This window comes from Metabacillus sp. RB-C-LZQ-3-1, from assembly GCF_058315175.1.
This window is the reverse complement of the sequence record NZ_JBZFLI010000007.1, coordinates 115,343-173,013: the sequence shown is the minus strand read 5'-3', so window position 1 is coordinate 173,013 and position 57,671 is coordinate 115,343. Positions and strand designations below refer to the sequence as shown.

Sequence of the window (57,671 nt, the reverse complement as noted above, 5' to 3'; positions counted from 1 at the left end):
GTAGGCTGGAAACACAATAACAACTTCATCAAAGCTGTTCGGAACGGATTCCTGCTTATCCATTTCCCCTTTGGAATTCAGGTAAATGCTCATTTCATTAATTGTTTGAAATGTGATTAAATCCTCAAACTCAACAGGCATGCCTGCCTTTCTCATTTGAGAAACAAGTGAAATTGCTTGAATCGAAGATCCGCCAATTTCAAAGAAATTATCATGTTTACCAATTGCTTCGGATGGCAGTTTTAGTACCTTAGACCACAGCTCCCTTAACTCTATTTCAGCAGGATTTAATTCGATCTCATTATGTGAAAATTCCTTTTGAACCACTGACTCTTCATATAGGCGAATTAATTTTCTTTCGTCGATTTTCCCTCTTACCGTTAATGGAATTTCACCTACTTTGATGTAATCTGACGGGCATTTATAGGATGATAAAATTTTCTTCACATTATTTTGCAAAGTCACTTTGTCGAATTCATCCTCAATAAATGCTAGTAATTGATTTTTATGATAAATAATCGTCATCTTATTGAGCATAAACTCTTTCTTAATGGCATTTTCTATTTCATGCAGCTCAATTCGAACTCCATTTATTTTTACTTGTTTATCTCTTCTACCCAAAAATTCAATCTGTCCATGGGAGGTAATTCGGACAAAATCACCTGTTCTGTAAAAGGTCCTTCCATCCAACTTGACAAAGCGTTTCGCTGTTTCTTCCTCAAGATTTAAATAGCCCTTTGAAACACCTCTTCCTCCTATATAAAACTCTCCAATTTCTCCTACTTCACAAATTGTATTGGCATCATTGATTACCTTTACAACTGTATTTTCAACTGGTTTCCCTATAGGAATCGGCCCTTTGTCCAATTTCTCAACATGATGAATCGTACTATATACTGATGTTTCAGTTGGACCGTACATGTTGTAAATATTAATGTGTTCAATTTCTAAGAAATCTTTTAATTTATGTTTTGACATCACTTCACCACCTGCAATAAAGGTGACTCCATTTAGCTGTTTCAGCCTCTCCTTTTCAAACAAATGGAAAATTGCAGTTGGCAGGAAAACATATGTGACATTTTTCTCCTTCATATACGTTGTTAGCTTATCAATTTCATAGATATAACTTTTTTCACATAACAGGAGTTTGGCGCCTCTAATGATAGAATTGAAAAATGTAACGGATGATATATCAAATGTATAATTTGCAATTTGTATGAGTGTGTCTTGACGAGTAATCTTATTTCCAGGTTCAGCATTTGATAAATTAATCATATTATCATGGCTTATTAAAATCCCTTTTGGTTTTCCAGTTGTACCTGATGTGTACAGCAGCGCTAACGTTGCAGTACTATCATATGATTCATTTATATCTATCTCTAAACATTGATCCAAGGAAACAACAATATGTTGTTCAGCTGTTAGCCGTTCCTTAAACTTGTTTTCAGTTAATAGCAGTTTGATACCAGCATCGTTTATTAACCCTTGCAGGTACATATCCTCAGCTTCAATTTCAAGTGGAACGTAACACGCACCGACCTTTAAAATCGAAATAAGTGAAACATACATTTCAATACTTCGGTCAAATAAAAATCCGACACGGTCAAATTGATTAACTCCTCTATTTTGCATTTCAGACACTAAATAATTTGCCATTTGATCGATTTCTAAAAATGTATAGCTAACCTCTTCTTTTTCTATACATATTTTTTCAGGACATTCTCGTACATGCGTATTCCAGTAGCTTAAAATTGTTTCATTAGCTGGATTTTCGTCAAAATAGTCTGGAAACGAATTTAAAATTTCCTTTTCTCGTTCGGTTTGATAATGAATGTCCTGGATAAGAATTTCTTGATTCTTATGAATTTCCGATAAGATTTTCATCATTTTGTCAATTAAGATATTCATGGTTTGTAAACGATATTTGTTTGCATCAAATGTCACAAGGATTTTGGAATGATCTCCACAATCTAAGAAATTCATTGTCAGATCAAATTTTTCCGAGACATTTAATAGCTCCCCATCTGTTAAACCTAGTTCCTCGATTTCATTATGACTAGATAGATATTCTGGTTGATAAATGAACATCACATTAAATAAAGGGTTGCTATTTTTATCTCGTTCTACTTTGGATATCGTCACCATTTCAGGAAAGCCAATATGGATATGTTTAATCCCATCTAAATATCGTTGATTCAGTTGTTTAACAAATGAACTTACGGCTGTATTCTGATTAATCTCTGCATAAATCGGTAAAGTGTTAACAAATGGACCGATGGTTTGTTTAAATTCATTATCCATTCTTAATCCAATCGATGTCCCAATCGCAAAGGAGCTTTCACTGCTTACTTTACCAATCGCTAAATGGAAGGCTGACATTAACACTGATATTTTAGGCACATTTATCCGGTGTGCGATCGTATTGATTTGATGATGCATTTCTTTTGAAACCAATTCAGAAACAGATGCCACTTCTTCCTTCTCTCTACTTACCTCTTCTTCAAAGTCATATGGCCATGTAACATTTTTGATCCCTTCAAGATGCTTCCAATAGTTTGCATCCTCTGTATATTGATCAGATTGTCGATAACGGTCAATATATGTTGCATAATCAAAGAAATGATAATCAGATTCTCTGACAGGCTCTAAATGGTTTCGTTTCAATAGATTTTCAACAAAGATCTTGGCCGATTCACCATCAAATATTATGTGGTGAATATTGACTAACAAGAAGGTTTCAGTTGGTAAATGAACAATCTTTACATTGATCAACATGTCATTGTGGAGATCAAATGGACGAATGGATGATTTGATTTGGTCTTTATTCCGGATAAATTCCTCTTCTATAGAAAATGATAGACGCTCATCTAACATTTGTAACAGTTTTCCATTTTCATGGACAAACGTTGTTTTAAAGATACTTTGTTGCTCAACCTCTTGTTCAATTCTTCTTTTTAAATCATTGATATTGGTTGTATTCTGAATTTTACTTAACAGAACAATATTGTTCCTTGTACTTTTTGGATCTTGAAGATAGAGCGTATACAACGATTCCTGAAATGGTGTAAGTGGAAATCTTTTGCCATGTGTAATCTCATTTTTTAAGATTTCAAATTCAGCATGATGCTGATGGATCTCAGCCGCTTGTTCTTTTAACACCATTTTTTCAAAGAGAATATTGATTGGAACCCTCACATGAAATGTTTTTTCTATTTCATATTGGAGCTCCATCACTTTTAACGAATGACCTCCAACCGAGAAAAAGTTACTTTCTCTAGTTATCGAAGCATAATTCCCCAAAACCTTTTTCCAAATATGGTATAAGTCCTTTTCGGTGCTATCTTGAAAAGAAATGGGATCGTTATCAGATTTATTTGATTCATTTGCAGCGAGCTCTAGTAATCTCTTCTTATCAACTTTTCCATTATGGTTTAGCGGAATAGCTTTTACCTGTTGGATAACTGAAGGAATCATGTAGGAAGGTAATCGTTCTCTTAATCTAGCAAGTAACCCATTTACCTCCACATCCATATCACTTTCAATAAAGCACATTAACATATTATTTTCTGAAAAAATGGCCATCTTATTCGTTGTTACTTGCTTTTCAATTTCATTAATGACATCCTTTGTGTTCACTCTATAGCCACGAATTTTAATCTCCGTATCAATTCGATCAATATAGATATATTGGTCATCTGCTACCCTTGCAGCAATATCTCTTGTCTTAAAACCTCTATGACCGGGAATAATCTCGTAAGTAAACCGCTCTTCTGTTAACTCCTTCTGATTCAAGTAGCCTGCTGTTAACGTGTTTCCGAAAATAACTATTTCTCCTCTGGCGTACTTTGGTAACACTCTATTATATTGATCTACTAAAACTATGATATTTTCCTTTAATTGTTTTCCAATTAAAATCTCATTAAAATCAGATTCAAAGTCTTGCTCGGAAATTAAGTGGTAAGAGCTATATACACATGATTCTGCAGGTCCATAGCCATTGTAGATATGTTTATGTCCTTGCCCGAAAAATGCTTTGGATTGCCCATAACTCATTCTTTCTCCAGCAACTAACAACTTTGTATTTTTTAGGTAAGGGACATCCGCTTCTTTGAAGTTATGATAAATACTTGTTGGACAGCATATGTGTGTAATGCCCTTTTGATTCGTAAATTGAGCTAAGCGACTTGAATCTAACATCGTTTGATCATCTACTAAAACAGTGGTAGCACCGTTATAAAGCATAAAAGAGAGTGATGTCAGGAATACATCGAATGTAAAATTAGTGATGCTTAATACTCTAGATTCCTGTGATACTTCTAAAAAATCGATATTTTTATGGAGATGAGAAAAATTCCTGTAAGACATCTGAACTCCCTTTGGCCGTCCTGTTGTACCCGAGCTAAATACAATTGTCATATTTTTATCAGGATCTGATAAAATATCTGCTGGAGTAAAATCTGTGTTCGTGATTTGGATTATTGGCAGTTTGGTAATATTAATAACCGTTTGTTGTTCTGAAGAAAAATCCATATCCTCATCAGCTAATATGTATAACATCCCTGTTTCTTCCATAATTTCCTGCTTACGTTGTTGGCTGTATTTTTTATCTAGCGCAACAAAACATCCACCGATTTTCAGCACAGATAAAATAGCTACAAACATATGATGATTACGATCAAACGCCAAACCAATTGGGCGGTCTAGTATATCATCAAATTGTGTAAGATAATTGACCACTTTGGATACTTGTTGATCTGTTTCTTTCCAGGTGATCTTCTCACTTAACCCTTCAATACATATTTCATCTGCTCGTGTCGATACGAATTGTTCAAATAAGCTATAGCTTACAATCGGGTCAATTTCTTTTGTGACAACCTTTTCGATATGATCAAAAATCGTTTTTTCTGTTTCTGCAGAAATAAATTTGATCTCTTCTACTGTTTTCACACGATCGTCTGCTAAGTGAATTAATACTCTTTCAAATGTATCGAAAAAGGAATTGATGATCTCGGTATTGTAGAGGCTAGGATCAAAATTCACATCCATTATATATTCCTCTGATTTTCTAATTCTGAAAGTCATCACTTGATCTGCAGATACGACATCAAAATCTTCTCTTGCTTGCAGCGAAAATTCATCAAATTCAATGCTGTCTAAACTGTTTTCTACTAGAAACAAGGTAGAAAATAAACTTGATTGTTCTAAATGCTGGTGCTCCTTTAGATAATGTAAACAGTCTTGATTTGTCACTTCCTGATTACTTAATCCTTCTGCTACTACTTCTGACACTTGCTGTATATAATCATTGATCGTTTGATTCATTGACAGGGTTATACTCAATGGGATTGAGTTCACAAACATGCCAATCATTTTCTCAAACTCAGGCCCCGGACGAACCGCAGTCGGTGTACCTATTAATAGGTTTTCCTCACCAGTAAATGCATAAAGAGTAAGATAAAACGCAGATAATAAGGTAACGAATTCACTCTTTCCATAAGCTCCTGTAAGCTTATCCAAAGCTTCTAAGCTCTCTTGCTTTAACTTTTTATTTAGAAAACTAATGGATTCATTATTTTTCATCTTATACTGTGGCAACACAGTTGGTTCATAGCCAATTAATTTATGACAAGTATTTATTAATTTTTGCTGATAATCAGGTGAATTGCGGTAGTTGTTATACCAATCTACATATGTTTTATATGACTCTGTATCATTCGCGAACAGAAAGTCTTCCCCGAAAACAACTGTGTTTTGGATAAAATGTAATAGAATAGCTACTGATGCTCCATCTAAAATCAGATGGTGAGAATCAAAAATTAGATAGTTTTTATCTTGATTTTTCACAAATACGACTCTCAGGAGCAAATCATTTTCTAAATCAAAAGCCTTGCTATGTTGAATCGAGCGAATATCCTCTTCTGTTATTTCTATGACAAATTCCTTCTCACTCTTATATGAAACTATCTTGCCTTCAGATCGTTTAAATTGACTAGATAAAACATCATGCTCTTTTATTATTGTTCTTATAGCTCGTTCAAATCTTTTAATATCCAAATCCCCATTTACTTGAAATACTTTAGTAATGTTGTATTTAGTCGTATTAGGATCACGAATCAAATCTAAATAAATTAATTCCTGAGCAGCTGAAGGAGGATAAAAAAAGTCTTTATGAGATCTTTTCTCTCTATTTGTATAAGACTGTTGTTCCAATTCAATGACTCTTCCATTCAAGGATGTTTGAATGGCTTCTGTTACTAATATCTCTAAAAGAGGAAAAGTCGGGTTTTGAAAAAACCTTTTAATATCAATTTGACAATTATACCGACTATTTACTTTTGCAATTAAACTCATGATTTCTAATGATGCTCCACCGCTTTGAAAGTAGTTTAATTTCGGATCTATGTAGTTTAGCTTTAAACTTTCTTTCCATAGCTCTTGTAAGTCATCGAGATCTACTTTATGCATTCCTTTCATTCTCCCTTATTGTGTTTTTTCTTTTAATTTCTGTTTATCGATTTTCCCATTCGAATTTAAATGAAATGATTCTACTTGAATAACTTTATTCGGCTGCATGTATTTAGCAAATCTTGTTGTGATAACTTCTTGAACCTGAGTCAAATGGCCGCCTTGTTTTAGTTTGATATAAGCAATGATTTCATTATGAATATATAGAACGGTCGCTTTTTCTACAGATGGTATGGTCTCTATTTTCTTTTCAATTTCAGAGAGATTAACTCTATATCCGCTATGTTTAATCTGATCGTCCTTTCGTCCGATAAAATACAGCTTTTCGGATTCATCCATTAGGACAAAGTCACCGGTTTTATACAGTTTCTCTGACATGTCATGATTCCAAATAAATTGTTCCGCTTCATTAGCATTCAGAAATCCATGACAAATACTAGGACCGCCAACATATAATTCTCCAATAAACCCTTTCGGAACAGGATTTAATTGATCGTCAAGCACATAAATTTTATGATGGGCTAATGGCTTGCCAATCGGTATCACTGGGTTAATTTCCTCTCTTGATAGGCATTCTGTACTCACAAATACTGTGGTTTCTGTTGGTCCATAGCCATTTATGATTTGACCTTTCATCATTGACAATCCTTTTTCCACATGCTTTTTAGAAAGTCTTTCCCCGCCAATATACATTTGTGTCATCGCGTTCCACTCAGACAAATCAAATGCATCAACGAGTAAATTAAAGTAGCTTGCCGGCATAAAAAACGTCATAATCTGATGGCTTTTTATATAATTGAATAAAGAAATCGGGTTTTTTACCTCTTCTGTTGACAAGACATGTAATTCACCTGAATTGCATAAAGCTCGATAAATATCAAAGGTTGAACCATCAAACCCATTATTTGATATTTGTGCAACACGATCACCTGGATTGGCTTTGTAAAAATCCCCATGCATAATAAAGGCAATGACATTCGTATGGGAAATTTTTATCCCTTTTGGTTTACCTGTTGTTCCAGAAGAAAACATGATATAAAGAAGGTCAGTAGGCTTTGCTATATTAAACATGGTTTCGACTGCTGTTATCGACTCCATTAAATATTGATAGGAGACCGTCTTGATAAAACGCTGTTTTTCTCCAATCATGAGTACGACTCCTGCTGAATGTAATATTTCATCAATTTGAAGATCAGTTAATTCACTATTTACAGGTAAATAGGCAGCTCCTAATCGTGAAATAGCTAATTGAAGTAAAATCCCTTCATCACTTCTTTCATAAGAATGAGCAACAATATCCCCTCTTGTAATCCCTAAGTCTTGTAATCTGGATGTAATTCGGTTAATATCTTCAATCATTTGTTCATAGGTACGCTTTGATCGGAAAAGAGCGAGCTGAGTAGGAGTATTTTTAGCTGACTGAAGAACATGATCCCAAATCGTTGTATCAATACCCTTCCTTTCCGGTTCAACAATGGATAAATCATGAGTAAAATTCACATTTGATATCTTTTCATCTAAATTTGTATCAAATAAAACGATTGTTTCTTCAAATGCCTTTATGATTCTAGCGATCTCAACTGTTTGATAACCCTTAAAAGATAAATCAAGAAAGAATTCCCCATTTTTTTCGAATAATTGATAGGTCATCTTAAACTTCTCATCTATTACAGGTGTTTCAATCTCAGAAATCCCATCGATTTTATTTGTATCAACAAATTCCTGTACCAAAGCCACAACATCAAACATAGAAGGTTGCTCAGGTAACTCCTTTAAAATCTCACTTAATGGAATATGTTTACGACCTAATGCCTCTAAAATTTCATTCTGTACCTCGTTAATATACGAAAACACCGTTTCCTCTTGATTTACTGAAATTTTGCAAGGAACAGTATTAATAATCGGCCCTAACACTGACGATAAATTCATTTGATCCCTTAGGCTTACAGGTATACCTAACATAAACTCATCTTCGTCATTCATCTTAGAACCTACAAAGCCAAGAGCTGATAATACAACTGTTTGTATGGAAACATTTAATTCTTTTTGTATGTTCTTTAAACGCTTATACACATCGTTTCTGACTTTATGCTGGAGCTGCCCGGACTGATTTGAATTTGATAATGTTGGAAAAGTCAGCTTCTTTACATTACGAAACTTCTCAACAATCTGATCTTTCTGTTGAGAAAAATCTGCTCTTGTTACTTGTTGCTTTTCATATGCAACATAACTGGCATAATCAAATGGTAATGACTCCGGCTCACCGCCTTCACAAACCTCTTGTACTTCTTTTAACAATTGAAGAATGGTCGTAGCATCTGCACAAAGATGATGGATCTCGATCATGATATAAAATGCTTGCTTAATAGGGTATAAGGACAATCTCACAAGTGAATCTGTAAACAAATCAAAAGGCTTCACAAGCTCTGACCAATTAGGTATCGTAATAAGCGGCTTCATTTGTTTTTGAATTTGAAATGCTTGATTCACCTTCTGGACAAAATGTCCATTTTGCTGTTCAACATTTATTTTAAAAATAGAATGTTGGCTAATAACCTTTTCAATAGCTTGCATAAATTGTTTAGCATGTTTAATTGAATGTGCCTTAAATACTTTGCACATTACATATTTTGTTGAAGTTGGATCTAATAAATAATCAAACACGATCATTTGCTGCATATGGGACAAAGGTGTTCCCAACGGACTTAAAGATTCATTACTGTTTGTTGGAATTGTACGTTTTTCATACATCATGATATGTTCAGCAATTTCATCTACATATTTGTATTTAAGAATATCGATACTTGTTAAAGTTGTTTCATAGGTTTCATTTATTCTGGCAGCTAGTTCCATCGCTTTTAATGAATTTCCACCGTACGAGAAAAAGGATTCCTCGAGATCAAACTCCTTGATGTTCAAGACACGTGACATCTCATCCATTAAGACTTTGGCTTTTTCTTCCTTATTCATCTCAACACTAGTATCGTGATTCATCCTTTTTCTTAATTGCTTGTAGTCCACTTTATGATTTTTCGTTAATGGTATTTCTGGAACTGTCATATATACTTTTGGAATCATATATTCTGGAAGTGCCTCTTTTAATCGATTATTTATTTGCTTCGTATCAATCGACTGTGTTGTATATACATTAATAGAATTTCGAAAAACATCTATCACGAATTCAGTCCCTGGTAAAACATCTCTTAACCCAGACTCAATCGCATCCAGTTCAATTCGATAACCGTTTATTTTAATTTGGTTATCGATTCGGTTAATAAAATAAATCCCTTCTTCAGTTCTCTTGCAAATATCACCTGACCGATAGTATTTTTCTCCTTCTATTAAGACAAATGGATCCTTATCAGAATGATAGTAACCATCCATAACACCTGCTCCGTTAATTAGTAATTCACCTTCAAAATAATCCGGTAAAATTCTACCTAGTGAATCGACAATGACCATATTCATCGAGTTTATTGGGTTACCGATTGGGACGGTTGAAAGATGCTTTAATCGATGATCAAGTTTAAATAGCGTACACAAAATAGTCGCTTCGGTTGGTCCATATGCATTGTAAATAGTTGTTTCCTTTACTTGTAACAATTCTTCGGCAAGTGTCTTATCCAATTTTTCCCCGCCGCATGTTAGAAATTTCATATGATCCCATGTATCAATCGGCAATGCCCTAATTAAGGCAGGTGTAATACAAGTAATTGCATTTGAATACTTGGTTAAAATCGATTTTAAATAGCCTTCTTCAAACAAGTTTTCATGATGAATCAGAATCAGTTTTGCCCCATTCGCTAAGCTTCCATAGATGGAGAATAAAGAAATATCGAATGTTGTATCCGCGATCAATAATAAGTGATCAGAAGCTTCTACTTTTAATTGCGGTTGTTGTCTCACCACATGATCGATTGAAGTATTCTTAATTGGGATTCCTTTTGGTTTACCTGTTGTTCCTGACGTATAAATAATACAAATTTCTTTGTTTGAAACATCCCAAGCTTTCTCAGCTATTTGTGAATATTCACTGAGAATTGAACTAATGGCTTGGTAACCTGCTTTTTCCTCAGAATTCGAATTCAATAAAAGGAGATCATGTTCTTTTTGAATAAACTCAATATGATTTTTTGGTGTTTTAGGACTTAGAGGTATATAGGTGACCCCAGCCTTAATTGCTCCTAAAATACCAATGACGTAATGGATATTTTTCTCACCCCAAATTCCTGCCTTTGTTACCCCTTTTTCAACTAAAAAATTGGCAACCTTATTAGATTGGGTGTTTAATTCTTTGTATGTAATAGACTCACTGCCGCATATGATTGCTTCTTTTTGTAAAGAGACTAAATGTTCATAAATGGCTTCTTGTAAATGGTTATGATTTGTGATTGTTTCATTTGGGTAGATTTTTTGTTTTTCACTATTTATAAGCGGGATATCTTTAAGTTCCAACTCTTCATGCTGACCCGAACTTATACTGGAGATTATATGAGCAAGAACTGACACAAACATTTCAAAAAAGCGCTTGATTAGCTCTTGATCAAACTTTGACGTTTTATAATCGCACTCAATATAAAGGTCATTTCCTCTTTGTTTAAAGGTCACAACCATAGGCACTGATATTTTATCAGGGCCTGTCCAATATTCACTAAGGGGTTGAAGCTTGTGTGTGGTCATAGGAGTTTTATGATAAGAAATTAGGATATTATACTTTGTATCCATATATTTTGCGACAGGAAACTTTGAAGCCCTTAAACTGGACATAACTTCTTTTCCAGCATCTGACAACGCATCAACTATCCTTTTTTCATGGAGGTTATGAAAAACCAGGCTGATATTATTTACATACATATTCATAGTCGAATATTCTGCTCTTTTCCGAGTATCTGTAACAAAACCAATTACCTGATTTGGTTCATTTTGATTAAGTAACACTGGTTCAATATTTGCGATTGTAACTAACAATAAACTTAATATATCTACCTTTTCCTTTTCAGAAAGTGCAAATAATTTTTCCTTTAATAAAGCAGGTAAATGATGTATGTATCGATTTGCCTGTTCGAGTTTTGGAAACGAAGCAGAGTTGTCAATGGACCCTAACTTATTCTGCCAATACTCATAATCGCGATTAAACCTTTTCGAATGTAGGTATAGCTGTTGCTGCTCGATCATTTCCTTTTGATTAATTTTTTTTATATTATCTTGAGCATAATAGCTTTCATTTGTATAGACTTCACTAATTTCATTAATAATGATGTACATTGACCTGCCATCACTAACAGAATGATGTCCTATACAGCAGAGAAACAACCATTCATCTGTTATGATAATTTTCAATGATATGATTCTATGATTATTTTTTTCAAATTCAGCTTTTGTATTGAACCTATCAACAAAATCAATGACATGTCTTTCACTTTTTAAATAAATGACCTCTACTAAATCTTCTTCACTTAATCTATCAGAGTAGATCCTTACATCATGATTTGATAAATCGACATAGCTTTTAAAAACATCGTTATTCAGAACAACTTTTTTTGCTGAATGGATATACCTTTCAACATCTACATCAGCTTTTCGGTATTTTGCAAGTCCTTTAATTATATTTGTTCCCTCAAAAAAATTATCTTCCCTGATATTCAACATTTCACTATATATATTTTTCATTTATGACACCTCATTTTATAATTCACAAATCGAAATCATATAATTTTCGTTGAAAATAAAGTGTTGATAAGAACTTGTTTGTTCACCAATATATGTTTCAGTTAGCTCCTTACTCCATTGAGAAAGCCCACAACCAATTGCTTTTAAATAGCTTTCTTTCATGGTCCATAGTTTATAGAAGTATTCTCTTTGCTGATGTTCTGGTAATTGTTTCAGCCTTTGTATCTCATCCGGATGAAAAAAATGTTCAGTCCACTGTATATCCAGCGGTTCCATCTGTTCAATATCTATTCCTATTGGAAATTGACTAAAAGCACAAACACACCAATCACCAGAATGAGATAAATTAAAATGGATACCTTTGTTTTCCTTATATAAAGGCTTTCCATAATCATTTTTTGAAAATAATATCTTATTCATTTTAATATTTACTTTTTTACTAAGAATATATTTTAATAATAATTCACCATAAAGCTTTCTCCTTTGATCCCCAACTTTTTTATACTTCCTAATCTCATTCTCTTTATGAGGGAAAAGGGCTTTGATGAGATGTTCAAAATTTTTTTGATTTGGTATTGGATCATGAATATTAACAGCATAGATCTCCATCTGTGTTTCAACCTTTACTATTGAGTTAATCAACATCTGATTGTCAAATCTAAATTACCCATACAAAATCCATTTCTCTTCAACAATAGCTCAACATAGTCTAATTCTCTTATTTATTTATGACTAATTAACCAAAAAAAGGATCGTTTCTTTTACTTCACACTACATAAAACCTAGAATCTCTATAGAAACTTCTTTTTTATAGTTCTTCAATAACAAACATAATCCAACACATTTCGCTAATTTGTTCCTACATTTTCTAATTATAGCAACCGTTTTTTAACAATTTATTAACTCTATGTAAATATATGTATAACTATGTAAAATTTAGTTAAATATTCCCGTCCTTTTTCGTAAAAAATGGAGGTACAGGGAACTATAACGATAAAACACTCAGGATATCAGAAGGGACTTAAGTGTCTATTCAACGAAAATTACATTACTTTTGATACAATACCTCCTAGGAATCAAGAAGGAATAAAACAAATAAAAAGCGTGGAAGTTACTCCTCCACACTTTCCTTTTCTCTATTATAAAATCTCAATAAATCTCCGTAGATGATTTTATCTGAAAAGCTTAGCTCATCATGTGCCTTGTCCTCATATACATCACATGTTCCCTCACGATCGAGCTGTTCACCTGTTTGGCGATCATAGCACACATCTGAAACAGAGATAAACTCCTCTGTGATAAAGCTTCCATTTCTTAACACAGCGAATGGCGTGCGTTCAGGTGAAAATAAATCCTCGCCAAAGTGAATCATGTCAGTTGTATCAATACCTAATAGATGTAATAGGGTTGGCATTACATCTATTTGTCCTGAAATGTCTGAAATCAATTTAGGATGGTGATTGGTAATACCAGGTATATGGATTAAAAATGGGACGCGTTGAAGCTGTATCGTATCATATGGTGTAATTTCGTCCTTACCTAAAAACTTCGCCATTGCTTTATTATGATTTTCTGAAATACCATAATGATCGCCCATTAATACGATAATAGAATTTTCATAGAGACCAGATTCTTTTAATTTTTTAATAAATCGTTTTAATGCTTCATCCTGATAACGAACAGTCGGAATATATTGATTTAATGTCCCGCTATATGAATCAAATTCATCAATTAATTTATCCTCTTCCTCCAGCTCAAAAGGAAAATGATTTGTTAACGTAATAAAGTAGCTATAAAATGGCTGAGGCAATTCCTGCATAAGATCAACTGATTGTTCAAAAAACTCTCCATCCTTTAAGCCCCATCCTACTGAATTTTCACGTGTTACCTCATAGCTTTTGATATCATAAAATTGATCTACTTCAAAGGAATCATACATAATATCTCTGTTCCAAAAGCTCGCATTGTTTGCATGGAACGTCGCAGAGTAATAATTATGATCCTTTAAAACTTCGGGTATTGCATTATACTCATTATCGCTATTTGTGAAAAACACAGCACCACGTCCCAGCGAATATAATGAGTTAGCAACAATAAACTCAGAATCTGAGGTTTTTCCTTGTTCTGTTTGATGATAGAAATTGTCAAAGTAATAGCTTTCATTTATGAAATCATTTAAAAATGGTGTTATTTCCTCACCATTTAAGGTTTCATTCACAACAAAGCTTTGCGTAGATTCCAGTGAAACAAAAATCACATTACGACCTTTTGCAATACCAAACATCTCATCACTTGGGTCCTTTTTATTTACATTGATATAGTTTTGGATTTCAGCTAGCTCATCACTATCTGCAAGCACCCTTTGTGCGGAAGTTCTTGACTGAAAAATCCCATCATAAATATGAAAGTTAAATATACCTATGTTTTTCACGAGAATCTCACGGTCAAATGAGCGAGTTAAAAGCTGTGGACGCTGCACTTCAGCAAGTCCTAAATTAAACATAAAAACTGCACAAACTAAAAGAAAATAAGAGACTTTTTCCTTAACAGTCACAGCACGATCTTCTTTGCTTTTATATTTCCCGGCTAACCAAATTAAAAACAGGATATCAACAAACAAAAGAAAATAGCTTGGCTTAACTAACTCTTGAATACTGCCTCCAAGGTCCCCCATATTACTTGACTGAAATAATACCGGAATCGTTAAGAAGTCATTATAGAAATTATAAAAAATGATATTTCCTATTAACAAAATCGTCCCAAGTGTACTAACAACGATTATGTAAATGTTCCTGGCCCTTTGTTTCATAAACAAACCAAAGCCAAAAAGCAGTAAGAAGAAGCTTAACGGATTAATAAATAGAATAAAGGACTGCATCGGATTTTCTATTTTTATATCAAAGCTTGTTTGGTACACAAGATACGTTTTTATCCACATGACTACTGTGGCGATAAATAAGAAAGAATATTTGTTCAATCGTTTTTTCAGCATTGCTTCCCCCTCTTAAACACACCTGCAATCTACTACTCTATTTAAAAATACATGTCTACCCCTTCCATTTCAAGGTAATACGAACCTGAAACATGCTGTTAAATAACAAAAAATCCAATTACCACATAGTGTAGCGCAGTTATGACTATTCCTTGACATTTTTTTGCAAGGAAATTTCCCTACCAAGGATAAAAAAATTGAAAATAACGGATAAGGTATTGTCCACTTTTTAACCATTATTTTTAGCGAATAGCCATATCAGTCCAAAAATACTCGTGTTGTTTATGATAATGTTTATTCATTCAACTCCGTCTAATTTATAATCGAATGAGAAGGGAGGTAATCAACATACATGGAGAAACAAAATATTTTAATTAAGTTAAAAGTCTTTTCAAAAAATTTAAAACAGAATTTATTTGTCCTTTATTTGTCTTCGAAGGATAAAAGGGTCCCTTGGTATGCCAAAGTTGTCGTTATTTCTGTGGTTGCCTATGCTTTTAGTCCAATTGATTTAATTCCTGATTTTATACCTGTTCTAGGATATCTCGATGACCTTATCCTCGTTCCTATCGGTATTTTGTTGGCATTAAAGTTGATACCGCCAGTGGTAATAGAGGAGCACCGAGCCCATGCAGAAGAAATAAAGAAAAATGGAAAGCCGAAAAATTGGTTTGTTGGTTTTCTCTTTATTTTTATTTGGATTCTTATTGCAATTTGGATTGGTCAATTGATATTTAGATTCATTCTCTAAAACTTGATGCTGTCATTCATGTCATAAAAGCAAAGTCATCATTTATGCTATAATAACCTAAAACTTGTAAAGGAAGGAACTTATTTGAATATCGGTGATGCTATATTTCAATTAATCATGTTTCTTTTTATTTTCGGTCTATTTTTTGTGGTCTTTTTTATCGTTCGTTCACTTATTACAAAGCAGCAGCAACCAAATAAGGATAAGGCCATCGAACAAAAACTTGATAGAATAATTGAATTACTTGAACAGGATAAGCAACCGTAGTTTTTTATCAGAGATTAGAACAGAAATTCACAAACGAAGGTAAAAATTGGCTTACACTTTAACAAAATTACGATCTTTGCGAATCTTCAACAAGCAATCAAACACTTTACTTAGCATCCTGTATAAGGGTGTTTTTTTATTTGAATTATGCGATTATTACGGTATTCCTTAATATTATGTACCTTTTAAGAACAGCAGTATATAGCCTTGTCGAAAGCATCTTCCGGGATATATACGCGTCCATTTTCAAGCTTATATGGAATAGCATTTTCTTCCAATCTATTCGTATCAACAGTTTTTTCCGAATCTCCCCATTGTACATATTCTCCATCGTACTTTTTTTGACAAGCACCTATAATCACAAGGACCGAGAAACAAAACATGGGTAATAATATTTTTTTCAAAGAAATAAACTCCTTATAAATGTTGTATTTAAACTAATCCACTAATATCTATAAAAAGCAGTCTACTGCTAGTATAAGTACTCTTCTTCAAACTTCACCATCCAACACCTCTATGAACATCGCGTGAATGCTGAGTCGTTATTTAAGAAAAAGCATTTTTTTAATAGCTTTCAATATGATAAACGTTTAAATTACTCCAAATAGATTGCCATTTCTTCCTTCTCATAATCAAATAACATTACTTCTTCTTTCGAGCAAAATAACATCTCTCCATGCACCATTCATTTTTCCAATTCGCTCTCTAATCCCTACTTCTCTAAATCCACTCTTCTTATGTAATGCCAAGCTAGCTTTGTTTTCAGGAAAAATTCCTGCTTGTAACATCCAATACCCATTTTCCTCGCTTGAGTTAATTAACGCTTGAAGTAATGTATGCCCAATTCCGTTTCCTTTATAATCCGAATGAATATAAATACTTACTTCTGCAACACCTGCGTAAACACATCGGCCTGAAACAGGGCTTAATGCTGACCAGCCTACGACTTGATTGTCAATAGCAGCAATTAATCGGCAATTTGCAGTATGACTCTCGTCCCATTCCTCCCACATCGGTGCTTCCATTTGAAAGGTGGCATTTCCTGTTGCAATCCCATCTAGGTAGATTTTTTTCACTTGATCCCAATGTTCCCTTTTTAAATTTTGAATGATGACGTTCATTTTATCTCCCTTTCCAACTAAAATGACCTAAATCAATTTTTTTTGATTAAATTCATTGACAATAGAAAATTTTGGATATATAGTTAAAATATCAAAAAAAATTGATTTAAAAAAGGTGTTTTTGATGAAACAGGAAATAAATTTACAGGATGTATCTCTAGAAAAAGTCTTTGAAATGTATGAGGGGAAATTTAAAGCTATCGCCGATAAAAAAAGATTGCAAATCATGAATCTCCTTACACAAAAAGGCGAAATAAATGTGAATGATCTAGCTCCAATGGTCAACATGACACAATCCAAATTATCGTATCATTTAAAAATCTTATTGGATGCGAACCTCATTATTAGAGAGACTAGAGGCACATGGAATTACTACAAGCTTAATCTAGATGAAGTGAATCACTTATTATCAGCAGAACTCTGTTGCTTATTTAGACCTACTTGCTGATCAAGTGAAAAACTTCCATCAGTGAGGGTTTCTTCATCTCCCGCTGATGATAGTTGAACCTACAGGACCTTTACTGTCAGGTTATCCCACACCTCCCCTCTTTGAAACATAGAAGTTTGAGATGGGGGTCTTACTGCCCGTTAAGAGTGGGATAAAATTTTTTCACCTAAACATCAATTTTTTTTGATTAATATATCAAAATAATTTGTTTTAAGGAGATGACAAGATGTTTAATGAGTATGAAGTCTATTTGCTTTCAAAGTTAAAGAAGGAAGAATTCGTTGAGGTTTCTGCCATTCACAATTCGATTGCTTTCAAACAAGGTTTCAAATCCAAGGTTAAGGCCCTGGTAAAAACAAAACAAATAGATTCAACACTTTGCTGCGAATCAGCTTGCTGTTAAAAGGATGAGATAAACGATGTGGATCGAGACATTAAAGAATTTTATTTATATTGCCTTAGAGTTAACAGTTTTATTTATTGTCATTTCCTTTCTCATTAGTCTTTTACAAGGGTATATCCCATATGAAAAGATCGAGAAAAAGCTTGCTGGCAAAAATCGAATAATTGCTGCTTTAGCAGCCATAGGATTTGCCTTCATTACGCCATTTTGTTCCTGTTCTACCATACCAATCGTCGTCAATATGCTGAAAAAGAAAATGCCTTTCGGGATTGTCATGATCTTTTTATTTGCCTCACCTGTATTAGATCCAACGATTATCACCATAATGGGCGTTATACTCGGTTGGAAAGTGACGATCATCTACACGGTTATAACAAGTATTTTCTCCGTTATGATTGGGTTTTTACTTGAAACACTTGGTTTTGAAAAGTATGTGAAAAATGTTGTGATATCGGGATATGAGGAAAGTGACAAGAAATTTAACTATAAACTAGCCTTTATAGAAACAATCGCTCTAATGAAAAGTGTTTATCCCTACTTAATTTTGGGTGCAGCAATTGGAGCTGTCATTCATGGCTTAGTTCCTACAGAATGGATTTCATCTGTTTTTGGTGAAGGGCATTGGTGGTTAATACCTATTGCTGCAATTGTAGGAATCCCTTTATATATTCGCCTATCCAGTATGATCCCTATCTCACAGATTCTCATTATGAAAGGAATGGCTTTAGGTCCTGTTATGGCTATGATGATTAGCTCAGCAGGTGCAAGTCTACCGGAAGTCATTTTATTAAAATCAATCTTTAAAAAAGAATTAGTTTTCACCTTTGTCTTGTCCGTGGTGACAATGTCGACATTGTCAGGATTTATCTTTTATCTAATATAAAGAAATGGAGATGAGTTTAATGTTTCGTTTATTCAAAAAAAATGCTAAAAAGGATTCTAGTTGTTGTAATGTCCAGATTGAGGAGATAAAGGAAAAAGAAATACAAACGTCAGAAGCTACTGCCAAAAGCGAAGATTGCTGTTCAAGTGATGATGAGAAGAAAAATTGTTGTTAAACGTAACGAGTGGTCTCCTTAGAGGAGTCCACTCGTTATTGTAAACTCTTAGACTTTGTATATTGTGTCAAATCTACTAAAACCAACCAATAACTCACTCTAAAACCACCTAATTTCCTGGTTATTAAGACCTGTTCAACCTAGATTATTGCATGATTATGGAACTACCCCCTCGGAATATATAGGATAAAAATATCATTTTTGTCCTATCAATCATATTTTACATTCCCTTAACATTCAGTTAACTCTGTAAATATATACTTACATAAGTAAATGATTATAAGATAGTTTGCTAAGGAGTAAATAGAATTACTAGATTAAGTATATTTCTCGCACCTTTCAAACTACTAAATTAACAATAAATATTGGAGGAAGAATAAATGAAATTTAACAAAAAGGTCATTGGAATGACTCTTGCGGGTACTCTTGCACTCGGTTCACTAGGACTCTCTTCAACAAACGAGAAGGTAGAAGCAAAAAAAGATTCTCAACAAGCCAAAAACGTTATTGTCCTTGTCATGGATGGAGTTAGCTCTACTACAACAACTCTTGCTAGATGGTATAAAGGAGAACCACTTGCGATGGACGAAATTTTAACTGGAGGAGTCCGTACTTACTCAGCTGAGTCTGCAATTACTGATTCAGCACCAGCAGGAACAGCACTTGCAACAGGTAATAAATCAAATGATAAATTTGTTGGAGTACTTCCGGAAAAAGTGAACTCTCCTGGAGTCGATCCTTCTCTAGCAGATAATCCTTACAAACCAGTTGCAAACGTACTAGAAGGTGCAAAATTAAGTGGTAAGGCAACCGGAATTATCTCAACTTCTGAAATTCAACACGCAACACCAGCTGCATTTTCTTCTCATGCAGCACACAGAAGTGATTACGACAATATTGCTGAACAACAAGTATATCAAGATATGGATGTTGTCTTAGGCGGCGGTAAAAAATCTTTATTAGCTGAAAATCGTAAAGATGGTGAAAACTTAGTAGAAGTCATTGAAGATAATGGCTATGACCTTGTTGAGACACGTGATGAGCTATTAAATTCGAAATCTAGTAAACTATGGGGTTCATTCGCACCATCTGCACTAGCATATGACCTTGATCGTGCACAAACAAATCCAAATGAGCCAACACTTGCTGAAATGACAAACAAAGCAATTTCAACTCTTTCAAAGGATAAAGAAGGATTCTTCCTATTTGTTGAAGGAAGTAAACCTGACTGGGCTGCTCATGCAAATGATCCGATTGGAATGATCAGTGATACCCTTGCATTTGATGCAGCTGTTAAAGAAGCACTAGATTTTGCTAAAAAAGATAAAAATACAATGGTTATTGCCGTTTCTGACCACGGAAACAGCGGAATCTCAATCGGAAATCAAAATACAAACGGATCATACCCTTCAACACCTGTTTCTGCTTATATTGACCCGCTCAAAAAGGCAGAAATGACACTTGAAGGAGCGTTAAAGCAACTTAAACCAGATAATTCAAACGTATTAGAGGTTGCAGCGTTATATGGAATTGACAATCCTACACAAGAAGAAACGAAAGCTATTCAAGAATCAACAGATTTAGGTAAAACACTTGTCCAATTACTTGCCAATCGTGCAAACCTCGGCTTTACTACAGGCGGTCACACTGGGGAAGATTTATTCCTGTACTCATATGGTCCAGGAAAACCAGTAGGTCTTGTTGAGAATACTGACATTGCGCATACTGTTGCAAAAACATTGGGCTTCGAATTAGACAAATTAGATAACCAAGTATTCGTGGATGCGGAAGTTGCTTTCGAAGAAATTGGAGCAGATGTAAATGTAGATTCTACAGATGCAAATAACCCGGTTTTAGTTGTGAATAAAGGAAAAACAGAAGTTGAAATCCCTGCAAACAAGAATATCTTAATCATGAATGGAAAAGAATTTGATCTAAACACTGTGACAGTTCAAAGCAATGGCAAATTCTATGTATCAAAAGAAGCGATCCAGCTTGTGAAAAAGGGTAAATAATCCTAAAAAACCTCATCACTGTGAACTGCACCCCCATTGTTAGGCACCATCTAACAATGGGAGGTGCGGTTTTTCTGTGGTTAAATTTTCTGCAGAAGTTAAATGACAAGCAGTTCAACGTTTCTTACATGAAGCCGTGAGATATCTCACGGCTTTCATTTATTAGATCATTAACAACAGTTGCTTGCCCCTAACAATACTAATCCATTCTCTTCTCTATCTAAAGTTAACTCATTAATCGCAGGTATTTGTGAATCAATAGCAACTTTGATCCCATTAATGGTTTTTACCGTATCAGATTCCTCAGGTTGATCTAAAGAAATTGTAAACTGAGGTCCGCAGCATCCTGCAACAGATGTAAGCCGTATTCCATCTGCACCTTTTTCATTTAGAAAGTTTTCTAACAGTTCTTTCGCTCCATCAGTTATGTTCATTACGTCCCCCCTAATGTTTCCTTATGCATTTGGATAGATTCTTTTTAACGCTTCTTTCATCTCTGGTTTGACATTAATCTTTGGTCTTGCAGCCTTTGCGATCTCTTCTGCTTCCTCAATTGTTTTAGCTTCACCTAATGCCAAAAGTGTTCCCATTGCGACAGTACCTGTACGGTTACTTCCTCCTTGGCAGTGAAAATACACATTTTTCCCTTCTTTATACGCATTTACTACATGATCAATCGACTTCTTTACCGAAACATCCTGTTGATCAGCGTCATCCTCAATTGGACTATGCACACGATTATATGGTGATTCTTCTTTTGGTGCCTCTGCTCTTAGATCAAATGCTATATCTACCTTTTCATTTTTCATCACATCATGGATATCATCTGCACCACCGATATAAATTCGATCTTTTAATAATTCATGATAATTCTTTGTTGTCATATTAATTCCTCCTATTCCATTGCTCCAAAAATTGTTATACTCCTGCAAACTCTTTCATTTCATCATATCCTATCTTTTCTTCACTAAACCAAGGAATGATGACAGAACGAAATGCCAACTCCTTGTTGACCTTATCAATCCACTTTTTTTCGGAAGCAGCTCTTCCCATTAAGATTGGATCTTTTGTTTTAGTTGCATATAAACTTTGATTAATTACCCACCATACTGGTTGAATTTCAGCACGTTTTAAGTCTTGCTGAAGTCTTCCTGCTTCTAAAACCGGTGTTGTCTCAGCTAACGTAACAATGACAACACTTGTTTCTTCAGGATTCCTTAACCTTGGAAGTAGCCTGCCTACACTTTCAGGTACTTCTCCGGTAGAACGACTAAGTTCTTTATGGTAATTCTGTGCTGAATCTAACAACAATAATGTATGTCCAGTCGGTGCTGTATCAATTACAACAATTTCCTCCTCTGACTTTGCCACAACTTCGGCAAAAGCTCGAAAAACTGCAATTTCCTCTGTACAAGGTGAATTTAAGTCTTCCTGTAAGTAAGCAATACTCTCTTCATCAAGTTCTTTACTAGCTTTTGATAGAACTTCATTCTTATATTTTTCAACTTCCTCAGCAGGATTAATCGAGCTAATCGTCAGGTGTTTATTTAATCTGCTCTTACCAAACATATGATGTAAATGAGAGGCAGGATCAGTTGTAGTCAAATGCACTTTATGTCCCCTTTCAACAAGACCAACTGCAATGGCTGAGGCAACGGTTGTTTTCCCTACTCCGCCTTTTCCCATCGTAAAAATAATTCTTTTGTTTGATTCTGACAAATCATGAACAAGATCATGTAGTTCATTTAATGAGAGATCCGGCTCTAAATTAGCTTCAATATTTGATTTAGGCAAGGTAAATTGTTTAAATATATAACGAAGATTCTCGATCCCCGTTAAAGAATAAGAGACAAATGGCAGTGAATAAACCGGTACCTGTTTCAGTTTAGCAGGGATAGATTTCAATGCATGCTGCTGACGATGATAGAATGCTGATGATACTTGATCATCTGAAACATAGGATTTTAATAACCCATTCATAATGAGTATTTGATTATTTATTCCAATCCCCTTTAACTCAACTGATGCTCTATTAGCCTCATTTATAGAAGATACTTCAGGCCTTGATACTAAACATAGTGTTGTTTTAGTTGAGTCTGACAGAGCTTGGACTGTTTTTGAATACAAACTCTTCTTTTTTTCTAAACCAGACAGTGGACCTAAACAGGAAGCACCATGTGTACTTTCTTCTAAAAATCCGCTCCACGCTGTTGGAAGTTGTAAAAGTCTTAACGTATGTCCTGTTGGTGCAGTATCAAAAATGATATGATCATAATTATTTATAGTGGATTCATTTGCTAATAAACTTGTAAATTCATCAAAAGCTGCAATCTCCACTGTACAAGCACCTGATAATTGCTCTTCCATTGTTGCAATGACAGAATCAGGAAATTTACCGCGATAAGGACCCACTACTTTTTCCCGATAATTTTTCGCTGCTTCTTCCGGATCTAAATTACATGCATAAAGATTGGGTACGGTTGGAATCACTTTTGGTACATTGGTCAATTCAACCTCTAAAACATCCTGTAAATTAGAAGCCGGATCTGTACTCACAAGTAATACCTTTTTGCCTGCATCAGCTAATGCTACAGCTGTCGCACACGCAGCAGAGGTTTTACCTACTCCGCCTTTGCCAGTATAGAATATATATGGTGTATCAATATTCTTCGGATTAAAAGGCTGATACATTCTATCCCCTCTTCCCACGAATTACAGTTGTTTTAGCTCAATCGATAATTTCGTCTTAGGCTTTTCTTTTAATTCATCTTGCTTTACACCAAACCATTCAGAAAGTTCTTCATTTGTTGGATATTCCCCAACTTTCTTCATTTGGTTATCAACGAATGTTACCGGAAGAGCATCTGGTCCTTTTTCGCTAAGGATTTGAGTCATTTCACTATTCTCAGCAAAAACACCTGGCTCATCTGCTAAGTTATATCGCTTTATGTTATATCCCTTTTTTTCTAGTGAGTAAACAGCTGATGCTATACGAGTTAATTCAGGATCAACACTTGGTCCACATACACCTGTTGAACAACACATTGCTGGATCAAATATTTCAACTTTCATATGTTATCGTTCCCTTCATTAAGATATAAGAATTTACTTATACATTCGGTAAAGGGAAAGCCGAGAGGATATCTCACGGCTTTCATCTTTTTATACTATCAGAAAGTATTAAATATTAGGCTTTTGCCATTAGGACTTGGGTAAAAGCCAGGTTTTTCTCATTATTCTCCAGTTTTCGCGAAACGTTCAATTCTTTCGCCGATTTCATCACGAACACGCTGGAAGAATGCCCATTTTTCCTCATCTGTTCCCTCAGCTTTTGCCGGGTCATCAAAGCCCCAGTGCACACGTTTGATATGAGGAGGTGTCACAGGACAATTGTCTGCAGCATGTCCGCATAGTGTGACGATTAAATCAGCATTATTTAGAATTTCCGGATCAATGACATCTGAAGTTTGATTTGAAATATCAATTCCAGCCTCTTTCATCGCTTTTACTGCATTAGGATTTAACCCGTGTGCTTCTAGTCCGGCACTTTTTACTTCCCACTCATCACCTAAATGTTTTTTCGCCCATCCTTCTGCCATTTGGCTTCTGCAAGAGTTTCCAGTACATAAGAAATAAATTGTTTTTTTAGACATGGTCATTGCTCCTTTTAAGTTAGATTAATGGATGATAAGTAACCAAATATATAAACCAACAAGGGTAATAAACAATGTTGGGATGGTTAAAATAATTCCTGTTTTAAAGTAAGTTCCCCAAGAGATTTTCACACCTTTTAAGGATAGAACATGAAGCCACAATAATGTAGCTAATGAGCCAATTGGTGTGATTTTAGGTCCTAAATCAGAACCGATCACATTTGCGTAAATCAATGCTTCTCTTATCACACCGGTTGTCGTTGTATCAGAAATGGCAAGGGCATCAATCATAACAGTTGGCATGTTATTCATAATGGACGATAAAATAGCTGCAATAAAGCCCATTCCAACCGTTGCTGCAAATAAACCTTGGTCTGCTGTTACTTGTATGACGTCAGCTAACACATTTGTTAACCCAACATTTCTTAAACTGTAAACAACAACGTACATCCCAATTGAGAAAAAGACGATGGCCCAAGGTGCACCTTTTATAACGGTTCTTGTGTTAACCGCTGCGCTTCTTTTCGCCATGAATAAAAAGAAAATCGCTACAATTCCTGCGATAATGGAAACTGGAATTCCAATAAATTCGCTGGCGAAATATCCAACAAGTAATATTCCCAAAACAACCCAAGACAATCTGAACATTTTTTCATCACGGATGGCCTCAACAGGCTTTTTTAATTGAGATAAATCATAATTTCCTGGAATGCTCTTACGGAAAAAGAGAAATAAAACCAAAATACTTGCAGCTAGTGAGAAAAAGTTCGGAATGATCATTCTTGTTGCGAATTCAACAAACCCAATCCCAAAAAAGTCGGCAGAAACAATATTCACTAAGTTACTAACCACCAATGGAAGTGAGGTTGTATCTGCAATGAATCCACTGGCAATAATAAAGGGAAAGACCATTTTTTCACTAAAGTTTAAATTTCTTACCATTGCCAATACAATTGGTGTAAGGATTAACGCAGCTCCATCATTTGCGAAAAATGCAGCAACAATGGCACCAAGAATACTGACATAAATGAACATTTTAATTCCGTTTCCTTTAGCCGCTCTAGCCATATGCAGAGCTGACCATTCAAAAAAGCCAATCTCATCTAAAATAAGCGAAATAATGATAATGGCAATAAACGCTAATGTTGCGTTCCAAACTATTGATGTTACATCAATCACATCTTTAAAATCTACTACACCTACAAGTAAAGCTAGTAATGCTCCACCACAAGCAGACCAACCGATTGAAAGTCCTTTCGGCTGCCATATGACTAGTGTAAGTGTAAGGAGAAAGATCACTGACGCTAAAATGACTGAAACCATTTGTAATTAACCCTCCATTATTCACATGAAATGCGAAGTCCTTGTTCTTGTAATTCCTGTATGCGATAATCTTGATTTGGAAGGTGTTGAAGTAAGTTTTGAACAAATGGATAGTCCTCACTATTTTTATTAAGAGAATAGATTATCCACTGCCCTCTTCTTGCTTCCTTAACAATTCCTGCATCTTTTAATTTACGCAGATGTTGACTTATAGCAGGCTGACTAGCCTTAAAGATTTCCACAAACTCACAAACACAACAATCATGACTATCTAACATTTTTACCATCGTTAAACGAGTTTTATCACCTAATAGCTTTAAAAGTGTTGCAGCTTTCTCTATTTCAATTGTAGAATCCATCATGTCATACCCCCAAACTTCATTCGTATATTACTATATAATAATTCACTTATATATTCAACAAAGAAATCTTATTTATTATTAGATATATCTACTTTGTTTATACATGTCCTATGAAATGAAGCAAATATATATAAAAGGCACGTTTTATTTTAAATAAACGCACCTTGACCGGATCAAATAACTTTAACTAGATGATTATCCTCTTTCTCTTTGTGATTCAGCTCTTAACAAATCACGAATATCAGTTAATAACTCTTCTTCTTTAGATAATGTTGGTGCTGTTGCTTCCTCTTTTATTTCTTCTTTTTTCTTGAATCTGTTAATTAATTTAACAAACAAGAAAATAGCAAAGGCAACAATGATAAAATCAATAACTGCCTGAATAAACAATCCATACTTTACGGCAGCTTCTCCAACTTTAATTTGCAGATTAGAAACATTAATACCACCCATTAATAATCCTATTAACGGCGTAATGATATCATTTACTAGCGATGAAACAATCTTGCCAAAAGCTGCACCTATAACGACCCCGACAGCTAAGTCAATGACATTGCCTCTCATCGCAAATTCCTTAAATTCTTTTAACATTTGATGTTCCTCCTAACTATTGTTTATGAAAGATATCATACATGATTGAAAAGGGATGTGAAAGAATTTATTTTATATGACCAACTGTTTATCCAATAATTGTCTTTGATATAAAAAATAAGAGACCTAGACCCCCTATCAAACATATTATTTTCTACCATTCTATGTTTCCATAAATATTTAAAAATACGATAGACCAATTAAGAATAAGGCTTAACCTACGTTAAGCCTTTCTTATGATTCAAATGCTAATTCCTGTTTTTGTTTTCTGCGGTAAACGACTTTTGATAATAACACGCTGCATTCATATAGGAACAGCAGTGGTATGACTACGATCACATCTGAAACAAAATCTGGCGGTGTGATTAAAACAGCTGTAACGATCAGTCCAAAATAAGAATATCTGCGCATTTTTTGCAGGCGGTATGGATCTAATATACCAAGACTAGTTAAAAACATAATAATAACTGGTAATTCAAATAAAAATCCAAATGGCAATGTAATATGAATCATAAATCGGAAGTATTTTTCCGCGGTGAAAAATGACATAAACATATCACCCGTTAATGAAAGCAAAAAGTCAAAAACGATTGGGAAAATAACAAAGTAACCAAAACTAATTCCAACTATGAACAGAATAAATAAAGCAGGAATATAGGCTAATGTTACCTTTCTCTCGGTTGATGATAATGCCGGCTTTACAAAAAGCCAGATCTGGTGAGCAGCTACCGGGATTGTTCCTGCAATCGCTACAACGGCTGCCAGCGTTAAATACACCCAGATGATGTCACTTGGACCTAATATAGCAAGCTTAATGGATGAATCTTGAACAATCCAATCATAAATCTCCTTAACATAAATAAAGGAAATAATTAAAAAAAGGGTGAAGCTGCCCAGAATAATGATTAATCGTTTTCTCATCTCACTTAAATGATCAATAAGATTCATTTCTCTGTTTTCCATTAAGAAACACCTCCAAGAAAAAAAAGATGCAAGTTAGATTTTCTACCTACATCTCATAAAGTGAAACTTTCATCAGTGGGGTTTTCTTTATCCCCCACTGATGGTTAGTTAAACGAATCGGACCTTGCCGGGCAGTTATCCCCCACCTTTCTTCTTTGTAAAGCCTGAGGCGGGGAGCTTACTGTCCGTTAAGATCGGGATAAGTCATATTTTTGTTAAATTGCTTTTGGTTTGCTCGTTTTCTCTTTTGTACTAGATTGATCCTCTACCTGCTTATTCTTTTGTTCTTCCGTTTCCTCATCTGAAACTAATTCACGTGTTGATTTTTTAAATTCCTTTAATGTTGTACCGAAAGCCCGACCAATTTCCGGGAGTTTTTTAGGCCCAAAAATAACTAACGCGATGACAAGAATAAGAATTAAACCAGGGATCCCAATATTTTGTAACAACTTATTTCCTCCTTTTAAATCGCTTCTTGAGCAACTTGCTTTCGATTAGATTGAAAATTATATAATTTAAAATCTGCATTCTGAGCACAGACTTGACATTTAAAGTGCCCCGATAGCGTATTTTCCTTAGAGATTGGCTGTACGTGCGGAAGAAATATCATTTTCAATCCTTTGTTCACATGTTTTTTACACACAACGATCATGAAAATTCCCCCTGTGTTTATAAACAATGACTGTTTCAAAAAAAGGATTCCCTCACTAAAATAGGTTGAGAGTCCTTTTTTTGAAGAGAGCATCCTAATGAACATTCATTTTTTCTGCAAAATGATCATTATTACTTAAATGGTCCGCCTTGAACCGCTACTAAACAAGAACGCCCAAAGCTTTTACCAGGGTATGGATTCCAAGTTTCAGGATGTTGAACATCTAAGAATAATGTACGTTCATCTGGTGTTAACCAAGGACCTGTCACTTCACAACCTTTAGGACCTGAAGCAAATTGGAATGGTTCTCCGTAATTTTTACCATCTGTCGGGATCATGAACACACCACAGTTTTTATATTCTGCATATACGTTATCTTCCGTAGCGCCAAAGTCTTCTACTACCCATAGATTTCCTTTGCTATCAAAGTGAAGGTTATCAGGGCAAGTGATACCGCTTTGCTGACCACCGGCTACAAACACTTCAAATGTGAACTTTTCGCTAGCATGGTCACCGTCAGCAGGCATAAAACGAATGATTTGGCCATGGAAATTTCCGTGATTAGAGTTATTTGTTAATGCTAAGAATACACTTCCGTCATGCGGGTGAATTTCAACATCCTCAGGACGGTCTAATGGGGTTGCACCTACAACACGGCTTGCCTGGCGAGCATTTGTTAATACTTCTGCCTGGCTTCCAAATTCTTGTTGAAGTTTTTCATTAGTTGCATAATCCAGTGCAATCCATGTTTGTTTAGAAAGGTCCGCAACATATAATGTTCCTTTTTCTAAAATATCAAAATTTGCTTCACGGTTATTTGGATTAAATTTCTTATCACTTACGAATTTATAAAAACTTTCACCACGTGAATCATCACCCATATACACAACAACTCGTCCATCTTTTGTTTGTCCCATTGCAGCATTTTCATGGGCAAAACGGCCAAGAGCAGTATGCTTGCGTACAGGTGCATCCGGATTAAACGGGTCTACTTCCATTACCCAGCCATAGTGCTCATCTGTAAAGTTTGGCCAGCCGTAATCATCACCATATTCCGTATTTTCCTCACATGAAAGGGCAGTATTCCAAAGCGTACGTCCGCCGCTGCAGTTTCCAAGTGATCCTTCAACTGTTTTTGCTCCCTTAACCGCACTGCTTCCAGCTGCAGGACCAGTTAATTGAATAGGTGTTGTCCCATCGACACGGCGATTATATTGATCAGATTTGACTAATTTCCATCCGTCCTTTTCTTTCTTTACATGAATCACAGATCCGCCAACTGCTTCTTTTTGTAATTTTAGCAGCTCTGGATATTGTGTAAGATTTTCTTTTTTATAAGTAGATTTGTTTATTCCTAACATATCCATATAGTTTTCCGGCTCAGGGAATTCATGGTTTACCCAAATTAAGCCTTCTTCTGAATTATTTCCACCTTCTAAACTATCAATTGGAAAATAAACTGTTAAATCAGCAGCATCCCCAAATATTTCTCCTTTAGAGTTGATAACATCTCCATAAGAAGCAATAATGTTATAGTGATAACCATTTGGAAGAACTAATTCATTTTCCCATGTACGTCCAATTGGTTTAAAAGGTGCAGTAAAAGGTTTACCCTTGCCGCTAGGTTGTCCATCCATTAAGTGATTCGCTGTTGCAGCACTAGCCTTGGGTGCTAAAATCCCAATTCCTGATGATGCAGCAACTAATGCTGCTGTTCCACTACCCATATACGTTAAAAATTTACGACGATCCATTTATAAAACCGCTCCCTTTTATTCTTTATTATTTAGTAACTTTACAATTAATTTTATTTTTAGAATATTAAGCTACTATTGAAAGAGATTATTAACTTTGTAAATCTGGGAATTCAGGAAAATTGGCACAAAAATCACGGAGATAAATTCCATTTCACCACGTTTTTTAAGGAAAAAGTCGAATAAAACTCGAAAATTGTCATAAGAATGAAGATTTAATAAGGTTTAAATAGGTATTTGACACTAATTGTCGAAACATGACGCTTTACAAGAAATTAAAAACCCTTCATAGTTTTTACACTTTGTTAATCTCTACTTTACAAAAGCTCTTTTGTATCATAATACCTCTCGAAAAATAGAAAAACGCCCTAAATACACTATTTTTGTATAAAGTCTAAAAGTTAACAAACCATAATATTATGTGACTTACTATAGACATTGATAATTTGTCTATCTCTATAAAACAAATGAATGAAGCATGAGGCAGGAATGGGGAGAGTTTATGGAAGTCGTTGAAGATTTGTTTGCTCAATATGGATATTTAGTATTGCTGGTTGGTCTGCCCATGGAATTAATTGCTTTTCCGATACCGCCTGGAAACTCGACACTTGCATATACCGGATATTTATCCTACAAAAATGTTCTCGATCTTCTACCATCCCTAGCTGCGGCGCTTTTTGGAACGATAATAGGGATAACGACTACATATTGGATTGGAAACAAGTTAGGTATGCCACTGATCGAAAAATACGGGAAATATTTGTTTTTGAAGCCTAAATATTTAAAGAAAACAAGAATAGCTTATGAGAAATATGGGGACAAAATGCTTCTATTTGGATTCTTCATGCCCGGGGTCAGACAGTTCAATAGCTACTTTGCAGGCATCATTCAAGTTCCATATCGGACCTTTGCTTTATATGCCTATACAGGGGCAGCTTTATGGGTATCCGTATTTATCGGTATCGGATATGTGTTCGGTAATCAATGGCAGCTTATTTTTTCTTGGATAGAACATTTTTTGATGTTCATCTTAATTATATTGTGTTGTACGATCGCTATTTTTCTCCTTTGGAAATGGCGTAGTCGGTTGAGAAAATGGCCGGACACTCAACAAAAGGGATCAGAGTAAACGGCTACCTACCAGACTCAATATTTGCCACTTATCTTATTCTAATTTATAGATAGGGCTCCTACGCTGAGGAGCACCCCCTTACCCTTTCCTTGAAAATGATCATGACATGGCCTCAGCTATTGAATATGAAGAAAATTATATAAAATAAAAAGCCATACCATTACTTCTCAGCAAAGATATGACTCCATATTAGGGGCTCTAATAATGACTTTAAGTACTCAGTAACAAATGCACTTTTAAAACTAATTTTGACAAATCTACTTTTTCAAACTAACAAAAGTGCATGATTATAAATTATTGATTTATCTGATTTTTAACTTGTTCAAAAAATGATTTTAGGTTTGCAAATTCATCTAAGTTTCCCTGTGTCGTAAAGATATCTTTTTCATCATGGGTTACAATGAACCCCGGAATACTCTTTAATAATGCGAAAGGTATTTTCTTTTCATCTATCTTTTTAATTGAGGTTAGATTTATTTCTAAAAACACTGGTGTCTTCTTTGTTAACTCCCCGTAAAATAATAATCTAGAATCAGTTAATGCTAATACTCCTCTAAAAGGAACACTATGACTATTTGGCACTCCTACCAAACCTGATACTCCACTTTCCATTTTATAATAAGCAAGAACACTGCTTTGAACCGCTTCATTTGGATTTAGACGTTCTTCGATAGATTGAATACCATGTTGCTTTGTAATCATTTACATTACTCCTTTTTCCAGTCATTTTACAAATTAACGATATCATGATTGATTTAGTTTTGATATAGTTTAAAAGTTGTGATATTAACGAAGTGAAGCATTTTCACTATGTAAATTATGTCTAAATCATATTTAACAGATTCTTTAGAAATTTCTTGACTCTTCTTATAAATCCTATCTCCACTCAATACTAGTTTCTCGACAACTCGAGTACAAAAGAATGGATGATATCGGACTCTTTTTTCTTCAAGTTTTGCTAAAACCCAACATTTTTTATAGAAACAAAAAAATAAGAGACCAAACAACTAAGGTCTCTTTACATAAATTAACTATTAATATTCCGGTTAATTATGAAAAATGACAGTTAAACCGCTTCATTTTCCCATTTCTTGTGATCTTGTACAAATAAAATGCCTAATTCATGATGTTCTCCATCATATAATGCGCGCTGTGCAAAGCGAATTTCTCCATTTAGGCCAATCACTTCCAGCTTGCAGAATGCTCGATTTTTCTGAAGTGCTTGATAGAACTCATCAACGGTGTGAACAGAATATCCGTTTACCTTCATGATGACCTCCCCTACAACAAGGTTCATCCTTTCCGCAGGTGATTGTGGCAAAATGCCTAATACCATTAAACCGTGATCACGTTTTGAGAAATAAAAGGCAGCTGAGTCATCGTTCATTCGTTGGCGAATCGTAATGAATTCACGACCTAGCATCCCGACGATAATGGCCGCAAACGATAGTGGTGTCCACCAAATACTTCCGACAGCAATAGCTAGAGTAAGCACACCAAGCCACAAAACGCGCTGTCCCGTAATCTTTATACTTTCTCTTGGCAAAGAGCCTTGAACTCGTTGACTAAACCCTAAGAAAAAGGGAATCACCAATAATAAGAACGGTTCACCGTGAATGGATAAGACCGGCCACCAGGCAAGAGATGATGTGAGGTCCCCGCCTGGAACAAGGAGGAGTAGCGGCAGCATCCACGTTCGATTTGCCTGATGTGAACCAATCGGCAACCCTCTTGTACTCATTTTGATAAACGGAGACGTTTTCTCGTGTGCTGTACGCATCACTAAGATTCCTTCAGCAACAAGCAATAGTCCAGCTAAAATACTAAGAGAAGCAAGGCTTGTCCCGGAAAAGCCCACAAAAAAAGAATCAAACCGATCTGGGATGAAAGCAACGGCCAATAACGTAAGCCCTATTGTAAAAGCAGCAGACAACCATCGGAGCTGAAGCGTTAAGCCCAATAGCGCGGTTATGACTGCCAAAATGACAACTGTTCCAAATGGAAGGCTTAGGCCGAGCGCAAACAACACAATGGAGACAAATAGCCCCATCAAAAGTCCCTTTGTATACGTAAACTTCATTTCATCATATACGTCTTGAACACGAATGTGAAAAGACTTTCGCTCACGCTTGATACGAAGCATGCCGTACAGCAATGAAATGAGTAAAAATAAATAAAATAGCGGATGGATAAAAAAACGACCAATTGCCCACAGCAACTCTAGTAACCAATTTTCAATCAAAACAGAATCCCACCTTACTGTTTCTACCCGTTTCTACTAGGTTACTCATATTTTACCACCTCATGGTGTAATTGAGTATGCTTATTTTAAGTTCTCCCAAAGACTGCTGTTAGAAAGGGAAAAATCACTAAAGCTTTGATCATCTTCCATACCTAGTAAGTCAACAATCACTTTCATTGATTTTTTAATATCGCTCAGTGAAAGTGACAGGCGTTTATGATTTTTTAGTAAATATTGAAAATACTCTTTTATACAGTTCTCATCAATCTGTTCGACCTTTTTTATTTGAGTGTAGTTCGCAATATACATGCTAAAAAGGCGAATCGGCTTACTTGGGCTCGAATGAAACGGCTGTTCCGAGCTGCTTTCGATTAATTGTGTATAAATCTCTTGATAAACCTGCTCCTTTTGAAAGCTTGAATTTCTCATAACATAAAACCTCCCAATTTCCCCGACTACGACGAAAATCATCTATTATATACTTTCGGAAACACCTTGACTTTTACGTCCTTAACTAAAAAATAAGAACCGACAGCCGTCAGTTCTTATCATTATGTTTATTTAAAAAGGGCTTTAATCGCCATCTTCAGTTGAACATCATTTTCTTCTTTTCCTCTTTGCTCGATCACTTTTTGATTAAGAGTATTAGCCGTTTGCTGGTCAATCTTCCCTGTAATAGGCAGTTCATTTGTTTGTTGGAAAGCTTTGACGGCTGTTTCCGTTCCTTTACTAAAGTAACCATCTTCTCTTTCCGGTTCAAATCCTAATCCTTTTAGAGCAATTTGAGCCGTTTTGACCTGTTCATTGTTCATATCAGGTACTAATGTTTCTTCAATTTGAAGTGGACTTGTTTGATATAACTCTGGTTGCTCTACTTTTATAGTCGGCTCGACTCCTTTTTTGTGGATCCAATTTCCTTCCGGTGTGAGCCATTTATATAGAGTTAATTTTATATTACTTCCATCCCCCATCGGAACTGCTTGTTGAACGGTTCCTTTTCCAAAAGAAGTAACCCCAACGATATCATAGCCTGACGCTTCTTTTAAAGCACCGGCAAGAATTTCTGATGCTGAAGCACTTCCCTTATCAATCAAGACAGTTACTGGATACTCTTTTTTCTTGGAGAGATTTGAGAAATAGCGTTTTTTATTGCCATCTCGTTCCTCAATCTGAATGTATGGATGATCCTTTGTGACAAATTGCTTCAAAATCTCTTCGACACTTTGTAAGTAGCCGCCAGGATTTCCGCGGACATCTAAAACAAGCCCTTCAATATTCTCTTTTTCAAGCTTTGTTAATGTGTTTTTAAAATCTTCTGCTGTGTTTTCAGAGAAGGACGTAATCTCAATATATCCAACCTTTTTTCCTTGATACTCCTTCGTTGAACCAAACACCGTTTCAAGTGGAATCTCATCGCGAACAACATCAAAGGTTAGTTTTTCCCTGGAATTTGGTCGAAGCACTTCGATCGCAACCTTCGTCCCTTTTTTCCCTCGAATTTTTAATACCGTTTCATGAAGGTCTAATCCCTCGACATTTTCACCGTTAATACTAATAATTTGATCATTTGGTTGAAGACCTGCCTTTTCAGCCGGTGATCCTTTAAAAGGAGAGACAATTGTTACTTTGCCATTATTCATCCCAACTTCTGCTCCGATTCCTTCGAAAGATGAATCAAGCGACTGTGAGAATTGCTTTGCCGTTTCTTTATCCATATACACAGAATAAGGGTCATCCAATGTAGAAAGCATGCCCTGTATCGCACCTTCTAATAGCTCTTCCTGATCCACTTCTTCGACATATTTAGTCGAAATTAACTCAAGAGCTTGCTGAAACTTTTCAAACCCTTCAATTTCTTTGGTTTGTTCCTCTGCTTGAAAAACATTTCCGAAGGTTGGGATCGCTTCAACCTCTTCTGCTGGTTTGTCTTCTGTTAATTCTAATCCTACATACATTCCACCTGCGCCAACTATTAAGGCAAGGGTTATTAGTAGTGCTGTGATTTTCTGATTCATCGTTTACCTCCTATTTCCAACGTCGCCAGGTTATGTCATACCGTTTTTATTTAGACTATCTTAGTATATGACAAGCTTGGCCAAATCATGTAAGGCAATCTTGGGGTTGTACTTATTATTGTTATTTGAGTTAGGCAAGACGGACTCAATTTATATGGTCAAAAGTTTGATAAGGTAATGCTTTTGGCAAAAGAACCTTTTCCTCCTCATTCTCACTCATTTCGGCCTTTATTCACCCTATGAAAAACCTTTCTCTCCGGTATATAAAAAAACCTTCCAAAACAGTTTGTTTTAGAAGGTTTTCATTCGGGTATGTTTATGGTAAATAGTCTAATGGATTTACAGAACTAGAAGATCCGTTCCATCCGCCTTTATGGATTTCAAAGTGTAAATGCTGCCCTGTTGAACGTCCTGTGTTCCCCATGATTCCAATTTGCTGGCCTTTTGATACCGATTGGCCGGCACTTACCATCAGTCTCTCTTGATGAGCATAGACTGTTGTGTAAACTTGTCCATTTATTTTATGTGAAATATAAACGACATTTCCATAGCTGCTAGAATAGTGTGCACGGATAACCGTTCCACTTGCCGCTGCGACCACAGGCACATCTGCACTGTTGGCAATATCAATTCCAGCATGTAATTTTCTTCCGCCAGTAACTGGATGTTCACGGTATCCATATCCTGATGTGAATGTGCCTGATGCTGGCCACATGAACGAACCGCTTGTTACAGCCGGTTTTTGAGATGATGCAGTACTGCTGCTGCTGCTTGAGCTCGATGATGATGAAGAGCTGGAAGAGCTTGATGATTTAGCTGCTGCGGCAGCCGCTGCCTCTGCTTTTCTCTTAGCTTCTGCAGCTGCTCTTGCTGCTTCTTCTTGTTGGCGTTTTTCTTCTGCTTCAACCGCACGTTTTTGTTCTTCAAGGAAAGCCGCTTCATCTTCTAATTCATGCATTTCATGAATCGCTTCATCATGTTGCTGTAAAACCTGTGCCATTAGTTCTTCTTTTTTCTTCTTTTGACCTGCTAATTGCTGTTTAAGAGTTTCAAGCTGTGTTAAAGCTTTCTCTAATTCCTTTAGCTTACTATTTAGATCTGCCTCTGATTGCTCTAAAAGCTGTTTATCAGCTTCATGTGCTTTAATAATTTCACGATCTGCCTCTACAATCGTTGTAACAGCACTAACGCGACCAACAAAGTCTCCAAAGTCCTGAGCACCTAGAAGCACATCTAAATAGCTAACCATTCCACCTGATTCTTGAAGTGCACGAGCTCGATCTTCAAGCAGCTTATTACGCTCTTCAATTCGGGCCTTAACTTCAGCAATTTTTGCCTTTAGCTCTTCGATTTGCTTTTGAGTTTCTTTTATTTTTTCTTCTTGTTCTCTAATTTTTTCATTTGTTTCTGCAAACTGTGTATCAATTTTTTGAATTTCTGAATCTATATTAGCCTGTTGATTTTTAAGGTTATTGACCTCATTTTCTTTTTCACTTAAGCTTGATGACACATCTGATTGTTTCTTTTCAATTTCCTGTTTCTTTTCCTGTAGTGTTTCAGCGAAGGCGAGGTTATATGGAAGTAACAACCCGCTTGTCCCAACTACAGCAGCCAAGCTATATGCAACTAGCTTTCTTTTCATTATGTATCCTCCCCTGCGTTATGTACTTTCTTTAGAATAAGAATAAAAGCTAGTAAACTAGCAATCATAAGATTGCTAGTTTACACTTTTAAGAATTTACGAACAGACATTAAACTTCCCCAAACACCGATCAACGCACCAATTAACAGTAAAATGGCTGAAATTTGGAACACAAACGGGCTTAATGGAAGAACTTCTACAAACGATCCTTGCAGCTTAGGAAGTGCCCATGTGTACAATGATTGATAACTTACGCTAATTAATGCAATCGGAATCACTGCACCGAATACACCTAACAGCAGTCCTTCAAGGAAGAATGGCCAGCGAATGAAACCATTTGTTGCCCCTACTAATCTCATAATTTCGATTTCACGCTTACGAGCAATAATGGTTATTTTAATTGTATTTGAAATTAAGAACATAGCCGTGAAAATTAATCCGATAATCAGCCCTATTCCAATGTTTCGAGCAACTGAAATAGCATCGAATAATTTATCAACCTGATCTTGTCCATAACGTACTTTTGACGCGTTATCCAAGCTTGAGATTTGTTCCGCTACTGCAGCTGTATCACGCGGATTTTTTGCCTTTACAACAAACACATCATTTAATGGATTGTTTTGCTCAAACAATTCGAAGGATTTCCCTTCTTCTCCCAAACTCTCAACTAAGTTATCCAATTCTTTTTCCTTAGGTGAGAAAACGATGGAATCGACCTGACTAATTTTTTCAATCTCACTTTTCAGTGTTTGTTGTGCTTTCTCATCAGCTGTAACATCGATTAAAACACGAATTTCAACATCTTTTTCTAAATTAGATGCCACATGATTAAGGTTCATCATGATCACAAGGAATGTTCCAACTAAAATTAATGTAACTGTAACCGCACTTATGGATGCGAATGTCATCCATGTATTTCTTGCTAAGCTTTTTAAACTTTCACGTAGATGACGGCCAAGAGTATTAATCATATATACCGTACTCCCCTCTTGCTTCGTCACGCACAATTTTTCCATCCTCAATAGCAATAACACGTTTCTTCAATGTATTTACAATCTCTTTATTATGAGTTGCCATCAATATGGTTGTGCCACGATTATTTATTTCTTCAAATAGATGCATAATTTCCCATGATGTATCAGGGTCAAGGTTTCCTGTTGGCTCATCTGCAATCATAACTGCCGGGTTGTTCACAATCGAACGGGCAATGGAAACACGCTGCTGTTCCCCTCCTGACAACTCGTCAGGGAAAAATCTAGCTTTATGTTTAAGCTGAACTAAATCTAGAACATCTAGTACTCTCTTTTTTATATTTTTCGGGTTTTCACCAATAACCTCTAATGCGAATGCAACATTTTCAAAGACTGTTAGTTTCGATAATAATTTAAAGTCCTGGAAGACAACACCGATTTGTCGTCTTAACATCGGTACCTTTGATTCTTTCAAGGTTGACAGATCAACACCATTAATGATAATTTTTCCGCTTGAAGGCTTTTCCTCACGGTACATCATTTTGATAAATGTTGATTTCCCTGCACCACTAGGTCCGACCACATAAACAAATTCGCCTTGATTAATTTTAATATCTATACCATTTATGGCTAAAACACCATTTGGATACGTTTTATATACTTCTGACATTTCAATCATAAAAAAACCACCTAAAGTTGTTTTTTTGTAACCATGTCAATGGATGTCGATAAATGTCGACAAGATAGACACAGAAACTCCTTGGCTCTAAAAACTACAAAAATAATTATACCATCAAATTTCGGCAAATATAGACTAAATTATGTTACATTTTTATTTCATCTTTGTGAAGAACAGTCGAAATGTTGAAATATAGGGGTTTTTTTGGAGGCAGATTACCATAATTTTAAAAAAGTTTTTTAATTGAAACTAAAAAAGATAACCTATTAAGGCTATCCCTTCATTACTTTTTCTCAGCTAACCAAGACGCTACAACCTCAGCATCTGCATCATTTAATAATCCCTTTGGCATGCCGCCTTGTCCATTAATAATGATGTTTTTGATTTCCTCTTGGCTATATTTTGCGCCAACCTCTTGTAAGTTAGGACCTGATCCTCCTTCAAGTTCACGTCCATGACAACCGATACAGCTTTGCTGAACGATTTCTTCAGCGCTTCCAGCTGTTTCTTGTGTTGAACCGCCTTCAGTTGTTGTGTCACCAGCTTCATCTGCCGGTTGCTCAGTACCTCCACAAGCACTTAAAACAAGAGCTGAACCGAATAATATTGCTATTAATTTTGTTTTCATTACAGCCACTCCTTGCTCTTACTTATATGGTAGAAATTCCAATCCAAGGATATTATAACCTAACTATACTCGTTTGAAACCCTCACCTAACACTTCTGATGCATCGGTTACGGTGACAAAAGCATGTGGATCGATATGTCTGACGATTTGTTTCAATTTTGTGAATTCTGTTTGGTCAACCACACACATTAATACTGGACGTTCATTATTTGTGAAGCCTCCGTGTGCCGCAAGCCTTGTCACACCACGATCAATTTCATGAAAAATCGCATCCTGAACTTCCTGTTGCTTATTTGTAATAATCATCGTCATTTTCGAGCGTCCCCAGCCAATTTGAACAATATCAATCGTTTTGCTTGTCACATATAATCCAATTAACGCATATAGCCCTCGTTCAATATCAAAGACAAAGGCAGCTGACAAAACGATTAATCCATCGATTAACGCAACACAGGTACCAAGCGATAAACCTGTATACTTATGAATAATTTGTGCCGCAAGGTCTGTACCACCTGTTGAAGCTTTTCCACGAAACACAATTCCAAGGCCAAGTCCGATACAAATTCCGCCAAATAAAGATCCGAGCAGCGGATCCGTCGTTGCAGGCTCCCAATTTCTTGTAAGGTATACAATGAACGGAACAAACATTGTTCCGATTAGAGTTTTGAACCCAAATTGTTTACCTAAAAGCACGACACCTGCAATAAATAAAGGAATATTAAAAGCCCATTGCACATAAGCAGGCTCAAATCCAAAGGTGGCATCAAAGATTGTACTGATCCCACTAACCCCGCCTGATGCAACACGATTCGGCAGTAAAAATAAGTTAAATCCAATTGCCACTAGTGATGAACCAACGAATATGTATATATACTCAAGGATTTTCTCCATTTTAGGATTATCGATGTTTCTTCTTCTCATGTTCAAACTATTTTCCTCCCTATTCACATAGCCATTAATCCTAAATGAGTATAGCACCTGACTTTTTCTATGTGAATAACAGCTAGATAACGTGGTAATGAGGTAAAGAAGTTATGTATAGTGTTGGCTAGAGGAGGGAAAATTACACGGAAGAATGTTTATTTGAAGGAATGTCATTTTTGACAAAATAAAAAAAACAGCGGTTTTGCAACGTTTGAAGGGGTTATTGAATTTATATAGGAAACAATAGGAAACAAAAGGTATTCATCTATTCGCTTTTCAAGAATAAATAATCTTTTATCCGTTTTTGAAATTCGATTGTCTTGCCATTTTATCTACTGTTATGACATGTTTTTTATTGAAATAAAAAATAGATAAAATTGAAAAATCACACCGACTTTAGTGCATGATCAGTGTGATTTTCCGTTTTTATATTATGAAAGCTTTGAACGTAAAAAGGCGTCGATAAATGGATCAAGTTCTCCATCCATGACCGCATGAACGTTGCCGATTTCTGTGTTTGTTCGGTGGTCTTTTACCATTGAGTACGGGTGGAATACGTATGAACGGATTTGGCTTCCCCAGCCGATGTCCTTTTGTTCCCCGCGGATTTCCGCTAATTCTGCTTCTTGCTCTTCAATACGTTTTTGATAAAGCTTTGCTTGAAGCATTTTCATGGCACGTTCACGGTTTTTAATTTGTGAACGTTCCGTTTGACATGTCACAACAATGCCTGTTGGCGTATGTGTAATACGAACGGCAGAGTCAGTCGTATTGATGTGCTGTCCACCGGCTCCACTTGCACGGTACGTGTCAATTTTTAAATCCTCTGTACGGATTTCAATGTCGATTTCTTCATTAAATTCCGGCATCACTTCACATGAAACGAATGAAGTATGGCGACGGCCTGATGAATCGAATGGAGAAATACGTACTAAACGGTGAACCCCTTTTTCTGCTTTTAAATAGCCGTATGCATTATGGCCTTTAATAAGAAGGGTTACACTCTTGATTCCCGCTTCGTCACCTGGTAAATAATCAAGCGTTTCTACCTTAAAGCCTTTTTTCTCTGCCCAACGAGTGTACATACGAAGAAGCATTGAACCCCAGTCTTGAGATTCAGTCCCGCCAGCACCTGGGTGAAGCTCTAAGATTGCATTGTTCTTATCATGCTGTTCACTTAGTAATAATTGAAGCTCAAAGTCGTTTAGTTGGGAAACAAGTTCTTTTAGTTCAGACACTAGTTCACCTTGCAGATCTTCATCTTCTTCTTCTTTTACGAGTTCGTATGTTAATTGAAGGTTTTCGTATGATTCATTTAGATTGTGGAATTGGTCCACCATTTCTTTTAAGGCATTTGTTTCGTTAATAATGGCTTGAGCTGCATTTTGGTTGTCCCAGAAGTCTGGGGCAGTCATTTGTGCTTCAAGCTGTTGAATACGTGCTTCTTTGATATCGAGGTCAAAGAGACCCCCTAAAGTCCGCTAAACGTTTAGCTGTTTTTTCAAGCTCTTGTCGAATTTCTACTAGTTCCATTTTGTTCACTCCATTTATTAATTTGGGTCTCTTTAAATTGGCCGTTGATTTCCACTCCAGGCATTCGCTTTCCGTGGGCGAGGCGGTGAGCCTCTCCCTTGTCTTGCTCCAGCGCCTAGTCCCTCGAGGTCATAAGCCACTCTTGAATTGAAGACAAAAAACGTCTTCTATTCAAGAGCGTCTTATGCTGGTCGGGGCTGAACAGTCGCTTCCGCATTTCTAAGCAGGAGTCTCGCACCTTCCGCTCCATCAACTAAGTGCTACTTACATCGTAACCTTTGAAATAATATTTATAACTGCTATAATCTCGCAAACAAGAGAGAGGCTATAAAACCTCTCTCTTCCTCAATAATTGTTTATTATATACTGTGCAAGCTACTAAAAGCTAGTTATTGTCCGCAGCAGTTTTTGTATTTTTTTCCGCTTCCGCATAGGCAAGGGTCATTGCGGCCGATTTCGACCACTTTACGAGCTGGTTTCTTTTTCGGTGCTTCGTCACCTTCTTTAGGGTGAACAGCAGTTTGACCTTGTGCAACCTCTTGACGCTCAAGATTGTTGCGGATTTGAGCTTTCATGATGTATTTCGCTACATCTTCTTCAATAGATGCGATCATGTTCTCAAACATCGCGAAGCCTTCCATTTGGTATTCACGCAGCGGGTCGTTTTGACCGTATGCACGTAAATGGATACCTTGACGAAGCTGATCCATCGCATCAATATGATCCATCCATTTCGTATCAACCGCACGAAGAAGGATAACTTTTTCGAATTCGCGCATTTGTTCTTGACCGAATTCTTCTTCCTTCGTATCGTAGTGTGCAATTGCTTTGTTATAGATGAGCTCGACCATTTCTTCAGGCTCTTTGCGGCGAAGATCACCGATTGTTAGCTCATCCTCTTGAAGAATATTGGCATTCATATAGTCAATAATGCCTTCTAGATTCCAATCTTCCTCAACCTCTTCTTTAGGAGTATACATGGCAACAGCACGCTCAATTGTTGATTTAAGCATTTTCTCAACAATTGAGCGAAGATTGTCAGAATCAAGAACCTCGAAGCGTTGCTTGTAAATAACTTCACGTTGCTGACGAAGAACATCGTCATATTGCAGAAGTTGTTTACGTGCATCAAAGTTATTTCCTTCTACGCGTTTTTGAGCTGATTCAACGGCACGAGATACGATTTTACTTTGGATTGGCTGCGTGTCATCCATTCCAAGGCGATCCATCATATTCATCATGTTTTCAGATCCGAAGCGACGCATTAATTCATCTTCCATTGAGAGATAGAATTGTGTAATACCCGGGTCACCTTGACGACCTGAACGTCCACGAAGCTGATTATCAATACGGCGTGATTCATGACGCTCTGTCCCAATGACCGCTAATCCGCCAAGCTCGCGAACACCTTCACCAAGCTTGATATCTGTCCCACGACCAGCCATGTTTGTAGCGATTGTGACCGCTCCTCGCTGACCTGCATTTTCAATGATTTCCGCTTCTTTTTCATGGTTTTTCGCATTCAACACATGATGAGGAACACCTTTTTTCTTTAACAGCTGGGAAATTAATTCAGATGTTTCAACCGCAACTGTCCCAACAAGAACCGGCTGACCTAAGTCATAGCGCTGCTTTACTTCTTCTACAACCGCACGGAACTTCCCTTCCATTGAACGGTAAACTAAGTCTGCTCTGTCATCACGAGCAATCGGTCTGTTCGTTGGAATCGCGACGACTTGCATATTGTAAATATTACGGAACTCTTCTTCCTCAGTTTTCGCTGTACCTGTCATACCAGACAGCTTTTTGTACATACGGAAGTAGTTCTGGAATGTAATAGTTGCCAATGTCATGCTTTCGTTTTGAATTTCAAGACCTTCTTTTGCCTCAATTGCTTGGTGAAGACCATCACTATAGCGACGCCCCTTCATTAAACGGCCTGTGAACGAGTCAACAATGACAACTTGTCCTTCATCAACGACATAGTCCACATCTTTTTGCATAACGAACTGCGCTTTTAACGCTTGGTTAATATGATGAAGAAGGGCTACATGTGAAATATCATAAAGATTTTCAATGCCGAACGCCTTTTCAGCCTTTGTCATTCCATCTTCTGTTAGCTGAACAGCCTTTGTTTTCACATCATATGTGAAGTCCTCTTCCTGTTTAAGCTGACGAACAAAGCCATTTGCTTGAATATATAGCTTAGTTGATTTTGCTGCCTGACCAGAAATAATAAGCGGTGTTCTCGCTTCATCGACTAAGATCGAGTCAACCTCATCGATTACAGCAAAATTAAGCGGACGCTGCACCATTTGTTCACGATAAAGAACCATATTATCACGCAAGTAATCGAAACCTAATTCATTATTCGTAGAATACGTAATATCTGCCGCATAGGCTTCACGTTTTTCATCTTTACTTAATGAATTTAAGTTAAGACCTACTGTTAGACCTAAAAATTCAAATAACTGTCCCATCTCATGAGCATCACGGCTTGCTAAGTATTCATTGACTGTGACAACATGAACACCTTCACCAGAAAGCGCATTTAAATAAACAGGCATAGTGGAAGTTAAGGTTTTCCCTTCCCCTGTTTTCATCTCAGAAATATTTCCTTCATGTAAGGAAATACCCCCCATAAGCTGAACCTTATATGGATATAAACCAAGCACACGCTTCGCTGCTTCACGAACAACAGCAAACGCTTCTATTAATAAATCATCAAGCGAAGTACCTTTCGCCACACGATCTTTAAATTCTTCTGTTTTTGCTTTTAAAGCCTCATCAGATAAGCCGCTCATTTGGCCGCTTAATGCATCAATCTGATCAGCCATCTTTTCATAACGATTTAACGCACGTTTGTTAAAATCAAACACCTTATTCAAAATTCCAAGCATGTAATACGCTCCTCTGTATTTAGAGTGAAAGATCATTTACTTTGTAACAAAACTTATTGTCTACCCTTTATTTTAGCACTATTTGAGATAAGGGACAACTGGACAGATGCTGGGATGGAAAATTGGCTTAGGGGGATAAATAGAAGTTGTTTTCTTTACTTATATATAACATTTGACGTTAAAAATCTTCTCAACGAAAAAAGCAATTTAAGAGTGCTTTTTACAGGTCTTCTAGTGGGATTCATTCACTTTAGCCTTAGAATTTAGATGCAGGAACACATTTGTGATCGCTCTTGATACTAGGACTACGACTATATATAACACAAAGATATAAAAATAATTAGCGCCATTTTTCAAATGAAAGAGGTGATGGGAAACAAGTATTGGCTTAAATATAAATGATAAAAACACGATTAATTCAAAATTGTAAAGATAAAAATTTTTCTTATTATTTAGTATCCATTGATACAATAAAATAAATAACACTGGTACTAAAGATGTGTCAATTCCAACATGGATAGGTAAAAAAGGAATTGCTTTATATGGATATTCAAAGAAGTTATATCTCGTACTTATTGCATCCGTGTAGGCCATCCAAACATGGATATTAAATCCATAGAAACCTAATAAAAATACTCTTTTTTTATCGATCAAAAAATACAGAACAATTAATGGAACTATGATAAAACTGGCATTTACCCAAAATTGCCAAGTGTCGAAAGCTGAATAATCAAACCAGTAATCGATCCAATCATTCGAGACCTTTTCTTGATTTTCTTTTATTTCCTTGAGCCGATCCAGTTGGTCTTGGGGAAGATTTATTTTCATTCATCCACCTCTTACATTGTTGGTCATTTTATTATAGGCAAATATAAGAAAATAAAATCCCCTCTTTTTCTTTCTACAAAAATATTTTCTATGGTTAAACAAAATAAGAGGTCAAGGGAGTGCCATGCAGATTCAATGGCATTGCTTGACCTCTAGGATTGAAGGAAAGTTTCAACGTCTTCCTTTGTTGGCATCCCAGCCTGTGCACCGAGCTTTGTGACAGAAAGGGCAGCAGCAGCGTTTGCAAACTGACTGGACTCCATCAATGATAATCCGTTACTAAGAGATACAGCTAATGCTCCATTAAATGTATCCCCTGCTCCAGTCGAGTCAATCGTCTCAACTTGATACCCACTGATAAGCTGTTCCTTTCCATCCTGAAAAAGCTGGATTCCTTTTGACCCTCTTGTAACAATACTCTTTCTTTTTAAGGCCTCGGTTTCTTCCTTGGATAGATTTGTACTAGCAAGAAGACTTTCTAATTCGTGTTCATTTGGTGTGACGTAGGTTGCCTGAAGGATTAAATTTTTCGGCAGCTTCTGCATTGGTGCTGGATTTAGAATGACCGGTACTTTATGTTTACGGGCTATCTCGGTTGCTAGAACAACGCTTTCTAATGGGATTTCTAATTGCAGTAAAAGGATATCAGCATTTGCAATCAGCTGTTCATGTTGTTGAACAATTGTTGGTGTAAGTTTATGATTGGCACCTGCTACAACAATAATGCTGTTGTCACCTTCTGACAACGTAATAGATGCGACACCTGTTGAAGTAGCTGAGATGGTTTGTATGTAGTCCGTATGAACACCTTGTTTTTGTAAATGCTGCTTTAATTCACTGCCAAATGCATCATCTCCAACACAGCCAAGTAAGGCAACATCCGCCCCCAGCTTCGCAGCAGCTACCGCTTGATTGGCACCTTTCCCACCCGGGACCGTGAAAAAGTTTTCACCTAGAACCGTTTCGCCTACCCTTGGAATCTGATTTGTCTGTGTCACAAGGTCCATGTTGACGCTGCCTACAACCACAACCTTTGGATTCTTCATTTAAGTATTCTCCCCTTAATATAAAACAGCGCCCTAAAGGCGCTGCTCATTTTATACATGTGGCTCAATTAAGCCATATTTTCCATCTTTACGTTTATAAACAACATTTGTTTTATTCGTTTTCGCATCTGTGTAAACGAAGAAATTATGTCCAAGCATGTCCATTTGAAGAATTGCTTCCTCACTGTCCATCGGCTTAAGATTAAATCGTTTTGTACGAACAACTTCTTCTGATTCTTCCACTTCTTCCTGTGGAATATCTTCAGGCTGATAATTACTAAACACAAACTTTGGAGCACCCTGCTCACGAAGCTTGCGGTTTACTTTTGTTTTATGCTTACGAATTTGACGCTCTAATTTATTGACAACAAGATCGATTGCCGCGTACATGTCTTGATGATTTTCCTCAGCACGTAGCACCAAATCTGTCATTGGAATTGTAACCTCAATTTTAGATTCCTGATCATTGTAATACTTTAAGTTAACATTGACATTTGCGTCAACGGACTCTTCAAAGTATCTCTCAAGCTTACCAATTTTCTTTTCTGCATATTCTCTTAATGCTGGAGTTATTTCAATGTTTTCCCCTCTGACGTTATATCTCATGATTGAACTCCTCCTTTTTGATAAAGCTATGTAGTATTATTTCTATACTTCCCTGCCTGTCTCCTGCATAAACTTGAAAAAAGTTTGTGAGATTTTGAAATAATTTGTAGAAGATTGTAAGTTTGGGTAAAGTTTGTGAAGGTGACTTTAAGGGTATGTAAATAGTTTATGTTGAGTGTTTAGAATAAATGAAAAAACTCGCCCTTAGGTTGGCGAGTTTTTTTAGTGGATGATATATGGTTTCAACTGCTTCTGCATAGACTCTTTCCATGCCAGGTAAGCAGGAAATAAATGATTTTTCACAAATTCTTGATTGGTATCTAAGGAAGTAAATATTGATGAGTCTTCATCTAAAGCTAAGATCACCTGGTCAAACTTCCCCATCTCCTCAACAAGCTCATGTTCATCTTGCAATAGTCAATAGAGTGTTTTATGGGTTGAGTCAACATGATAAAAGGCGGCTAAAATATCTTTAAAAATGCGGTCACCTTCAGTTAGCTCAAGATTTGTAAAGCTTTGAACAACATAGTCAAAGCCTTCCTCAATTGTATTTAAGAGATTGTTATAAAAATGAATCATCTCATAGTGGTCGCTTGTTAAGATTGCCATCATTTTCACCTATTTTCGTTTGTCGTAGAACATACCATCTGATGTAGAGATGTTTTGGTATGGGTTTACGTACTGTTGATTAGAAGTTTTTGTTTTCTTAAGCTGAATCATATCTTGTTGAATAAGCTGCTTTAATTCAGCCATCTTCTTTACGATCACTTCATTCCATTGAACAACTTGTTGAAAGAGTTCCTTTTCATTGATGGAAAATGGAGGGTGAATATCTGGCAAAAGAAGTTCTCTTTGTTCAATTAATGAATTTATTTTTTCTATTCGATCATCCCGTTGATCTTTACCGAATGACTGAGAGACTAACTGAAAAAGCTGTTCCGTCAAAGCATGAACCTTTTCTACTGCACTCACTACGCTTGTCCACCTTGTCGATGCTGTTGCTGACGGGTGATTTGAATAACCTGCTTCCATGTGTCACGAAACTCTACAACTAAGCCTTCCACTTCTTGCAAAATTGAAGGATCATTTTTAACATTTGCTTCAGTTAAACGGTGAATCATATATTCATACATGACCGCCATATTTTGCGAGATATCAAGATCCATATTTAACGTGATCATAAGCTCAGTGATAATTTTTTGTGCCTTTTGAATGTTTGTGTTCTTTTCTTCTATCTTTTTATGTTCAATCGCCAAGCTAGCTTGTTTGATAAATTTGATGCAGCCATTATAGAGCATTAACGTTACTTCACCTGGTGAGGCAGTTGTCACTGCATTTTGTTGGTAGGCTGCGTAAGGATTATTCATTGCCAAAGTAGACACTCCTTTTATTATGCGAATTGCTGCATGAGATAAGACATTTGTTCGTTTGAACGTTGGATCGCTTTTTCCATTGCTGTAAATTGGCGCCAGTAACGGTCTTCTATTTGGATTAGACGGTCTTGGAATCGATCGATTTGATCTTCAACTGAGTTGATATTTCTTCCTATCGTGAATTGGTTATTTACTTTTAAAGAGTTACCAGCTCTTTTTTCAATATTATCAATCGTGTTTTTTATCGTAGAACGTAATCTCTTAGCAATTCCAGTTGTTTCTTCAGTCGTTCCTTCTGCATTAAACAATTGATAGATAGCAGAAGGATTTTCTTGGATTTTTTCTCGTAATTTTGTTTCATCGATGATTAATTTCCCTTTATCTAAGTAATTAGAAGAGGTTTTAATCCCGATCTCCGCTAGTTGCTTAAACCCTTCAATAGTAGAAGCGTTTGTAACAGGAGAATAAAAATCCATTCTCATACTATTTAATCCGCTTGAAAGAATAGAGTCATTCTTTAACAATCCGCTTTTGGCTTTTTCTTCCCAAAGCTCGATTGTTTTGTCTTCCATTTCCTTCTTTTGCTCTTCAGTTAGAGGTTGGTAGTCACGATAGCGTTCTTCCGATATCTTCCCGTTAATTTTTTCAATCACTTCATTGTATTTATTAACAAATTGAACAATTGAATCAAGTATACTGTCTACATCTGTTGATGATGATACGGATACCGGTCCTGAATTTGTTACAGCTTTTGCTGTGTATTCAATTCCATTAATGGTGAATGTATTTGAGCTTTTTTTCATTTCATATCCGTTTACCTTAACGGTTGCGTCCTGTCCATTCTGATCAGCTACTAATGTTTTACCTGAGGTACCACCAAATGTAAAACCAAGGTTGCTCATAAATGTTTGGGTAGCAGCTTCAGACGTTGCATCTCGATCATCTAATGAAATTTCTGCTCCTGAACCTGTTTTGTTGTTCGTAAAAACAAGCGTTTCTTTAAATGTGCCATCAGCAGCTTTAATGTTTTCTTTCATTGCTGTTACACCTAGGCTTGAGGAGTTAATTTTACTGACAACCTGATCTAATGTATCCGTTGCTGATAATTTAATAGAAGCAAATCTATATTCAGTAGCACCTGGATCTTTGACTTTAAACTTTAATTCAATGTCCTGTGCTGTATATCCGCTAATATCTCCTGATGTTTTCCAGCTTGTTGAACTAGCTAAATTTAAAACATCAATTGTTGCTGACACATTTGTTTGTGCGTTAATGGCTTTTGCAGTAACCTTTGACTCATCTGAGCTTGTGACTGACTTTTTCAGAAAAGTTGCTTGTCTTCCTATACTATTTTGATTTACAAAGAGCATATCATCTAACTCTTTTAATAATTTATTCATTTCTCGATAATCATCACGCTGCCACTCTAATGTCTGCTTTTTTTGTGTAAGCTTATCTAGAGGCATACGTTCCGCTTTCATCAAGTCACTTACGATTGTATCAATATCCATTCCGCTGGCTAAGCCGCCAATTCGCATGGCCATTTCATCACCGCCTTAAATCTTTTTATCTACTATTAATCCGATGAACTCAGTCATCGCGGCATATACATCTAGTACTTTTTTAGAAGGAATCTCTCGAACAATTTCTTTTGTTTCATTATCTACAACTGTTACATAGTATTCATTTAGTTTTTCATGCAGCTTGAATTGAATATGTGTGCTTGAGGATTCGATAAAATCGTTGATTCCTTTAACCGCTTTTTCCAGCTGCTCTTTTGATGGTTGATCGAGCGGTAATTGTGTTTGTTGTTCATTATCTAATTTTCTATCGATGTCTTGAGTCATATTTATTCTTGGAAGTGCAGTCTGTGATGTGATGTTTTCAACAGGCATTGTCAACACTCCTATATTTTGTTGTCTATTGTTTTTATCGGACAATTTCAGAAAATGTTAATACTGGTCTATTGGATATTTTACGTAAACTTATCCTAAATGTAACAAAAAGAAAACAAATGTTCGGTATTGTTAAAATGAGGTGATTCTATGGACAATATTAAAACTATTAGTGTTGATAAAAGAAGTATGCTTTTAGCAAGTATTATTGGTGATGGAGAAATAACGAAGATTTATCATGGATCAAGAAGAAAAAATAATAGTTATAGAGAGCATTTTAGTATGAATCAGTTAGAATATCGAATCTGGAAAACAAAGCAATTACGAGAATATTTCTATTTAACCCAACAGAGTAGTTGCTTGAGGTCGAAATCTTTACCACTGTTCACTTCACTATTCCCCTTCTTTTATGATGAAACTGGAGAAAAACATATTCCTATAGACTTATTGAAGTATTGTACTTCATTTTATTTTTTGCTTGTTTTATACCTCGACGATGGATCATTAATCTTAAGTAAACGAATTAATCATAGGTCCAAGAAGATCTATCTTATGCCTGCAATTTCCTTTTATCTTCAATGTTACAAAAAGAATGAATTAGAACTCCTTGGTCATTTTATTTCAGAGCAATTCAAGTATGAGCTTAAACTTAATAAACGCAATGATGGCAACGGGTATATTTTAAAAATGACAAAAACAAAAGATGTATATCGCTTTTTAAATGAAGTTAAATCAACAATAAGTAATTGCGAAAGTATGCGCTATAAATTTGATTGGGAATATCGATTTAATGTAGAAAAGGAAAAATTGCAATTAGATTATCCTAGTTATTCTGTTATTGAAACTGACTCCTCAAGATTTTCAAACTACACAGAAAAGGAAGTAATGGATATAATCAGGTTGAAATTAGAAGGTCAAACAGACCAAGCTATAGCTTATTACCTAAATCGAACTTATTGGTCTGTGGTTTATAAGATAAAAGATTTGCGAAAGAAGGGTTGCTTTCTCGACAATAACTCTTGATTTAAAACACTAGATTATGTAATTAGCACATATAATCTAAATAAAAAATAGGACTCTAGAAAAACTAGAGTCCCATTTATATAAATTAAAAATTAACGAAGAAGTTGAAGAACTCCTTGTGGTTGTTGGTTCGCTTGCTTTGCGACTGTATCTTTCGATTACAGAATAGACTATATCTTCACCCTAAATTTAGGGGCTGGGCACTTCGAATGGCTTTTGCCACCCTACGAATCTCATTGTCATAGTATTTCACCTTAGACAGTGCATTCTAGTCGTTGAACCTTCTCCAGAGTTTCCTCACAGGAACTTGGCTGCTGATTATCCATTGTTTCATCTGCATCATTTTCACACCTTCACGCCTACCGTTTCCAGTTACGTTGTGGTTGATGAAGCTTTAGGAAGTTCCAGCAATTCACCCAGTTATACTCTAGCTCGTTACCAAGCTAGACGCCCTTCAAATCATTATCTCAAGAGTTGTAAAACTCCTTGAGGCATTTGATTTGATTGAGCCAACATTGCTTGTGCTGCTTGAGAAAGAATAGAATTCTTTGTTTGTTCCATCATTTCTTTCGCCATCGTGCGAACATTTGCTTTCACAAATGACCAGACTATATCTTCACCCTCTAGCATTCTAGTAGGGGTCGGGCACTTCGGATTCACAATGCTGATGGACATTGTTTCACCTATGGATTTCATCACCTTGAGCTTAGCCTTTAGGTGGTCTATCCTAGTCGTTGAACCTTCTCCACTCTTTCGAGACAGGAGCTTGGCTGCTGATTGCCCAATCTTTTCTTTTTTCAAACATTCACGCTTGTCGTTGCCAACTACGTTTTAGTAAGAAAAGCTCTAAGGGGTTTCCAGCAATTCACCCGATTATGATCTCTAGCCGTTACCAGCTAGGACGACTGTGCTTGTCACTGCTTATGCAGCTAAAGCATAATCTACGTCACGGATACGAGATTCCGCAGCTGTTAGGTTTTCAGAAGATGTACCTAGGTTGTTAATAGTATGTTCTAAGCGATTTTGGAATGCACCTAGTTTAGAGCGTTCTGCAGAAACGTTTTTTATTGCATCATCAATCGTTGAAATAGCAGAAGAGGCACCACTCTGTGTAGATACATCTACATTGTCAATATGCAAATCAGCTGTCTTCATTGAACTGATACCAACATTAATAGTCTGGTTTGAGTTAGAACCAATCTGGAAAGTCAAAGCATCTGATGGGGTACCTGTAGTGTTAGCATCTTTTCTAGTAACAAGAGTGAAGGAATCCCCTACTTTGATTTTAGTAGAATCTACATCTACATCAATACCACCACCAACAGTAATTGTGTCTGCAGCAGCACCACTTGCAGTGAAAGTAGCTTCTGCAGATTCAACGCCTGTTGATTCTGGAGTTATGGTGTAAGAATAAGTATCTGTACTAGCATCATACTTGGTAACCTTAACTGTAAATGTATCATCTGCTGTTACAACTGCAGCAGTAGTTGCATCACTATCAGGAGCAGTAGCTGTATTAATCGCAACAGTGAAATCACCTGTTTTACTTGTTACAGTTGCACTTTCTGCTTTAAAAGAATAATCGTCCAAATCACCATTTAATAGTTTTTTTGTATTGAACTCAGTGTTATTTGCTATTCTGTCAACCTCGTCTTTTAACTGTTGAACTTCCTTTTGAAGCTCTGCTCGGTCATCAGCAGTGTTGGTGTCATTCGTAGATTGAACAGCTAATTCGCGCATACGTTGAAGGATGCTGTGTGTTTCATTTAACGCACCTTCAGCTGTTTGAATTAAAGAAATACCATCTTGAGCATTTTTAGAAGCCATATCTAATCCGCGGATTTGCCCACGCATTTTTTCAGAGATCGCTAGACCTGCAGCATCATCACCAGCACGGTTAATACGAAGACCTGAAGATAATTTCTCCATAGATTTAGATTGTGCACCTGATGCACTGTTCAACTGACGATACGTGTTAAGTGCAGCAATATTATGATTAATTCTCATCTTAAAAATTCCTCCTTGAATTTTGCTTCATTCACATCCTTGTGAATGAAAGTTTATATTTTAGAAAGAAGCACTTCTTGTCGGCCGCCATTCAGTACTTCTCCCCTACACTATTATTATCGTCAGTGGTTAAAATTGTTTAATAGTTTTTATAAAATTATTCTCTATTTTCACCAACAAAAAAACCCCTAGCCTGATACTAGAGGTTTAAACGGTTTATTTTTAATTGATCAAGGACATTATTACTTACGGAAGCAGCTTCATTATTTGATTCTTGTATACTTAAGTAAATTTCCTTACGATGTATTTCAATATCTTTTGGAGCATTAATACCCAGTTTTATTTGATCACCTTGGACAGATAGAATCGTTACCTCGATATGATCCCCTATTTGAATGGTTTCACCGGTTTTTCTTGTTAAGACTAGCATGCTTCCACCTCCTATTTTTGGGCAGCTTTTTGTAAGATTTTATGTTTGGTTGTGTATGGCGTTTCATTTAAAATTACTTGTTTTGCTAGCTTTGATTTATGATTTACAATAATAGGCGCTTTAAGATTAGCGGTTGTTTCTGAAAAAGGTGCTTTTACCGATAAAATCGTAAATAGTTGAATATCTTCTTCATTGTTTATTTTAAGTACTTCTTTGTCTTGTTTTGGTAGATCAAATTCATATTCTTTAAAGAAGTAGAAAGGATTTGTTACAACAAAACCCAATTCAGAGGTTTGTTTAGACTGCATGATATAAAAAGGTGATTCGGCATCCATCGGTAAGAAAATAAATTCTTTTTCATCGACAAACCCTGGTATCCCATGTTCAAAATGAATAAAATCAGTCTCTTCCACATTAAGTATCCCATGATATTTCGTATTAATTTCCATAGTCACCATCCTATTCCTATTATGCCTTAATATCTATTATTTCAAAATCAATCTTTAATTCATTTCTTCTTTGAAGAGCGATATCGACTTTTCCTGGTTCGTAATCATAGATCGGCTTATTTACATGAACATCAATTTTTGCCTTGTTTGGTTGTATTTCAACATCTACTTTTGCCGGTTCATACTGAATTTTCACACTACCAGCAGAAGGAATAAATCCCAATCCAAATTCTTTCATAGGCTTCTGACTATTTTGTTTGGCTTGATTTGTAATAGGATTCCCGCCATTTTCTATTTTCATTAATTCATCACCCTGTTGGGCTCTCCTTGCTATGCCTTTTAGCCAATCTTGGTAGCCATTTTGAGCAAATTCCTCGGTTCTCCGAAAGATCGATTTTAAATCAATATCTGCACGTGCTTGAGATTGGTCAATCGTTAGTTTTGATGGAGTTGTCTTAATCGTAAGATCTGCTTTAGGTTGCTCAATTGATAGGTCAGCCATTGGTTGTTGGATATGATTAACTGCATGATTTGTTTTTATTCCGATTTGAGCACTAGTACTCTCAAGTCTAATTTGAGGTATTTTCATGAAATCACTCCTAGTAAAAAAGCTATCTCATAAGGATAGCTTATCTTAAAAAGTCTATTAACGTTGGCTGAATAATTCTTGATCCAACTGCAAGTGAAGCACGGTGGATACTTTCTTGGATGGTAAGGTCTGTTATCACTTTTTCGATATCCGCATCCTCATTATCCGATAAAATTCTGTTCGCGATTACTTCCTGATCAGCCAGACGTGAATCGACTAATTCAAGTCGATTATATCGAGCACCAATATCCGCTCGTTCACTTAACATTTTATCGATGTGTGAATCCAGCTGTTTAAGAATGTCGTCCCCATTTTCTAAACTACCGGATCCATCGGACAAACCATCCTCAAGTTGCTGAAGTGTGTTAAATAATTCAGATCCAAACACATTTTCAGGATTAATATTTACCTTTAGTTGAACACCTTTTGAAACCTCTACTTCAAACGGTGTCGTTACCATTTTTGAAAAATCTAAATTACCATTTGTATCGGTTATAATAGGAGGATTCTTTGTTTGGGTACCATTAAATATATAGCGGCCCGCAACCTGAGTATTTGCAACGCCTAGAAGATCCTCTTTCAGTTGTTTAATCTCTACACCTATGGCTTTTAAATCCTCAGGACTATTGGAACCATTTTGCCCTTGAATAGTTAGCTCACGAATACGTTGCATTACCTGTGTTGCCTGTTCAATTCCTGCCTCAGAATTTTCCATCCAAGTATATGCCTCAGAAAGATTTCTTTTATATTGTTCAACTTCCGTTAAGTTGGTACGATAGAACATTCCTTTTATCGCAACTACCGGATCATCAGAAGGACGGTTAATTTTTTTCCCTGTAGCAAGCTGATCTTGATACTTTCCCATATTTGCATAACTTTTGCTTAAATTTTTAAGAGAATTACTTGCTAGCATACTTTGGGTAACACGCATTTTCGTCACCTACCAATTTATTAAATTCCCATTCTATTTATAATCGTGTCTAATATTTCATCTTGTAATGTAATCATTCTCGCTGATGCATTGTACGCATGCTGGAATTGAATCATATTTGTCATTTCTTCGTCTAGTGAAACGGCACTTACAGATTGTCTTCTTTGGTCTACAGAGTCTCTTAACACAGAACTGTTTGACGTAAGCCTTTCTGCTTCCTGTGCATTTACAGCCATTCCTCCGATTAATCCTTCATAGTAGTTTTGTAATGTAGTAAAGTTATGGCCAATTAAAAATGTTTGGTTCTTCACTTCCGCTAACTTTATGGCATTGTCCCCATTACCAATATAAACTATTTGTCCATCATTTGAGAAAGCAGCCGCAATATTGTCAGTTGATTGATTAATCGCCAAAGAAACCTGCATCGAGCTTGCTGCTCCTTTGATGTTATCACGATCTAATAAAATATCATTTCCATCAGCATCTTCACCGAACGAGAAGAAATTAATTTCAGTGTGTTGCACTGGTTCATTATCTGACCCGAAGTCTGATAAACTCCACCCAGCCCTGTGCACTTCGTTAAATTGTGCTGAAAAGCTATAGGCCATCGTATCAAGCTTTGCCAGCATTTCAGGATATAATCCTTCCTCAACAAATTGACCATCGGATTCATAGGTATAGCCATATGAATCAATTAAGCTGCTAATTTTTCCGACACTATTAAAGTTCCGAACTCCTATGTCAGAAGAACCAATGCTTACTGTTTCAACTAAACCATTTGATTGATTATATTTAACAGATAACTCGTTCACTCTTTGCTGTTTCCCATGAACTAACGTACCTAGTGAATTTCCTTTATCATCAACAATTTCTACTGTAACAGCACCTTCAGCAATATCTAGTGAATCACCACCAGATTTTTGGTAAGTGACCTTTATATTGGCTAATGATGAAAGCTTATCTAATAAAACATCACGCTCGTCATAAAGGTTATTCGGCAGATATCCGTTTGGCTCTATACTAGCTATTTGTTTATTAATACTATTTAGTTGATTCGCAATGGAGTTGATTTCTTTTATAGATACATCTAACTCATTTTTTAGGTCCCCTTGAACTGAACCTAAAGAAGATGATAAATAATTAAACGTCTCAGCAACCGCAATCCCACGTTCTTTCACAACAGAACGCGCTCCAGCATTTGTTGGATCTAACGCTAAGTCCTGTAATGATTGCCAAAACTGATCAATCGTTTTTGAAAGCCCAGTATCAGACGGCTCATTCATAATTTCTTCCATTTTTTCAAGTGCATTCGCTCTAGATTCCCAGTAGCCTAGTTTATT

54 protein-coding genes (2 of these 54 running past the window's edge) are annotated in these 57,671 nt (G+C 36.0%); 9 read left to right on the top strand and 45 right to left on the bottom strand.

Going from position 1 to position 57,671, the window contains the following annotated elements; genetic code table 11:
• The 4 genes from AC4GZ8_RS13530 to AC4GZ8_RS13515 all read right to left on the bottom strand — a co-directional run.
• Positions 1–6,465: the 5' portion of an amino acid adenylation domain-containing protein gene (locus AC4GZ8_RS13530; protein ID WP_491082399.1), read on the bottom strand. 687 nt of this gene lie to the left of the window's left edge; only the first 6,465 of its 7,152 coding nucleotides appear in the window; the start codon lies at positions 6,463–6,465; its stop codon lies off the left edge, out of view.
• A 15-nt stretch (positions 6,466–6,480) separates the two neighbouring features.
• Entirely contained in the window at positions 6,481–12,135 is a 5,655-nt protein-coding gene (locus AC4GZ8_RS13525) for an AMP-binding protein (RefSeq protein WP_491082398.1), read from the bottom strand.
• 15 nt (positions 12,136–12,150) lie between these two features.
• Positions 12,151–12,744, bottom strand: coding sequence for a 4'-phosphopantetheinyl transferase family protein (locus AC4GZ8_RS13520; protein WP_491082397.1), 594 nt, complete (start codon positions 12,742–12,744; stop codon positions 12,151–12,153).
• A gap of 502 nt (positions 12,745–13,246) precedes the next feature.
• Positions 13,247–15,127 (bottom strand): LTA synthase family protein, encoded by a 1,881-nt coding sequence (locus tag AC4GZ8_RS13515; protein WP_491082396.1) that lies wholly within the window; start codon positions 15,125–15,127, stop codon positions 13,247–13,249.
• A 352-nt stretch (positions 15,128–15,479) separates the two neighbouring features.
• Between AC4GZ8_RS13515 and AC4GZ8_RS13510 the strand changes: the two genes are divergently transcribed.
• Positions 15,480–15,878 carry a YkvA family protein gene (locus AC4GZ8_RS13510; protein ID WP_491082395.1) on the top strand — a complete coding sequence of 133 codons (399 nt, stop codon included), beginning with the start codon at positions 15,480–15,482 and terminating at the stop codon, positions 15,876–15,878.
• Positions 15,879–15,962: 84 nt separating this feature from the next.
• Positions 15,963–16,145, top strand: a complete 183-nt coding sequence (locus AC4GZ8_RS13505; protein ID WP_491082394.1) for a DUF4083 family protein — start codon at positions 15,963–15,965, stop codon at positions 16,143–16,145.
• A gap of 185 nt (positions 16,146–16,330) precedes the next feature.
• Here the strand turns inward: AC4GZ8_RS13505 and AC4GZ8_RS13500 are convergent, their stop codons facing one another.
• The gene (locus tag AC4GZ8_RS13500) at positions 16,331–16,528 is read right to left on the bottom strand and encodes a hypothetical protein (RefSeq protein WP_491082515.1); all 198 of its coding nucleotides are present in this window, start codon (positions 16,526–16,528) and stop codon (positions 16,331–16,333) included.
• A 249-nt stretch (positions 16,529–16,777) separates the two neighbouring features.
• The gene (locus tag AC4GZ8_RS13495) at positions 16,778–17,266 is read right to left on the bottom strand and encodes a GNAT family N-acetyltransferase (RefSeq protein WP_491082393.1); all 489 of its coding nucleotides are present in this window, start codon (positions 17,264–17,266) and stop codon (positions 16,778–16,780) included.
• Positions 17,267–17,390: 124 nt separating this feature from the next.
• On the opposite strand from AC4GZ8_RS13495, the gene AC4GZ8_RS13490 reads away from it, so the two are divergent.
• The 5 genes from AC4GZ8_RS13490 to AC4GZ8_RS13470 all read left to right on the top strand — a co-directional run bounded on the left by AC4GZ8_RS13490 (position 17,391) and on the right by AC4GZ8_RS13470 (position 21,190).
• Positions 17,391–17,714, top strand: coding sequence for an ArsR/SmtB family transcription factor (locus AC4GZ8_RS13490; protein ID WP_491082392.1), 324 nt, complete (start codon positions 17,391–17,393; stop codon positions 17,712–17,714).
• Between the two features lie 226 nt (positions 17,715–17,940).
• Positions 17,941–18,117 carry a hypothetical protein gene (locus AC4GZ8_RS13485; RefSeq protein WP_491082391.1) on the top strand — a complete coding sequence of 59 codons (177 nt, stop codon included), beginning with the start codon at positions 17,941–17,943 and terminating at the stop codon, positions 18,115–18,117.
• A gap of 16 nt (positions 18,118–18,133) precedes the next feature.
• The gene (locus AC4GZ8_RS13480) at positions 18,134–19,000 is read left to right on the top strand and encodes a permease (RefSeq protein WP_491082390.1); all 867 of its coding nucleotides are present in this window, start codon (positions 18,134–18,136) and stop codon (positions 18,998–19,000) included.
• Positions 19,001–19,019: 19 nt separating this feature from the next.
• Positions 19,020–19,175: a hypothetical protein gene (locus AC4GZ8_RS13475; protein WP_491082389.1), complete on the top strand. Its 156-nt coding sequence runs from the start codon at positions 19,020–19,022 to the stop codon at positions 19,173–19,175.
• 380 nt (positions 19,176–19,555) lie between these two features.
• A complete protein-coding gene (locus AC4GZ8_RS13470) occupies positions 19,556–21,190 on the top strand; it encodes an alkaline phosphatase (protein WP_491082388.1) in 1,635 nt (544 codons plus the stop codon).
• Between the two features lie 170 nt (positions 21,191–21,360).
• Here the strand turns inward: AC4GZ8_RS13470 and AC4GZ8_RS13465 are convergent, their stop codons facing one another.
• From AC4GZ8_RS13465 to AC4GZ8_RS13410, 12 genes are all read right to left on the bottom strand, one after another.
• Positions 21,361–21,624: an adhesin gene (locus AC4GZ8_RS13465; RefSeq protein WP_491082387.1), complete on the bottom strand. Its 264-nt coding sequence runs from the start codon at positions 21,622–21,624 to the stop codon at positions 21,361–21,363.
• Between the two features lie 21 nt (positions 21,625–21,645).
• A complete protein-coding gene (locus AC4GZ8_RS13460; protein ID WP_491082386.1) occupies positions 21,646–22,074 on the bottom strand; it encodes a protein-tyrosine phosphatase family protein in 429 nt (142 codons plus the stop codon).
• A 34-nt stretch (positions 22,075–22,108) separates the two neighbouring features.
• A complete protein-coding gene (gene arsA, locus AC4GZ8_RS13455) occupies positions 22,109–23,881 on the bottom strand; it encodes an arsenical pump-driving ATPase (RefSeq protein ID WP_491082385.1) in 1,773 nt (590 codons plus the stop codon).
• Between the two features lie 21 nt (positions 23,882–23,902).
• Positions 23,903–24,262, bottom strand: coding sequence for an arsenite efflux transporter metallochaperone ArsD (arsD, locus tag AC4GZ8_RS13450; RefSeq protein WP_491082384.1), 360 nt, complete (start codon positions 24,260–24,262; stop codon positions 23,903–23,905).
• A gap of 161 nt (positions 24,263–24,423) precedes the next feature.
• Positions 24,424–24,843 (bottom strand): arsenate reductase (thioredoxin), encoded by a 420-nt coding sequence (gene arsC / locus AC4GZ8_RS13445; RefSeq protein ID WP_491082383.1) that lies wholly within the window; start codon positions 24,841–24,843, stop codon positions 24,424–24,426.
• A gap of 24 nt (positions 24,844–24,867) precedes the next feature.
• Positions 24,868–26,166, bottom strand: coding sequence for an arsenic transporter (locus AC4GZ8_RS13440; RefSeq protein WP_491082382.1), 1,299 nt, complete (start codon positions 26,164–26,166; stop codon positions 24,868–24,870).
• A gap of 17 nt (positions 26,167–26,183) precedes the next feature.
• Positions 26,184–26,528, bottom strand: coding sequence for an ArsR/SmtB family transcription factor (locus AC4GZ8_RS13435; RefSeq protein WP_491082381.1), 345 nt, complete (start codon positions 26,526–26,528; stop codon positions 26,184–26,186).
• 195 nt (positions 26,529–26,723) lie between these two features.
• Positions 26,724–27,119 carry a large conductance mechanosensitive channel protein MscL gene (gene mscL, locus AC4GZ8_RS13430; RefSeq protein ID WP_491082380.1) on the bottom strand — a complete coding sequence of 132 codons (396 nt, stop codon included), beginning with the start codon at positions 27,117–27,119 and terminating at the stop codon, positions 26,724–26,726.
• 234 nt (positions 27,120–27,353) lie between these two features.
• The gene (gene tatC, locus AC4GZ8_RS13425; RefSeq protein ID WP_491082379.1) at positions 27,354–28,082 is read right to left on the bottom strand and encodes a twin-arginine translocase subunit TatC; all 729 of its coding nucleotides are present in this window, start codon (positions 28,080–28,082) and stop codon (positions 27,354–27,356) included.
• A gap of 215 nt (positions 28,083–28,297) precedes the next feature.
• Positions 28,298–28,531 carry a twin-arginine translocase TatA/TatE family subunit gene (locus tag AC4GZ8_RS13420; RefSeq protein ID WP_491082378.1) on the bottom strand — a complete coding sequence of 78 codons (234 nt, stop codon included), beginning with the start codon at positions 28,529–28,531 and terminating at the stop codon, positions 28,298–28,300.
• A gap of 14 nt (positions 28,532–28,545) precedes the next feature.
• Complete coding sequence (locus AC4GZ8_RS13415) at positions 28,546–28,734, bottom strand: hypothetical protein (RefSeq protein WP_491082376.1); 189 nt, start codon at positions 28,732–28,734, stop codon at positions 28,546–28,548.
• Positions 28,735–28,865: 131 nt separating this feature from the next.
• Positions 28,866–30,488: a PhoX family protein gene (locus AC4GZ8_RS13410; RefSeq protein WP_491082375.1), complete on the bottom strand. Its 1,623-nt coding sequence runs from the start codon at positions 30,486–30,488 to the stop codon at positions 28,866–28,868.
• Positions 30,489–30,990: 502 nt separating this feature from the next.
• Here AC4GZ8_RS13410 and AC4GZ8_RS13405 point away from each other — a divergent pair.
• Positions 30,991–31,617: a DedA family protein gene (locus AC4GZ8_RS13405; RefSeq protein ID WP_491082374.1), complete on the top strand. Its 627-nt coding sequence runs from the start codon at positions 30,991–30,993 to the stop codon at positions 31,615–31,617.
• Positions 31,618–31,914: 297 nt separating this feature from the next.
• Here AC4GZ8_RS13405 and AC4GZ8_RS13400 read toward each other — a convergent pair whose 3' ends face one another.
• From AC4GZ8_RS13400 to flaG, 20 genes are all read right to left on the bottom strand, one after another.
• Entirely contained in the window at positions 31,915–32,322 is a 408-nt protein-coding gene (locus AC4GZ8_RS13400; protein WP_491082373.1) for a hypothetical protein, read from the bottom strand.
• A gap of 364 nt (positions 32,323–32,686) precedes the next feature.
• Entirely contained in the window at positions 32,687–33,862 is a 1,176-nt protein-coding gene (locus tag AC4GZ8_RS13395) for a PDZ domain-containing protein (RefSeq protein ID WP_491082372.1), read from the bottom strand.
• Between the two features lie 81 nt (positions 33,863–33,943).
• The gene (locus AC4GZ8_RS13390; protein WP_491082370.1) at positions 33,944–34,291 is read right to left on the bottom strand and encodes a swarming motility protein SwrAA; all 348 of its coding nucleotides are present in this window, start codon (positions 34,289–34,291) and stop codon (positions 33,944–33,946) included.
• Between the two features lie 128 nt (positions 34,292–34,419).
• On the bottom strand, positions 34,420–35,877 hold the full coding sequence (locus tag AC4GZ8_RS13385) for a S41 family peptidase (RefSeq protein ID WP_491082369.1): 1,458 nt from the start codon (positions 35,875–35,877) through the stop codon (positions 34,420–34,422).
• Positions 35,878–36,193: 316 nt separating this feature from the next.
• Positions 36,194–37,519: a murein hydrolase activator EnvC family protein gene (locus AC4GZ8_RS13380; protein ID WP_491082368.1), complete on the bottom strand. Its 1,326-nt coding sequence runs from the start codon at positions 37,517–37,519 to the stop codon at positions 36,194–36,196.
• A gap of 80 nt (positions 37,520–37,599) precedes the next feature.
• The gene (gene ftsX / locus AC4GZ8_RS13375) at positions 37,600–38,490 is read right to left on the bottom strand and encodes a permease-like cell division protein FtsX (RefSeq protein WP_491082367.1); all 891 of its coding nucleotides are present in this window, start codon (positions 38,488–38,490) and stop codon (positions 37,600–37,602) included.
• Positions 38,483–39,169: a cell division ATP-binding protein FtsE gene (gene ftsE, locus AC4GZ8_RS13370; protein ID WP_491082365.1), complete on the bottom strand. Its 687-nt coding sequence runs from the start codon at positions 39,167–39,169 to the stop codon at positions 38,483–38,485. Before ftsE ends, ftsX begins: the two co-directional genes overlap by 8 nt.
• A gap of 283 nt (positions 39,170–39,452) precedes the next feature.
• The gene (cccB, locus tag AC4GZ8_RS13365) at positions 39,453–39,797 is read right to left on the bottom strand and encodes a cytochrome c551 (RefSeq protein WP_491082364.1); all 345 of its coding nucleotides are present in this window, start codon (positions 39,795–39,797) and stop codon (positions 39,453–39,455) included.
• A 63-nt stretch (positions 39,798–39,860) separates the two neighbouring features.
• Positions 39,861–40,718 carry a YitT family protein gene (locus tag AC4GZ8_RS13360; protein ID WP_491082514.1) on the bottom strand — a complete coding sequence of 286 codons (858 nt, stop codon included), beginning with the start codon at positions 40,716–40,718 and terminating at the stop codon, positions 39,861–39,863.
• A gap of 434 nt (positions 40,719–41,152) precedes the next feature.
• Positions 41,153–42,254 (bottom strand): peptide chain release factor 2 gene (gene prfB, locus AC4GZ8_RS13355; protein ID WP_491082363.1). Its coding sequence is split into 2 segments (ribosomal slippage): positions 41,153–42,181 and positions 42,183–42,254, totalling 1,101 coding nucleotides; the frame shifts between segments, so codons are not numbered across the junction.
• Positions 42,255–42,643: 389 nt separating this feature from the next.
• Positions 42,644–45,154, bottom strand: a complete 2,511-nt coding sequence (gene secA, locus AC4GZ8_RS13350; protein ID WP_491082362.1) for a preprotein translocase subunit SecA — start codon at positions 45,152–45,154, stop codon at positions 42,644–42,646.
• Between the two features lie 231 nt (positions 45,155–45,385).
• Positions 45,386–45,982 (bottom strand): CBO0543 family protein, encoded by a 597-nt coding sequence (locus AC4GZ8_RS13345; RefSeq protein WP_491082361.1) that lies wholly within the window; start codon positions 45,980–45,982, stop codon positions 45,386–45,388.
• Positions 45,983–46,134: 152 nt separating this feature from the next.
• Positions 46,135–47,028 (bottom strand): ribokinase, encoded by an 894-nt coding sequence (gene rbsK / locus AC4GZ8_RS13340; protein WP_491082360.1) that lies wholly within the window; start codon positions 47,026–47,028, stop codon positions 46,135–46,137.
• A 51-nt stretch (positions 47,029–47,079) separates the two neighbouring features.
• Complete coding sequence (hpf, locus tag AC4GZ8_RS13335; protein ID WP_491082359.1) at positions 47,080–47,634, bottom strand: ribosome hibernation-promoting factor, HPF/YfiA family; 555 nt, start codon at positions 47,632–47,634, stop codon at positions 47,080–47,082.
• 222 nt (positions 47,635–47,856) lie between these two features.
• Positions 47,857–48,000: a hypothetical protein gene (locus AC4GZ8_RS13330; protein WP_491082358.1), complete on the bottom strand. Its 144-nt coding sequence runs from the start codon at positions 47,998–48,000 to the stop codon at positions 47,857–47,859.
• Positions 48,001–48,051: 51 nt separating this feature from the next.
• The gene (locus AC4GZ8_RS13325; protein ID WP_491082357.1) at positions 48,052–48,243 is read right to left on the bottom strand and encodes a DUF8042 domain-containing protein; all 192 of its coding nucleotides are present in this window, start codon (positions 48,241–48,243) and stop codon (positions 48,052–48,054) included.
• A gap of 9 nt (positions 48,244–48,252) precedes the next feature.
• Positions 48,253–48,606, bottom strand: coding sequence for a flagellar protein FliT (fliT, locus tag AC4GZ8_RS13320; protein WP_491082356.1), 354 nt, complete (start codon positions 48,604–48,606; stop codon positions 48,253–48,255).
• A complete protein-coding gene (gene fliS, locus AC4GZ8_RS13315; RefSeq protein WP_491082355.1) occupies positions 48,606–49,007 on the bottom strand; it encodes a flagellar export chaperone FliS in 402 nt (133 codons plus the stop codon). The genes fliT and fliS overlap by 1 nt, the downstream gene beginning before the upstream one ends.
• Positions 49,008–49,024: 17 nt before the next feature.
• The gene (locus AC4GZ8_RS13310; protein WP_491082354.1) at positions 49,025–50,551 is read right to left on the bottom strand and encodes a flagellar hook-associated protein 2; all 1,527 of its coding nucleotides are present in this window, start codon (positions 50,549–50,551) and stop codon (positions 49,025–49,027) included.
• A gap of 12 nt (positions 50,552–50,563) precedes the next feature.
• Positions 50,564–50,902, bottom strand: coding sequence for a flagellar protein FlaG (flaG, locus tag AC4GZ8_RS13305; protein ID WP_491082353.1), 339 nt, complete (start codon positions 50,900–50,902; stop codon positions 50,564–50,566).
• A 150-nt stretch (positions 50,903–51,052) separates the two neighbouring features.
• Here flaG and AC4GZ8_RS13300 point away from each other — a divergent pair, with 150 nt between their 5' ends.
• Positions 51,053–51,925 (top strand): DNA endonuclease, encoded by an 873-nt coding sequence (locus AC4GZ8_RS13300; protein ID WP_491082352.1) that lies wholly within the window; start codon positions 51,053–51,055, stop codon positions 51,923–51,925.
• A gap of 462 nt (positions 51,926–52,387) precedes the next feature.
• On the opposite strand, the gene AC4GZ8_RS13295 is transcribed toward AC4GZ8_RS13300, so the two are convergent.
• From AC4GZ8_RS13295 to flgK, 7 genes are all read right to left on the bottom strand, one after another.
• A complete protein-coding gene (locus AC4GZ8_RS13295; protein WP_491082351.1) occupies positions 52,388–52,726 on the bottom strand; it encodes a flagellin in 339 nt (112 codons plus the stop codon).
• Between the two features lie 120 nt (positions 52,727–52,846).
• The gene (locus AC4GZ8_RS13290; protein ID WP_491082350.1) at positions 52,847–53,932 is read right to left on the bottom strand and encodes a flagellin N-terminal helical domain-containing protein; all 1,086 of its coding nucleotides are present in this window, start codon (positions 53,930–53,932) and stop codon (positions 52,847–52,849) included.
• 199 nt (positions 53,933–54,131) lie between these two features.
• A complete protein-coding gene (gene csrA, locus AC4GZ8_RS13285) occupies positions 54,132–54,362 on the bottom strand; it encodes a carbon storage regulator CsrA (RefSeq protein ID WP_491082349.1) in 231 nt (76 codons plus the stop codon).
• A gap of 11 nt (positions 54,363–54,373) precedes the next feature.
• On the bottom strand, positions 54,374–54,811 hold the full coding sequence (fliW, locus tag AC4GZ8_RS13280) for a flagellar assembly protein FliW (protein ID WP_491082348.1): 438 nt from the start codon (positions 54,809–54,811) through the stop codon (positions 54,374–54,376).
• A 19-nt stretch (positions 54,812–54,830) separates the two neighbouring features.
• Positions 54,831–55,400, bottom strand: a complete 570-nt coding sequence (locus AC4GZ8_RS13275; RefSeq protein WP_491082347.1) for a DUF6470 family protein — start codon at positions 55,398–55,400, stop codon at positions 54,831–54,833.
• A gap of 40 nt (positions 55,401–55,440) precedes the next feature.
• Entirely contained in the window at positions 55,441–56,331 is an 891-nt protein-coding gene (gene flgL, locus AC4GZ8_RS13270) for a flagellar hook-associated protein FlgL (RefSeq protein WP_491082346.1), read from the bottom strand.
• Positions 56,332–56,351: 20 nt separating this feature from the next.
• Positions 56,352–57,671, bottom strand: the 3' portion of a protein-coding gene (flgK, locus tag AC4GZ8_RS13265) for a flagellar hook-associated protein FlgK (protein WP_491082345.1). The gene runs 267 nt beyond the window's last position; 1,320 of the gene's 1,587 nt are visible here — the last part of the coding sequence; its start codon lies beyond the right edge, outside the window; the stop codon is at positions 56,352–56,354.

What these genes read in the sequence shown, in the direction of transcription:
- arsD (WP_491082384.1), bottom strand. Translation starts at nt 24,262, where the DNA reads ATGAAAGTTGAAATATTTGATCCAGCAATGTGTTGTTCAACAGGTGTA.
- tatC (WP_491082379.1), bottom strand. Translation starts at nt 28,082, where the DNA reads ATGGAAAACAGAGAAATGAATCTTATTGATCATTTAAGTGAGATGAGA.
- arsA (WP_491082385.1), bottom strand. Translation starts at nt 23,881, where the DNA reads ATGTATCAGCCTTTTAATCCGAAGAATATTGATACACCATATATATTC.
- AC4GZ8_RS13400 (WP_491082373.1), bottom strand. Translation starts at nt 32,322, where the DNA reads ATGATTACAAAGCAACATGGTATTCAATCTATCGAAGAACGTCTAAAT.
- AC4GZ8_RS13515 (WP_491082396.1), bottom strand. Translation starts at nt 15,127, where the DNA reads ATGCTGAAAAAACGATTGAACAAATATTCTTTCTTATTTATCGCCACA.
- flaG (WP_491082353.1), bottom strand. Translation starts at nt 50,902, where the DNA reads ATGCCTGTTGAAAACATCACATCACAGACTGCACTTCCAAGAATAAAT.
- AC4GZ8_RS13345 (WP_491082361.1), bottom strand. Translation starts at nt 45,982, where the DNA reads ATGAAAATAAATCTTCCCCAAGACCAACTGGATCGGCTCAAGGAAATA.
- AC4GZ8_RS13500 (WP_491082515.1), bottom strand. Translation starts at nt 16,528, where the DNA reads ATGTTTTGTTTCTCGGTCCTTGTGATTATAGGTGCTTGTCAAAAAAAG.
- AC4GZ8_RS13385 (WP_491082369.1), bottom strand. Translation starts at nt 35,877, where the DNA reads ATGAATCAGAAAATCACAGCACTACTAATAACCCTTGCCTTAATAGTT.
- AC4GZ8_RS13510 (WP_491082395.1), top strand. Translation starts at nt 15,480, where the DNA reads ATGGAGAAACAAAATATTTTAATTAAGTTAAAAGTCTTTTCAAAAAAT.
- AC4GZ8_RS13495 (WP_491082393.1), bottom strand. Translation starts at nt 17,266, where the DNA reads ATGAACGTCATCATTCAAAATTTAAAAAGGGAACATTGGGATCAAGTG.
- AC4GZ8_RS13325 (WP_491082357.1), bottom strand. Translation starts at nt 48,243, where the DNA reads ATGGCAATCTTAACAAGCGACCACTATGAGATGATTCATTTTTATAAC.
- AC4GZ8_RS13380 (WP_491082368.1), bottom strand. Translation starts at nt 37,519, where the DNA reads ATGAAAAGAAAGCTAGTTGCATATAGCTTGGCTGCTGTAGTTGGGACA.
- AC4GZ8_RS13470 (WP_491082388.1), top strand. Translation starts at nt 19,556, where the DNA reads ATGAAATTTAACAAAAAGGTCATTGGAATGACTCTTGCGGGTACTCTT.
- rbsK (WP_491082360.1), bottom strand. Translation starts at nt 47,028, where the DNA reads ATGAAGAATCCAAAGGTTGTGGTTGTAGGCAGCGTCAACATGGACCTT.
- AC4GZ8_RS13460 (WP_491082386.1), bottom strand. Translation starts at nt 22,074, where the DNA reads ATGACAACAAAGAATTATCATGAATTATTAAAAGATCGAATTTATATC.
- AC4GZ8_RS13435 (WP_491082381.1), bottom strand. Translation starts at nt 26,528, where the DNA reads ATGATGGATTCTACAATTGAAATAGAGAAAGCTGCAACACTTTTAAAG.
- hpf (WP_491082359.1), bottom strand. Translation starts at nt 47,634, where the DNA reads ATGAGATATAACGTCAGAGGGGAAAACATTGAAATAACTCCAGCATTA.
- AC4GZ8_RS13390 (WP_491082370.1), bottom strand. Translation starts at nt 34,291, where the DNA reads ATGAGAAATTCAAGCTTTCAAAAGGAGCAGGTTTATCAAGAGATTTAT.
- AC4GZ8_RS13490 (WP_491082392.1), top strand. Translation starts at nt 17,391, where the DNA reads ATGAAACAGGAAATAAATTTACAGGATGTATCTCTAGAAAAAGTCTTT.
- AC4GZ8_RS13310 (WP_491082354.1), bottom strand. Translation starts at nt 50,551, where the DNA reads ATGGCCATGCGAATTGGCGGCTTAGCCAGCGGAATGGATATTGATACA.
- arsC (WP_491082383.1), bottom strand. Translation starts at nt 24,843, where the DNA reads ATGTCTAAAAAAACAATTTATTTCTTATGTACTGGAAACTCTTGCAGA.
- AC4GZ8_RS13525 (WP_491082398.1), bottom strand. Translation starts at nt 12,135, where the DNA reads ATGAAAAATATATATAGTGAAATGTTGAATATCAGGGAAGATAATTTT.
- secA (WP_491082362.1), bottom strand. Translation starts at nt 45,154, where the DNA reads ATGCTTGGAATTTTGAATAAGGTGTTTGATTTTAACAAACGTGCGTTA.
- AC4GZ8_RS13410 (WP_491082375.1), bottom strand. Translation starts at nt 30,488, where the DNA reads ATGGATCGTCGTAAATTTTTAACGTATATGGGTAGTGGAACAGCAGCA.
- AC4GZ8_RS13465 (WP_491082387.1), bottom strand. Translation starts at nt 21,624, where the DNA reads ATGAACATAACTGATGGAGCGAAAGAACTGTTAGAAAACTTTCTAAAT.
- csrA (WP_491082349.1), bottom strand. Translation starts at nt 54,362, where the DNA reads ATGCTAGTCTTAACAAGAAAAACCGGTGAAACCATTCAAATAGGGGAT.
- ftsX (WP_491082367.1), bottom strand. Translation starts at nt 38,490, where the DNA reads ATGATTAATACTCTTGGCCGTCATCTACGTGAAAGTTTAAAAAGCTTA.
- AC4GZ8_RS13485 (WP_491082391.1), top strand. Translation starts at nt 17,941, where the DNA reads ATGTTTAATGAGTATGAAGTCTATTTGCTTTCAAAGTTAAAGAAGGAA.
- AC4GZ8_RS13405 (WP_491082374.1), top strand. Translation starts at nt 30,991, where the DNA reads ATGGAAGTCGTTGAAGATTTGTTTGCTCAATATGGATATTTAGTATTG.
- AC4GZ8_RS13290 (WP_491082350.1), bottom strand. Translation starts at nt 53,932, where the DNA reads ATGAGAATTAATCATAATATTGCTGCACTTAACACGTATCGTCAGTTG.
- AC4GZ8_RS13360 (WP_491082514.1), bottom strand. Translation starts at nt 40,718, where the DNA reads ATGAGAAGAAGAAACATCGATAATCCTAAAATGGAGAAAATCCTTGAG.
- mscL (WP_491082380.1), bottom strand. Translation starts at nt 27,119, where the DNA reads ATGTTAAAAGAATTTAAGGAATTTGCGATGAGAGGCAATGTCATTGAC.
- AC4GZ8_RS13275 (WP_491082347.1), bottom strand. Translation starts at nt 55,400, where the DNA reads ATGAAAATACCTCAAATTAGACTTGAGAGTACTAGTGCTCAAATCGGA.
- AC4GZ8_RS13475 (WP_491082389.1), top strand. Translation starts at nt 19,020, where the DNA reads ATGTTTCGTTTATTCAAAAAAAATGCTAAAAAGGATTCTAGTTGTTGT.
- AC4GZ8_RS13480 (WP_491082390.1), top strand. Translation starts at nt 18,134, where the DNA reads ATGTGGATCGAGACATTAAAGAATTTTATTTATATTGCCTTAGAGTTA.
- AC4GZ8_RS13520 (WP_491082397.1), bottom strand. Translation starts at nt 12,744, where the DNA reads ATGGAGATCTATGCTGTTAATATTCATGATCCAATACCAAATCAAAAA.
- cccB (WP_491082364.1), bottom strand. Translation starts at nt 39,797, where the DNA reads ATGAAAACAAAATTAATAGCAATATTATTCGGTTCAGCTCTTGTTTTA.
- ftsE (WP_491082365.1), bottom strand. Translation starts at nt 39,169, where the DNA reads ATGATTGAAATGTCAGAAGTATATAAAACGTATCCAAATGGTGTTTTA.
- AC4GZ8_RS13300 (WP_491082352.1), top strand. Translation starts at nt 51,053, where the DNA reads ATGGACAATATTAAAACTATTAGTGTTGATAAAAGAAGTATGCTTTTA.
- fliW (WP_491082348.1), bottom strand. Translation starts at nt 54,811, where the DNA reads ATGGAAATTAATACGAAATATCATGGGATACTTAATGTGGAAGAGACT.
- flgL (WP_491082346.1), bottom strand. Translation starts at nt 56,331, where the DNA reads ATGCGTGTTACCCAAAGTATGCTAGCAAGTAATTCTCTTAAAAATTTA.
- AC4GZ8_RS13440 (WP_491082382.1), bottom strand. Translation starts at nt 26,166, where the DNA reads ATGGTTTCAGTCATTTTAGCGTCAGTGATCTTTCTCCTTACACTTACA.
- AC4GZ8_RS13415 (WP_491082376.1), bottom strand. Translation starts at nt 28,734, where the DNA reads ATGATCGTTGTGTGTAAAAAACATGTGAACAAAGGATTGAAAATGATA.